Origin of the sequence: Kribbella sp. NPDC003557, from assembly GCF_040610805.1 — a bacterium.
Taxonomy (GTDB): domain Bacteria; phylum Actinomycetota; class Actinomycetes; order Propionibacteriales; family Kribbellaceae; genus Kribbella.
Map to the genome: position 1 here is coordinate 170,920 of NZ_JBEXMY010000010.1, position 56,805 is coordinate 227,724.

Below are 56,805 nucleotides of genomic sequence, written 5' to 3' on the forward strand. Positions count from 1 at the left end.
CAACGAGAAAGCTGCTCGACGGCGGCGGGCACATCCGTGACACTTGGCCCGGGCGGGCGCGGCGCTACTGGATCACTCTCTGAGTAGTCGGCTTGCTACGGTCGGTACATGACCGACACGCAGCAAGCCGCCCCGGAGAGGACCTTCTTCGGGCATCCGCGCGGGTTGATGACGCTGTTCACCACCGAGTTGTGGGAGCGGTTCAGCTACTACGGGATGCGCGCGATCCTGCTGCTCTACCTGACCGACAAGGCGCACGGGCTCGGGCTCGGTGAGTCGCTCGGGCAGGCCGTGGTGTCGATCTACGGCGCCTCGGTGTACCTGCTCTCGGTGCTCGGCGGCTGGTTCGCCGACCGCGTCGTCGGCGCCCGCCGCACGGTCCTGTACGGCGGCACCGTGATCGTCGCCGGTCACCTGTGTCTGGCGCTGCCGTCGACCGGACCGGCCTATGCCGGGATCGCGCTGGTTGCCCTCGGCACCGGACTGCTGAAGCCGAACGTGTCGACCATGGTCGGGACCCTTTACGAGCAAGACGATCCGCGGCGGGACTCGGCGTTCTCGATCTTCTACATGGGGATCAACATCGGGTCGTTCTCGGCGCCGTTCGTGGTCGGGTTCCTGCGCCGCGAGTTCGGGTTCCATGTCGCGTTCGCGGCGGCCGCGGTCGGGATGACGCTGGCCCTGGTCGCGTACCTGCTCGGCCGGCGCACGCTGCACGGCCGCGGCGACACCCCGCCGAACCCGCTGACCGCCGCGGACCGGCCGACGATGGTCAAGGTCACGGCCGCCGTCCTGGCGCTGCTCGCGGTCGTGTTCGCGTGGTCGGCCTGGCGGTCCGGCGGGATCGGCCCGAAGCCGGTCGTGGACGCGATCTCGTACCTGTGCTTCCTGGCCCCGATCGCGTACTTCGTGATGCTGCTGCGGAGCCCGCTGGTGACGCCGGTCGAGCGGCAACGGGTCCGCGCGTACATCCCGCTGTTCGTGGCGGCGATGCTGTTCTTCATGCTGTTCGAGCAGGCCGCGACCACGCTGACGTCGTTCGCGGCCGACCGGACGCGGCTGGCGCTGTTCGGGGTCGGGATCTCGCCGGAGTTCTTCCAGTCGGTGAACCCGTTCTCGATCATCGTGCTGGCGCCGGTGTTCGCGGTGATCTGGATCAGGCTGGGCGATCGCGGGCCCTCGATCGGGCAGAAGTTCGCCACCGGGCTGCTGCTGGCCGGGATCTCGTTCGCGGTGATGGCGCTCGCGTCGTCGGTGGCCGGCGACAACCTGGCGTCGCCGCTGTGGCTGGTCGTCGTCTACGTGATCCAGACCCTCGGCGAGCTGTTCCTGTCCCCCGTCGGCCTGGCCGCGACGACGGTGCTGGCGCCGCGGGCGTTCCTCAGCCAGATGATGGCGCTGTGGTTCCTCGCGCCGGCCGCCGGTCAGGCGATCACCGCGCAGCTCGTGCAGGCGACCGAGGACGCCTCGGACACGGCGTACTTCGGCGGCCTGGCGGTGGTCACGATCGTGGTCGCGTTCGCGGTCTACGCACTCGCGCCGTGGATCCGCCGGCACACCGACGTACGACAAACCTCGTAGTCGTCGCGGGCGCGGGTTGCGCATTCCGTCCGACGCGGCGGGCGGCCCGCGGTCCCTACCGTCGGTGACATGACTGGCGCAAGCGTTGCTCTTCTCGCGGGGACGATGTCCACCATCCTCTTCGCGTCGAGCGCCCTGCCGATGGTGGTCAAGGCGATCCGGACCCGCGACCTGGCGTCGTACAGCCCGCTGAACCTGGTGCTCGCCAACGTCGGCAACGCCGTCCATTGCATCTACGTGGTGCACCTGCCGGCAGGACCGATCTGGATCCTGCACGGCTTCTACGTGGTGACGTCGGCGCTGATGCTGCTGTGGTGGCTGCGGTTCCACACGCTGCGGCGCGACGTGGAAGGGAGACCAGCATGAACACGATCATCATCGGCGCCGGACAGGCGGGGCTCGCCACCGGCCGGCAGCTGCAGCAGCTCGGCGAGGACTTCGTCATCCTGGACGGCAACGCCCGGGTCGGCGACCAGTGGCGGTCGCATTGGGACAGCCTGCGGCTGTACTCGCCCGCGAAGTACGACGGCCTGCCCGGCCTGGCGTTCCCGGGCGATCCGTGGCATTACCCCGGCAAGGACGAGGTGGCCGACTACCTCGCGTCGTACGCCGCGCACTTCCGGCTGCCGATCCGGCACAGCACCCGGGTGGACACCCTCGAGCGGATCGACGACCGCTGGATCGTCACCACCGGCCGCGAGCAGCTCGCCGCGGACAACGTCGTCGTCGCCACCGGAACGTTCGGGCGGACGCCGCACCTGCCGGACTGCGCGGTCGACCTGGATCCGGCGATCCGGCAGCTGCACTCGTCGGAGTACCGCCGGCCGGAGCAGCTCAAGGACGGGCCGGTGCTCGTGGTCGGCGGGTCGCACTCGGGCACCGACATCGCGTACGAGGTCGCGCGGACACACGAGACGATCCTGTGCGGTCGCGATCCCGGGCAGGTGCCCTTCAGGCCGGGTGGGCGCGGTCAGGTTCTGGTCTGGCCGCTCCTGCTGTTCGCCTGGCGTCACGTGCTCACCCGCCGGACGCCGATGGGCAGGAAGGAGATGGGGGAGGTTCGGTTCCACGGCGGGCCGATGATCCGGGTCAAGCGGGGCGACCTGCTCGCCCGAGGGGTCGAGCGGGTCCACGACCGGGTGACGGGTGTCCGGGACGGCCGGCCGGAGCTCGAGAACGGCCGGGTCCTCGACGTCGCGAACGTGGTGTGGGCGACCGGATTCCGCCAGGTGTTCGACTGGATCAAGCCCGCGGTGATCGGCGCCGACGGCTGGCCGCGGGAGTACCGCGGTATCGCCGAGGGGATGCCCGGGCTGTTCTTCTGCGGCCTGTCCTTCCAGTACGCCTTCAGTTCGATGGTTCTGCCCGGCGTCGGGCGGGACGCGGCGTACATCGCCCGCCGGATCGCGGCCCGCGCCGGCGCGGACCGGAGTCTTGCCGCCGCGTGACCTGAAGCGCATGCTCACGAGTGGGGGCATGGATGGGGATTGTCGACGATCTGCAGCGAGCCCGGTCCGCGTACGAGCGGCGTGACTGGGCGGTCGCCTACGAGCGGCTGAGCGCCGCGGATCAGGATCCGGGTGCGGGCCTCGGTCCCGCCGAACTGTTGACGCTGGCCACCGCGGCGTTCCTGCTCGGCGACACCGACTCCTGCATCCGCGCCCTGCAGCGCGGTTACCGTGACCGGATCGACGGCGGCGACGTGCTCGGCGCGATCCGGTTCGCGTTCTGGCTGGCGCTGGTGCTGAACACCCGGGGCGAGGCGGCCGTCGGCAACGGCTGGGCGGCCCGCGCCGAGCGGTTGATGGCCGACCAGACCGGGGACGTCGTGGAGCGCGGCTACCTCCGGATCCACGACTTCTTCCGGTGTCTGGACCACGGGGATGTCCCCGGCGGGCTGGCCGCCGGCGACGACATCGTCGCGATCGCCCGCCGGCACGGGGATCCCGACCTGCTGGCACAGGGCCTGGTGTGCAAGGGCAGGCTGCTGCTGTACTCCGGCCGCGTACCGGAAGGGCTCGCGCTGCTCGACGAGGCGATGGTCGGCGTCGCCGCCGGCGAACTGTCGCCGATCTTCGCCGGCAACGTGTACTGCGCGATGATCGAGGGCTGCCAGGAGGTGCTCGACTTCGCCCGCGCGTCCGCCTGGACCGCGGCGCTGACCCGCTGGTGCGACGGCCAGCCCGACCTCGTGCCGTTCACCGGCCAGTGCGCGGTCCACCGCGGCCAGATCCTCCGGCTGCACGCGGCGTACCCGGAAGCGCTCGCGGAGTTCGAGGCCGCGTGCCGGCGGTACGCGGAGTCCGGGGCGAACGCCGCGGCGGGCCTGGCGTTGGGCGAGCGTGCCGACGTACTGCGGATCCGCGGCGATCTCGCGGCCGCGGAAGCGTCGTACGACGAGGCTGCGGGCTACGGATACGAGGCGCAGCCGGGGCGGGCGCTGCTGATGGTCGCGCGCGGGCGCGTACCGGCCGCGGTCGCCGCCGTACGTCGGCTGCTGACGGAGACGGGTGATCCGGTCCACCGGTCGCGGCTGCTCGCGGGCGCCGTCGAGGTGTTGCTGGCCGGCGACGAAGTGACTGAGGCCGACAATGCAGCTGTCCAATTGTCAACAATCGCCGAGGCATTCGGGTGTGCCGGCTTGCGGGCGTCGGCGGCCTACTGCCTGGCCCTGGTGGCGCTGGCGAAGGACGACCCGGACCAGGCCCTGCCACACGCCCGGACCGCGGCGCGGTTGTGGGACGAGCTGCGGGCGCCGTACGAGGTGGCGCGCGCGAAGGTGCTGGTCGGCCGTGCGGTGCGGTCGCTCGGCGACGAGGACTCGGCGGCGGCCGAGTTCACCACGGCCTGCCGGTCGTTCACCGAGATCGGTGCGACGCCGGCGCGGCAGGAGGTCGAGAAGCTGCTCGGCCGGAGTACGGCGGGCGGGCTGACCGGGCGTGAACTGGACGTCCTCCGACTGGTTGCCGTTGGCAACAGCAACGCCGAGATCGCGCACCGGCTGGTGCTGAGCGACAAGACCGTCGCCCGGCACCTCACCAACATCTTCGCGAAGCTGGACGTACCGTCCCGGACGGCGGCGGCCGCCTACGCCCGCGATCACGACCTGATCTGAGGCACCCAGGTCGACAACGCTTCGTCCAGACCCGCCACGCCACCGTCCGCCGCGGCCCACGCGACATATCCGTCCGGCCGGATCAGTACGCCGGTGAGCTCGCCGCCGCTCTTCGCGGTGAGCACGCGGACCCGCCCGGACGCGAGATCGCGCAACCGCGCCGAGTCGGACAGATCCACCAGCAGCGACGTGCCGTCGGCCAGGTGCTCCCCCAACCGCGTCCCGTCCGCGAACTCGAAGTCGGGCGCCGCCGAGCCGACGAGCTCGTGCGCACCCGCGATCGGGTACCGGTGCAGGACGCCGGACAGCTTCTTCGCCAGGTACGTCGAGCCGTCCGCCGTCCGGAGCAGGTCGGTGACCACGTCGCGCAACGCGGCGGTGCGCGCATCCGTACGCATCAAGGCGATCTGGGCGCGCGTCCAGTCCAGCACCCACGCGCCGACCGGATGCCGCTCGGTGGTGTACGTGTCGAGCAGGCCCTCGGGCGCGGTGCCCCGGATCGTCGCGGCCAGCTTCCAGCCGAGGTTGACGGCGTCGCCGATCCCGAGGTTCAGGCCCTGCCCGCCGAACGGCGAGTGCACGTGCGCCGCGTCACCGGCGAGCAGCACCCGGCCCTTGCGGTACGACGTCACCTGCCGCGCGTTGTCGGTGAACCTGGTCGCGCTGTGCACCGCGGTGACCGTGACGTCGACGCCGGTGACCCGGCGCAGGCTGCCCTGGATCTCGTCGGCGGTGATCGGCGCGTCGCGATCCTCCGGCGGGCCGTCGAACTCGACGGTCAGCACCCGGCCCGGGACCGGACCGTGGGCATAGAGGCCGGTCGGCGTGTAGTTCCAGCTGCGCTGGAGCCCGTCGGCGCCTTCGAGATCCACGATCGCCTGCCGGCCGGTGATCGCGGGCTCGGTGCCGGGGAAGTCGAACCCGGCCAGCTTGCGCACCAGACTGCGCCCGCCGTCACAACCAACCAGCCAGCCCGCCCGCACCACGTCACCCATCACACCGCCGCCCACCACACCGTGACCCACCACGCCGTCGCCGAGCACGTCGCCGCTGAGTCGGACGGTGACGCCTTCGTCGTCGGCGTCGAAGGCGGTGACCTCGACCCCGCGCCGGATCTCGACGCCCAGCTCGGCGGCCCGCGTGCCGAGGATCGACTCGACGGCCTGCTGCCCGACCGCGAAGACCGACCGCGCCGGCCCGGCGTCGCGGAACGCCGGGTCGTCGAAGTGCACACCGGCGGAGCTCACCATGATCCCGGCGAAGTGCCCGGCCGGCGGCGGCCCACTCGGCCCCTTCCCGGCCCGGAAGGCCTTCATCTGCTCGAACGCCAACTGCTGGTGCTCCTGCAGCGCCGGCAGCATCCCGCGCCGGTACATCGCCTCGGCGGTCGGCACGTTGATCGAGCCGGCCTTGATCGTCGGATCGATCTCCCGCAGCCGCTCGACGACCAGCACGCCCACCCCGGCCAGCGCGAGTTCGCAAGCCAGCATCAGGCCGACCGGCCCGCCGCCGGCGATCACCACATCTCGGTTGTCCATGACCAGAATCTTAGACCGAGTACAAAATTTGGTCCAGTATAATTCCAGCCATGGCCGAGCAAGGGCTGCGCGAGCGCAAGAAGCAGGCGACCCGGCGGATGATCTCCGACGTCGCCACCGGGCTGTTCGTGCGGCGCGGGTTCGACGCCGTCACCGTCGCGGAGATCGCCGACGCGGCCGGGGTGTCCAAGATGACGGTCTTCAACTACTTCCCGCGCAAGGAAGACCTGTTCCTGGACCGGCACGACGACCGCCTGCGTGAGCTCGAGGCCGTCGTCCGAGACCGCCCGGCCGGTGAGCCCGTCGCGGTCGCGATGCGCCGGTACCAGCACGAACTACTGGCCGCGCGCCATCCCCTGTCGGGCGCGATCGAGGGGGTGCGCGGCTTCTGGAGCGTGCTCGAGTCCAGCCCCGCGCTGGTCAGTCGCAGCATCGAGCAGGAGCACGAGATCGCCGCCATGCTGGCCGGCGTCCTGGCCGAGGAGACCGGCGACGAGCTCGGCGCCCGCCTGGTCGCGAATCTGCTGACGGCGACGCTCACCACGATCTACCACACCTCGGTCGCACGGATCATCGCCGGCGACGACCTCGCGCGGGTGCAGGCCGACCAGGTCGCCGTGATCGACCGCGCGTTCGACGTCCTGGAGCAGGGAATCGGTCCTGGGAGGGACCGGGTTCACTCCGACGGGTGAGGTAGCGACCTACCGGTCCGGCGGATGCTCGGGGCGTGAGCACAACAGAGCGTCCCGTCCCGCGCTGGGCCTACCGCCTCGCGCACGCGATCCCCTTCCTCACCCTGCCGTCCGGCCTGTGGCGACTCGGGCTGGTGTTCGGCTCGTCGATGGGCATGCTCGACGACGCCGGCCGGCCGGCCCACCTGATCGGGTTCGGGCAGAAGCTGTACGTCGTCTCGCTGACGATCTTCTCCGAGCTCGTCGCGCTCACCGCGCTCGGCCTGGTCAGCCGGTGGGGCGAGGTCGCGCCGCGCTGGATCCCGGTCATCGGCGGCCGCCGCGTCGCGCCGTACGCCGCGATCGTCCCCGCGGTCCTCGGGGCGCTCAGCCTGATCGCGATCTGGACCTACGGCTTCCGCGACGTGTTCTCGAAGGAGTTCATCCCCTTCTCCAGCACGCCGTGGGCGGCGCTGATGATCGCGTGCTACGCGCCGTTGCAGCTGTGGGGCCCGTCGCTGCTGGTCGTCACCTGGGCCTACTACCGCCGCCGGGTCAGCGCGCCCGCGGTCGCGGTCTGAGGGTGGTCGCGGGCAGCGGCGGCGCCGGCAGCGGATCGCCGTCGTAGCCGGGCACCATCCCGAACCGGTCGTTGCCTGCAGCATCGATGGCGGCCTGCCAGGCGTCCCGGGCGGCGACGATCTCCTCGTGGCTGCGGCCGATGAAGTTCCACCACATCACCAGCTCCTCCTCGAACGGCTCACCGCCGAGCAGCAGGAACCGCACACCGCCCTCGGCGGCGGCGAGCTCGATCGCGTCCCGTCCGGCGCCCAGATAGGTCATCTCACCGAAGCCCGGGGTCAAGTTCCCGACCGTCAGGGATCCGTCGACCACGAGCACGGCGTACTCGTTGGACGCCGTCAGCGGGAGCGTCACGGAGCGCCCCGGCTCGATCGTGACGTCGGCGCCGACCAGCGGGGTGTACGCCGGTGCGGGCGACGTGACCCCGGCGACGGTCCCGATCATCACCGTCGCGTGCGCGCCGTCGAGATCCAGCCGCGGCAGGTCGGCGTACGCATTGAAGGCGGGCGGGGTCGTCGTCCGCACAGCATCCGGGAGCGCAACCCACAACTGGGCGCCGTGCAGCTTCGGCGGCGCGTCCGGGGTGGACACCTCGGAGTGGGCGATCCCGTTGCCGGCGGTCATGATGTTCAGCTCGCCCGGACGGACGAACGCGTGCGACCCGACGCTGTCGCGGTGCTCGATCTCGCCCTCGAACAGCCAGCTCACCGTCTGCAGGCTGGTGTGCGGATGCGGCGGGACCTGCATGCCGCGCTCCCCCGGCACGTCGTAGGAGTCGACGCGCCGGGTCAGGTCGTCCGGCCCGTAGTGGTCCACGAAGCACCACGCGCCGACCATCCGCCGGTTCTTGTTCGGCAGCAACCGCCGCACCGTGGTGGACCGCCCCAGCACGACCTCCCGGCCCTCGAGCATCTCCAGCGCGGGCCCCTCACAGTCCGCGAATCCGACGACCTCGGCCGGGTCCTTCTCCAGATCACTCATCCACGTCCTCGCTTCGCTCCGGGCGCGGATGAGGCACGATCGCGCTGTGTTGTTTGATTCGCTCGCTTCGCTCGCTCATGACGCCGTCCATTCCAGAAGTTGTTGCTGGTCCCAGGTGTTGATGACGCGGTCGGAGGTGACGCCGCAGTCCTCGGCGCGCTCGCAGCCGTACACCTGCCAGTCGAGCTGGCCGGGCGCGTGCGCGTCGGTGTCGATCGAGAACACACAGTCCGTCTCGACGGCCATCGAGAGCAGCCGCTTCGGCGGGTCGAGCCGCTCGGGGCGGGAGTTGATCTCGACCGCGGTCCCGAACTGGCGGCACGCCTCGAACACCACCTCGGCGTCGAACTCCGACTCCGGACGGGTCCCGCGGCCGCCGGTGATCAGCCGGCCGGTGCAGTGCCCGAGCACGTCGACGTGCGGGTTCGCGATCGCGCGGACCATCCGCTCGGTCATCGGCTCGGACGCCATCCGCAGCTTGGAGTGCACACTCGCGACCACCACGTCGAGCCGGGCCAGGATCTCCGTGTCGCAGTCCAGCGAACCGTCGTCGAGGATGTCGACCTCGATACCGTTCAGGATCGTGAAGCCGTCCAGTTCGTCCTGCAGCTTCTTGTTGAGCTCGGCAACGACCTCGAGCTGCTGCAGGCGCCGCTCGCGGGACAGCCCGTTGGCGACCGTCAGCCGCGGCGAGTGATCGGTGAGCGCCATGTACGAGTGGCCCAGGCGGTGCGCGGTCCGGGCCATCTCCTCGATCGGGCTGCCGCCGTCGGACCACTCCGAGTGCAGGTGCAGGTCCGCCTTCAGCCCGGCGCGCAGGCCCTTGCCGGCCGTGGTCAGCTCGCCCGCGGCCTCCTCCAGTTTGACCAGGTACGACGGGGTGGCGCCGTCCATCGCCTCGACGATCACGGCCTCGGTCTTCGGGCCGATCCCCGGCAGCTCGGTCAGCGTCCCGGCCCGGCGCCGCGCCCGGACCTCGGTGGCCGGCAACGCGGCGATCGTGTCGGCGGCCCGCCGGTACGCCTTCACCCGGTGCGTCGGCTGCCGGTCGCGCTCGAGGTAGTACCCGATCGCCCGCAACGCCTCGATCGCGTCCGCCACACCCGCCTTGTCCGTCATACGCCCATCATGGCAGTGCGCGTATGGTCTGGGCGTGGTGACGAAGGCACATCTGGCGCGGGCGGAGCGTTTGCAGAACGCGACCGGTGCGCTGGCCACCGCCGCGATGGCGGCGATGGACGCGAACCTGCCATGGTTCGCGACGCTGTCCGCGCAGGACCGGTCCTGGATCGGGCTGGTCGCGCAGTCCGGGATCTCCGCGTTCGTCGAGTGGTTCCGCGACCCCGAGGCGCACTCCTCGATGCCGACCCGGATCTTCGGGTCCGCGCCGCGCGAGTTCACCCGGGTGATCTCGCTGCACCAGACCGTCGACCTGGTCCGCACCACGATCGAGACCATCGAGAACACCATCGGCACGCTGCTGCCGCCCGACGACGTACCGGTCGTCCACGAGGCCATGCAGCGGTACGCCCGCGAGGTCGCGTTCGCCGCCGCGACCGTCTACGCGCAGGCCGCGGAGATGCGCGGCGCCTGGGACGCCCGGCTCGAGGCCCTGCTCGTCGACTCGGTGATCCGCGGCGAGGCCGACGAGTCCGTCCGCTCCCGCGCCTCGGCCCTCGGCTGGACCGGCGCCGCCGGTACGACAGGATCGGCCGAGGTCGCCGTCGTGGTCGGCCGGGCCCCGGTCGCCGAGACGCCGCCGGCCGGCAACACCGGCTCGAACGTCGCGGACATGGTCCGGCACGCGGCGCGCGAGGCGGGTGCTGACGCACTGTGTGCGATCCAGGGCGACCGGCTGGTCGTGGTACTCGGCGGTACGAGCAATCCTGTCGAGACCGTACAAAAACTCGCCCGCTGGTTTGGACCCGGCCCGATCGTCGTCGGACCGGTGGTGAAGGACCTGATGTCGGCCGTGACCTCGGCACGGGCCGCCGTCGCCGGCCTGCGCGCCGCGGCGGCCTGGCCGGGTGCCCCGCGACCGGTGCCGGCCGACGACCTGCTCCCGGAACGGTCACTCTCCGGAGACGGCCATGCCCGCCGGCAGCTCGCCACCGAGGTCTACGGCCCGCTCACCGTGGGCGACGGCGTGCTCCTCGACACCGTCTCGGCGTACCTGGACTCCGGCGGCTCGATCGAGGCGACGGCCCGGGCGATGTTCATCCACGCCAACACCGTGCGGTACCGGCTGAAGCGTGTGGCGGACCTCACGGGCTACAACCCGCTGAATCCCCGCGACAGTTTCACACTGCGTGTCGCACTGACCTTGGGTCGCCTGCTGCATCCCGAGCCCGGAAGCACGGTTTTGTAGGATCTCCACAAAAGCGGCCCGGTAGAATTCGTGCTCGCCGTGCGGCTCGCGGCGGGCCCGGCTGAGGGAGAGTTGTCACGTGCTCGTCATCGTCGCGCCCGGTCAGGGTGCCCAGACCCCAGGTTTCCTCGAGCCGTGGCTGGCCGATCCCGTGTTCGAGAGCCGGCTGAACTGGCTCTCCGCGGTCGCCGGTCTCGACCTCGCCCACTACGGCACCGAAGCCGACGCGGACACGATCCGGGACACCGCGATCGCGCAGCCGCTGCTGGTCGCGTCCAGCATGCTGGCCGCGCTGGCGGTCTTCCCGCACCCCGCCGACGCCTTCGCGAAGGTCGGCGCGGTCGCCGGTCACAGCGTCGGTGAGCTCGCCGCCGCGGCAGGCACCGGAGTCCTGACCGCCGAGCAGGCGATGGTCCTGGTCCGCGAGCGCGGCAAGGCGATGGCCGCCGCGGCCGCGCTGACGCCGACCTCGATGACCGCGGTGCTGGGCGGCGACCGCGACGAGGTCCTGGCCAAGCTCGCCGAGCACGGCCTGACCCCGGCCAACGACAACGGCCCCGGCCAGATCGTTGCCGCGGGCACCGTCGAGGAGCTGGCGGCGCTCGCCGCCGACCCGCCCGCGAAGGCCCGCCTGATCCCGCTGTCGGTCGCCGGGGCCTTCCACACCCGGCACATGGAGCCGGCCGTCCAGACGCTGGCCAAGTACGCGACAGCGATCAGCACCCACGACCCGCGGACCCGGCTCATCTCGAACCGCGACGGCCATGTCGTCCACGACGGCCAGGACGTCCTGCAGCGGCTCGTCACCCAGGTGAACGCACCGGTCCGCTGGGACCTGTGCATGCAGACGATGGCCGACCTCGAGGTGACCGGCATCCTCGAGCTGCCGCCGGCGGGCACGCTGACCGGGATCGCGCGCCGCGCCCTCAAGGGTGTCGAGACGTTCGCGCTGAAGACCCCGGACCAGCTCGACGACGCCCGCGCGTTCGCCGAGAAGCACGGCAGCCCGTCCGAGATCGACGCCACGCCGACCTGGCGTCTGCTGGTCGCCCCGATCAAGGGCACCTTCAGCCGCTCCGCGCAGGCCGGTCGCGAGGCCGGTGACCAGGTCGGGGCCGGCGAGGTCGTCGCCAAGGTCAGCAGCCTGCGCGACGAGGTCGACGTGACCGCGCCGCACGGCGGCATCGTGGTCGAGTGGCTCGTCGAGGAAGGCGACCCGGTCTCCCCCGGCCAGCCCCTGGTCCGCCTGCACCCCGCCGGGAGCCCGGCGTGATCACCGCGTCCACCGGCGCGACGTACGCCGGCATCCTCGGCATCGGGTCCTACCGGCCGCGCCGCGTCGTCCCGAACTCGGAGATCCTCGAGCACATCGACTCCAGCGACGAGTGGATCCAGACCCGCTCCGGGATCAAGGAGCGGCGCTGGGCCGAGGACGACGAGACCGTGCTGATGATGTCGGTGAACGCGGCCAAGGACGCGATCGCCGAGTCCGGCGTCGACCCGGCCGACATCGGCTGCGTGATCGTCTCGACCGTCACCCACCTCTACCAGACGCCGGCGATCGCGACCCGGATCGCGGTCGAGGTCGGCGCCCCGACGGCCGCCGCCTTCGACGTCTCGGCCGCCTGCGCGGGCTTCTGCTACGGGATCGCCCTGGCGAACGACCTGGTCCGCGGCGGCAGCGCGAAGTACGTGCTGGCGATCGGCGTCGAGCGGCTGAGCGACCTCACCGACCGCACCGACCGCAGTACGGCGTTCATCTTCGCCGACGGCGCCGGCGCCGCGGTCGTCGGTCCGGCCGACGAGCCGGGTATCGGCCCGGTGGTGTGGGGCTCCGACGGCACGCAGCACCAGGTGATCAGCCAGAAGGAGTCCTGGCAGGAGGCGGCCGGCAGCTACAACTGGCCGCACCTGCGGATGGACGGGAACCCGGTGTTCCGCTGGGCCTCGTTCGAGATGGCCAAGACCGCGCAGCAGGCGCTGGACGTCGCCGGGGTCAAGGCCGAGCAGCTCGACCTGTTCGTCCCGCACCAGGCGAACATGCGGATCACCGACGCGATGCGCCGGACGCTGAAGCTGCCCGAGCACGTCAAGGTCGCGCGCGACATCGAGCGCCAGGGCAACACCTCGGCCGCCTCGATCCCGCTCGCGATCACCGCGATGCGCGAGGCCGGCGAGGCGAAGAGCGGCGACCTGGCGCTGATCATCGGCTTCGGCGCGGGCCTGGTGTACGCCGCCCAAGTGATCCGCCTGCCGTAGTTCATAGTTGTCCGGGGCAGCTCAGGTGGCTGCACCGGCGGTAAGTCAGCAGAAATCCGAAAGGGAACCCAAGAAGATGGCCAGCACCGAAGAGATCCGTTCCAGCCTCGCCGAGATCGTGAACGAGATCGCCGGCATCCCGGTCGAGGACGTCCAGCTGGACAAGTCCTTCACCGACGACCTCGACGTCGACTCGCTCTCCATGGTGGAGGTCGTGGTGGCCGCCGAGGAGAAGTTCGACGTGAAGATCCCCGACGACGAGGTCAAGAACCTGAAGACCGTCGGCGACGCCGTCGCGTTCATCGAGCGCGCCCAGAACGGCTGACCTCCGCGTCACCCGTGCTGGCCGGTGCTCATCGGGTCAGCCCGATGAGCACCACGCAGTACATCGGCGGCACTCCCGCAACACCCCGCACCACCACCCCTCGCTCCCAACCGCAGATCTCTCATGTGAAGGATGAGGTAACCATGTCGAAGACCCGGGTCGTCATCACTGGGCTCGGTGCCACGACCCCGCTCGGGGGCGACGTGACCAGCACCTGGGAAGGGTTGCTGGCGGGCCGCTCCGGCGCCCGGCGGCTGACCGACGAGTGGGTGCAGAACCTGGCGGTGCAGATCGCCGCACCGGCCGCGGTCGACCCGACCGAGGTCATCGAGCGGGTCAAGGCCCGCCGCCTCGACCGCACCGCGCAGCTCGCCGTGGTCGCCGCCCGCGAGGCCTGGGCCGACTCCGGCCTGGCGGACTCCGGGCTCGACAAGGAGCGGCTCGGCGTGGCGGTCGCGTCCGGGATCGGCGGCCTGCACACCACCCTGGCGAACTACGACGCCCTGCAGTCCAACCCGCGCCGGGTGTCGCCGCTGGCGATCCCGATGCTGATGCCGAACTCGTCGGCGGCCTACGTCAGCCTGGAGTTCGGCGCGCAGGCCGGTGTGCACACCCCCGTCTCGGCCTGCGCCTCCGGTAACGAGGCCATCTGGCTGGGGCTGGACCAGATCCGGCTCGGCCGCGCGGACGTGGTGATCGCCGGTGGCGCCGAGGGCGCGATCATGGCGCTGCCGCTGGCCGCGTTCGGGATGATGCAGGCGCTCAGCAAGCGCAACGACGAGCCGGAGCGGGCGTCGCGCCCGTGGGACGTGGACCGCGACGGGTTCCTGCTCGGTGAGGGCGCCGGCATCCTGATCCTGGAGTCGTACGAGCACGCGAAGGCGCGTGGCGCGAAGATCTACGCCGAGCTCGCCGGCGCGGGGATCTCCGCCGACGGCCACGACATCGCGCAGCCCGACCCGACCGGCTCCGGTGCGCGGCGGGCGATGGAGCGGGCGCTGTCCGAGGGCGACCTGACCCCGGCCGACATCTTCCACATCAACGCGCACGCCACGTCGACCCCGCAGGGCGATATCGCCGAGTCGATCGCGATCCGGCAGGCGCTCGGCAAGGAGGCCGACCACGCGGTCGCCACCGCGCCGAAGTCGATGATCGGCCACCTGCTCGGCGGCGCCGGCGCGGTCGAGTCGGTCGCCACCGTGCTCGCCCTGCAGAACCGGGTGTCGCCGCCGACCATCAACATCGACAAGCTCGACGACCAGATCGAGCTGGACGTCGCGACCGAGCAGCGCAAGCTGCCCGACGGCGACATCGCCGCGCTGAACAACTCGTTCGGCTTCGGCGGGCACAACGCCGCCATCGCCTTCAAGTCGGTCTAGCACGCCGTCCGCCGCCCGGCGGAACCCGCCGGGCGGCAGCTGAGTTCCGCACCCCCTCGGAGGGCCGCATGACCACGACCGCGCCGGCGAAGCCGGCCAAGCTCCCCCGGGAACTCGACCCCCGCAACCCTGTCACCCGGCTGACCAACCTGCTCGATCCCGGCAGCCTGGAACTGCTCACGCCGGACAACCTGTCCGGGATGGTCGCCGCCCGCGGCACCGTCGAGGGTGCTCCGGTGGTCGCGTTCTGCTCGGACGCGACCGTGATGGGCGGCGCGATGGGCGACGAGGGCTGCGAGGTCGTCGTCGAGGCGTACGCCGTGGCCCGCGCGGAGCAGGTGCCGATCATCGGCCTGTGGCACTCCGGCGGCGCCCGGCTGGCCGAGGGTGTGCTCAGCCTGCACGCCGTCGGCAAGATCTTCTACGCGATGACGCAGGCGTCCGGGAAGATCCCGCAGATCTCCGTCGTCCTCGGCCCGGCCGCGGGCGGCGCGGCGTACGGACCGGCGCTGACCGACGTCGTCGTGCTGGGTCCGGAGGGCCGGATCTTCGTGACCGGCCCGGACGTGGTCCGCTCGGTCACCGGCGAGGACGTCGACATGCTGCGCCTCGGCGGCCCCGAGCCGCACGGCCGGCGCTCGGGCGTCGTCCACATCACCACCGACTCGGAGGCCGAGGCCCTGGGGCAGGCCCGTCGCCTGACCGACCTGTTGGCCAACCAGGGGTCCATGGCCACGGACATACCGGACATCGACCTGTCCGGGTTCCTGCCCGAGTCGGCGAAGCGCGCGTACGACGTCCATCCGCTGGTCGGAGGGGTGCTCGACGAAGGGACCGGCGTCGAGCTCCACCAGCGGTGGGCGCCGAACATCGTCACCACGCTCGGCCGCCTCGGCGGACGCACGGTCGGCGTGATCGCCAACAACCCGCTCCGGCTCGGTGGTTGCCTCGACGCCCTGTCCGCGGAGAAGGCGTCCCGGTTCGTGCGGATGTGCGACGCGTTCGGCGTACCGCTCGTCGTCCTGGTCGACGTCCCGGGGTACCTGCCCGGTGTCGGTCAGGAGTGGGACGGCGTCGTCCGGCGCGGCGCCAAGCTGCTGCACGCGTTCGCCGAGGCCGTCGTACCGCGGGTGACGTTGGTGACCCGCAAGACGTACGGCGGGGCGTACATCGCGATGAACGCGCGCTCGCTGGGCGCGACCCGGGTGTTCGCCTGGCCGCGCGCCGAGGTGGCCGTGATGGGCGCGGTCGCGGCGGTCCGCGTCCTGCACCGGCGCAAGCTCGCCGAGGTGGATCCCGAGCTCCGGCCGCAGGTCGAGGCCGAGCTCGCCGCGGAGCACGAGAAGATTGCCGGGGGCATCGACCGGGCCCGCGAGATCGGCGTGGTCGACGAGGTCGTCGAGCCCACCCGGACCCGCACCGCGCTCGCCACCGCACTGGCCACCGCCCTCGCGAAGGCCGAGGCCGGCGGTCGCACCCGCGGCCTGCACGGCAACATCCCGCTCTAGACAGCCGAAGGGCACGAACCCTGAGGTTCGTGCCCTTCACATGGTGCGGCCGCTGTTGTTAGACAACCACCGGGGGTGTCCCGACACCCGGTGGCCCAGCGGCCACGGCCCCTCCCACCCTTGTGCAACGTCAGATGCTCAGTCTCATCGAAAAGTTCGGCGAAGTCGCCGGCTCTCATCGGTTTCTTCTGAAGTTCTCAGGAACCCTTCAGACCACCCTCAGACCACCTGGTGCAGCCAGCGCACCGGGGCGCCGTCGCCGGCGTAGCGGAACGGCTCCAGTTCGTCGTCCCAGGGGCGACCGAGCAAACGCTCGACCTCCTCGGTCAGGTCGGCCTCGCCACTGGCAGCCTTCAGCATCGCGGCCTTCAGCCGCTCCTCGGGCACCATGATGTCGCCGTGCACACCGGTGGTCGCGTGGAAGACGCCGAGCTCGGGCGTGAACGAGTAGCGCTCGCCCTCGGCGCCGTTGCTGGGCTCCTCGGTGACCTCGAACCGCAGCTTCTGCCAGCCGCGCAGGGCGGACGCCAGCTTGGCCGCGGTACCGGCCTCGGCCTGCCAGGACAGCTCGGCCCGGTACGTGCCCTGGGCCGCCGGCTGCGGTGTCCAATCCAGTTTCACGGGCACGCCAAGGATGCCGCCCGCGGCCCACTCGACATGCGGGCACAACGCTGACGGCACCGTGTGGACGTACAGAACGCCACGAGTCGTCGCCACCGGGACCTCCTGTGCTCGAGGGGCGCCTTCCCCAGCGTTCTCGAACACCCTGTGTAGATCCCGGCGGATCAGTTGCTTAATACAGTTCTACAAGGCACCACAAGATACCCCGCGAAACTTCTGTACATCTTGCACCACCACCCCCTGGAACACCAGTAACCTCGCCGTGTCAACCACATCACCGTCGTGTCGCGAACCTCAACCGGTCAGCAGACCCGCGGCCAGGGTCCGGCGAGCCTCGTCGACCCACCAGTCGAGATCTGCCCGCTCGCGGGCACGAATCGCCGGATCCTCGTGCTCGGCGGCGTCGAGGGCCTTGTTCCAGCCCAGCCAGAGCAGGCCGGCGAGCAGGGCCAGCCGGAGGGCAGCCTCGTCACCGCCGGCGAGGACGAGGTCACGGAAGTCCTCGATCACCTGCTCGCGGGACGCGTCGATCACCGACGCGCAGCCGGCCAGGAACCTCGCCAGGTCGAGCGCGGCCGGCGCCTCGGCCGGCATGCTCCAGTCGAGCAACGTCAGTCGCTCACCCTCGAACGCCATGTTGACCGTTGCCAGATCGCCGTGCACCAGCGTGCAGGGCCGGGCCCGCAGCGCGTCCACCAGCGGTTCCGGGCGGGCGAGCAACCGCTGCACCGGTTCGGCGACGTCCGGCGGCACCATGCCGGGGAACAGCTCCCACCCGCGCAGGACCAGGTCCGGCAACGGGTTCTCACCGCCGGCATGCGGCCGAATGCGATCCGGCGTGAACATGCCGACCAGCGTCACCAACGGGGTGAGGCTCGACGGGACGCGGTCCAGGAAGCCGTCGTACATCGAACCGACCGCGGCGAACACCCGGCGGCACTGTTCGCGGCTGAGCCGGTCGTCCCAGGTGAGCACGGCGTCACCCAGGTCGCGCATCACCAGCACGGTGACGTCCTCCTCCTGCCAGCCGTCGACGATCGCATGCCCGATCGCGGGCGGGAGCTGGTCGAGTACTCCGCTCGACCACATCAGGTACTCGCGCCCGAACGAGTCGCCCGACAGTGCCATCAGCAGGTCGGTGCCGGGCGACGACCGCTTCACGACGAGTCGCCGGCCGTCCTCCAGTACGAGCCGCTCCAGCGTGGCGCCCGACTTCCCGACGTGACCCGACATCGGCGTCCGCTCGATCGCCGTCTCCAGATACTTGCGAGGTTCCACGCGTCCAGCGTCCGCCTGAACGGCCTGCCCCGCCAGGGTCAGGTCGAAGAGCGCGGAACCAGGCGAGTGGGGAGGATCAGCGGTGTCGGAGTCTCGCCGGACATGACGGCGAGCAGCATGCGGGCCATCTCGCGGCCGAGCGCCTGGATCGGCTGGCTGACCGTGGTCAGCGGCGGACTGGTGTGGCGGGCAGTGGTGATGTCGTTGAACCCGACGAGCGCGACATCGTCCGGTACTGACCTGCCGGCGTCTCGCAGGACCCGCAGGGCGCCGATGGCCATCTGGTCGGACGCGACGAACACGCCGTCGAGATCCGGGTGCGCGGCGAGCAGCTCCTGCATCGCGCGGGTGCCGCCCTCCTCGGAGAAATCGGCGTGGGCGACGCGGTTCGCGTCCAGGCCGGCCACCGCGAGGGCGTCCTGATATCCCTTGTACCGCGCGGTGCCCGCGCCCTCGTCCATCCGCCCGGTGATCGTCGCGATCCGCCGCCGGCCGGTCGCGACCAGGTGCTCGGTCGCCAGCCGGGCGCCACCGCGGTTGTCGGCGTCGACGTAGTACCGCGGCTCGAAGTTCACCGGCGAGCCGCCGAACACCACCGGCACGTCGGCCTTCTCCGCGAGATGCGCCAGTGGATCGTCGCCGTGCATCGACATCAGCATCACGCCGTCGGCCTGCCGGGTCCGCAGCAGCTGCTCGAGTCGCGTCTGCCCGCGGCTCGAGGTGGCCATCATCAGCATCAGCTCCAGGTCGGTGTCCTCGAGCACCGAGCTGATCCCGATCACCACCTCCGCGAAGAACGGATCCGCGAACACCTGGGCGTTGTCGCTGGAGATCGCGAGCACGACGGCGCCGGCCTGCTGGGTCGCGAGCGCGCGGGCGGTGGCGTTCGGCACGTAGCCGAGGTCGCTGATCGCGCGCTGCACGGCCTCCCGCTTGGCCTTGCTGACGTGCGGGGCGTTGTTGATCACCCGGGACGCCGCCGACCGGGACACACCGGCCCGCTCGGCGACTTCGTCGAGCGTCACTTGGCGTTTCGGGAGGTCGGCCACCGGATCGTCCTTAACGATTGAGTGGGTCGAGGGTAAACCATCGGGACGCGGGGTTCGAGCTGGAAGCGCTCCCGAGTTCGCGCTCGATGCCGGAAAGCGCTGGATTCAAGGGCTCTGCGCCCTTGACGCCGGGCGGTGCGGTCGGCACGATTCGGAGGCGAACTGGAAGCGCTCCCGGTCCCGATGGAGGCACGGCCCATGCCCACCGCCCGACAACGCGCCGCCGTCACCGTACTTGTCGCCGCAGTCGTCACCGCCCTACCGGTCACAGCCCTGCCCGTTGCAGCTCGGCCGGTTACGGCTTTGCCCGTTGCGGCTCGGCCGGTTGCTGTGCCTGGTGCGGCGGTCGCCGCGGACCCGTCGTACGAACGGCTGCTCAACGGGACCTTCGACGCCGGGAAGGAGCCCTGGTGGTCGAGCGGCAACACGCCGACCGCCGTCACCGACGGACGGCTCTGCGCCCAGGTCCCGGGCGGCACGGTCAACCCGTGGGACTCGATGATCGGCCAGGACGACCTGCCGATCGAGCAGGGACAGCCGTACACGCTGCGGTTCGACGCGTCGGCGAGCCGTCCGGTCCAGTTCCGTGCCGTGCTCCAGCAGGCGGCCGCGCCGCATGCGACGGTGCTGAACAAGACCGTCGAGGCCGCGACGATCCCCCAGACCTACACGTTCGCCGGGATCTCGCCGGTCACGGACACGCACGGCCAGATCTCGTTCCAGGCCGGCGGCGCGACCGAGCCGTACACGCTCTGCCTGGACAACATCTCCGTGATCGGCGGCATCGTCCCACCGGGCGGCGTCCGCGACTTCGGGCCGGCGGTGCGCGTGAACCAACTCGGGTACGTCGCCGACGGCCCGAAGCGCGCCACCTACGTCACGACCGCGACCACACCCCTCGACTGGCGACTTATTGCCGCCGGCAACCAGGTCGTCGCGAGCGGGCATACCGAACCGTATGGTCCGGACGCCCTGTCCGGAGACGCTGTGCAGCTGATCGACTTCGGCCGCTATCACGGCACCGGCACGGGGTTCAGGCTGGCGGTCGGCGACGACGTGAGCAAGCCGTTCGACATCGGGAGCCACGTGTACGCCGGGCTGCGACGCGACGCGCTCGCGTACTTCTACAACAACCGCAGCGGCATCGCGATCGAGGCGCAGTACGTCGGCGCCGAGTACGCCCGGGCCGCCGGCCACCTCGGCGTCGCACCCAACCAGGGCGACACGTCGGTCCCCTGCTACCCCGGTACCTGCGACTACAGCCTGGACGTGCGCGGCGGCTGGTACGACGCGGGCGACCACGGCAAGTATGTCGTCAACGGCGCGCTCGCGGCCTGGCAACTGCTCGACCTGTACGAAGAGACCGGTGCCGGCGTGAGCCTGAAGATCCCGGAGGGCGGCAACCGGGTCCCCGACGTGCTGGACGAGGCCCGGTGGGAGCTCGAGTTCCTCCTCCGCATGCAGGCGCCGAGCGGCCTGGTCCACCACAAGGTGCACGACGAGAAGTGGACCGCGCTCGGGACTCCCCCGGCGGCCGATCCGCAGCCGCGATACCTCTACCCGGTGTCGACCGCGGCCACGCTCAACCTCGCGGCCGTCGGCGCCCGGTGCGCGCGGGTCTACGCACGCTGGGACCACCGGTTCGCGGCCCGCTGCCTGTCGGCGGCCGAGAAGGCGTGGACCGCCGCGCGGCAGAACCCCGCGATCTACGCCCCGCCCGGCGGTGAAGGCGGCGGCGCGTACGACGACACCAAGGTGACGGACGAGTTCTCCTGGGCAGCCGCCGAGTTGTTCGGGGCAACGGGCAGGACGTCGTACAAACGCTTCATCACGACGACGCTGCAGGCGGCCGACGGGTTCTCCTGGCAGGAGACCGGCGGCCTGGCCGATCTGGCGCTGGCACGCGTGGCGTATCGGTTGCCGCTCCTCGACCGGCTCCGGTTACGGCAGCGGATCGCGTCGGTGGCCGACAGCTACCTCGCCGGCCTCAGGTCGCAGGGCTACGCCAATCCGTACAAGCCGGCCGACGGGCAGTACGTCTGGGGCTCGAACTCCGGTACGGCGAACAACGCGATGATCCTCGCGATCGCGGCGGACCTCACCGGCAGGCCGGCGTACCGCTCCGCGGCGCTCGAGTCGCTCGACTACCTGCTCGGCCGGAACGCGATCGGCCAGTCGTACGTGACCGGCTACGGCGAGCGGTCGAGCCACCACCAGCACCACCGTTTCTGGGCGCACTCGCTGAACCCGGCGCTGCCGTCGCCGTACCCGGGCTCGCTCGCCGGCGGGCCGAACTCGCACCTCCAGGACCCCGTTGCCCAACGCAACCTCCAGGGCTGTGCCCCGGCCACCTGCTACCTCGACGAGATCGGCTCCTACTCGACCAACGAGGTCGCCGTGAACTGGAACTCCGCGCTCGCCTGGCTGACCGCGTACGCGGACACGAGATGACCCGTTGGTAGGTCTTTCTCAGCCCTGCGATGAGGCCTATGGTCGAGCTGAGCCTGGGGGAACTCTGTGACGGCATGGGCTCATGGCAACGGTCGCGGTAGGTGGGGCGGCACCGATCGACCTCGGTGATCGGCGTACGACGGTCCGTGCCAACGCCCGCGCACCGCCGGTGGCGCGGTGATCGCCGAGCGAGTTCAGGACGTCGCACGGTCAGGAACCGTGCACGCCGCGTTCACGATCGCTGCGCTCCGCCCCGCAGCCGCACTGCTCGCATCCTCCGAAGGAGGAAGCCTCATGCGCAGGTTCGTACTCATGCTGCTCGCGGCCATCGCCGCTTCCGTGTTCTTCCTGCCGACCGCGTCGGCCGGCAGCCCGCACTTCGTCGGCACCCCGACCGTCACCCGGTCGGGCAGCTCGTTGACCGTCTCCGGTAAGGAAGCGGGGCTCGGCAACGAGGATCAGGTGCACATCGTCATCTCGGCCGAGGCCGCCTGCCTCAACCCTGGCCAGAACTTCCCGTCCGCGGCGAACAAGCAGACGTTCAGCGCGGCCGGCGACTTCCCGGTCCAGAACGGCAAGGCGAACTTCTCGCTGACCCTGACGGCCACCTTCCAGCCCAAGTGCAGCCCGCCGATGACGGTGGTCTTCGGTGATGTGACCGTCACCGACACGACCAACGGCATCTCGGTCACGCTGCCCGGCACCTTCTGATCGCCTCCACAACGCCCGCGCCAGGACTTCGCGCGGGCGTTCCTCCCGGTCTCTCCGGGCCTACGGGAAGCGGGTGGCCAGGGCGATGCAGGCGCCGGCGGCGGCCAGGGTGAAGAGCATCGCGATACCGGCGTACCGGGCGGTGATCTCCTTGTCGACCTCGTCGTAGCCGACCGAGGAGCCGATGTCCTTGTAGACGTCCTCGAGCTCGCCGGCCGACTCCGCGGTGTAGGCCTCGCCGCCGCTGATCTCGGCGACGGTGCGCAGCTCGGCGCGGTCCGGTGGCACCCGCTGCCGGATGCCGTCCATCTCGATGAAGCCGGAGTCGGTGCCGAAGCAGATCGTGTAGACGGGGGTGTTCTTCGCCTTCGCCGCCTGCGCGCCCTCCTGGGCGGTGCGGCCGACCGTCCGCTTGCCGTCGGACAGCAGCACGATCCGCGCCGGGGCCGGGTCGTTCGGGTGCTCGGGGTCCGGCGGGACCTGGGTGAGCGCCTGCAGCGAGGTGAAGATGCCCTCACCGGTCGCGGTCGACTCGGCCAGCTCGAGCCCGTCGATCGAGCGCAGCACGGTGGCCCGGTCGGTGGTCGGCGGCACGATGATGGACGCCGTACCGGCGAAGTTCACCAGCGCGACGTTGAACTTGCCCGGCAGCTGGTTGACGAAGTTCTTCGCCGACTTCTTCGCCGCCTCGAGCCGGTTCGGGTCGATGTCGGTGGCCATCATCGACAGCGAGACGTCGATCGCGACCACGATCGTGGCCCGCTCGCGCGGCACCTTGACCTTGTCCTTCGGCTGCGCGAACGCCACGATGCACATCAGCGCGGCCAGCAGCGCCAGCCCGACGGCCAGGTGCCGGCGCCACTGCGGGCGCCGCGGCGCGACCCGGTCCAGCAGCGCGATGTTGGTGAAGCGCAGCGCGTACTGCGAGCGACGGTGCTGGAGAAAGATGTACCCCGCGATGATCAGCGGGATCAGGAGCAGGAACCACAACCGCCCCGGAGACAGGAACTCCATCAGCGAGCCACTCCCTTCGGCGGTTGGTGCAGGCGGGGCGCGACCCGCCGGTAGGCGAGCACGAACCGCACGGTGTCGGCGACCCAGTCGCGATCGGTACGCAGCACGAGATGCCCGGCACCTACCCTACGCAGGGCGGCGCGGGTTCGTTCCCGTTGTGCCAGTGCGGCCGTCGCGAACGCCTCCCGGACCTTGCGCCGCCGGGTGTCGATCTCACGCACCTCGCCGGTCTCCGGGTCACCGATCGTGACCACTCCGATGTTCGGCAGCTCCAGCTCCCGCGGGTCGACGATCTCGACCGCGAGCACCTGGTGCTGCGCGGTCAGCTTGCGCATCGCGCGCTCCCAGGAGGGCTCGATCTGGGTGGCGATCTCGCCGTCCTGCGGGGTGAGGAAGTCGGACACGATCACGCGCAGTCCGCGCTTACGCTGGGTGCGCGCCATCGACTCGAGCGCCGCCGCCAGGTCGCTGCGGTGCACCTCGTCGTCGGTGCTGAACTGCTCGGCCAGCAGCGCGCGCAGCAGGCCGTAGAGCGCGAGCCGCCCGGACCGCGCCGGCCAGCGCCGCAGCGCCGAGTCGCGCAGCATCAGCCCACCGAACCGGTCGCCGAGCCGGTGGGTCAGGAACCCGACGGTGGCGACGGCCGCGACCGCGAGCTCGCGCTTCTCCAGCGTCGACGTCCCGAAGTCCATCGAGCCGGACAGGTCCACCAGCGCCCAGGTCTCCAGCTCACGGTCCGCGATCAGGTCGCGGACGTGCGGGACCGTGGTGCGCGCGGTGACGGCCCAGTCCATCCGCCGTACGTCGTCACCGACCTGGTACTCACGCGCCTCGGCGAGCTCGGTGCCCGGCCCGGGCAGCAGGCCGAGATGCTCGCCGTGCAGATAGCCCTCGAGCCGCCGGACGACGGTCAGCTCCAGCCGCCGCAGCGCACGCTCGGGAGCGAGCTGCGAGATCGTCATCGCAGCTCGTGGATCGGGGCGGTTGGGCACTACACGAACTCCGGACGGCCGGTGCCGTCGGCGCCGTCGCGCCAGACCGGCTGCGGCGGCGGGACGGTGGCCAGGATCCGCTCGATCACCGCGCGCGGGTCGATGTTGTCCGCGACCGCGTCGAAGGTCAGGCCGAGCCGGTGGCCCATCACGTCCAGCGCGACGGTCTGGATGTCGCTCGGCAGCAGGTAGTCGCGCCCGTGGATCAGCGCCAGCGCCCGGCCGGCCGCGATCAGGCCCAGGGTCGCGCGCGGGCTGACGCCGAGCTCGATGATCGGCTCCAGGTCGGGCAGGTGGAAGTCGGTCGGCGTCCGGGTCGCCATCACCAGGCGGACGGCGTACTCCGCGACCAGGTTGTGCACGAACACCTGCTCCGCGGACCGCTGCAGCTCGAGGATCGTCTCCGGCTGCAGCACCTGCCGGGGCTCCGGCGGGTCGACGCTCATCCGGCGGAGGATCTCGAACTCCTCGTGGCCGCGCGGATGCGGGACGTCGATCTTCACCAGGAAGCGGTCACGCTGCGCCTCGGGCAGCGGGTACACACCCTCGGACTCGATCGGGTTCTGGGTCGCGATCACGATGAACGGCTTCGGCATCGGGAAGGTCTGGCCGCCGATCGACACCTGCCGCTCGGCCATCAGCTCCAGCATCGCCGACTGCACCTTGGCCGGCGCGCGGTTGACCTCGTCGGCCAGCACGAAGTTCACGAACGTCGGGCCGAGCTCGATGTCGAAGGTCTCCCGGGTCTGCCGGTAGATCCGGGTGCCGACGATGTCGGACGGGACCAGGTCCGGGGTGAACTGGATCCGGGCGAACGTGCCGCCGACGACACTCGCGAAGGTCCGCACGGCCAGCGTCTTGGCGACGCCCGGCACACCCTCGAGCAGGCAGTGACCCTTGGCCAGCAGCGACACCATCAGGGTCTCGACCATGTGCTCCTGGCCGACGATCACCCGCTTGACCTCGCTGACCGCCTCGCCGATCAGCCGGGACTGCTGGGCAACCGAACCTGTCGGCACCGTGGTTTCGGTCATGCCTGTCCTTCCGGGGTCCGCGCGCGGACCTTGTCATTCACCGTCGTTCCCCACTTCGCAACACCGGCCATTCCATCAGATCACCGGGGCCAGCAGCCGCAGGGCCTGCCAGAGTCCCTCCCCATCCTCCCCCTCCGCCCCAAATCCCGCCCCTCGACGCCGCCCCGCCTCCCCCGATCGCACTTTGTGCACCAGGTCCGTACGCCGGCCGCGTCGCCGTACGGACCTGGTGCACAGAGTCGGCTCGGAGGAGCGGCGGCGACAGTGCTACCAGGGATGTGGTGGGATTGGGGGTGATGACTGCGACCGAATCCCAGCCCGAGGTGCAGCCGGCGGACACCCCGGCCGTGCTGGAGATTCCGGACGCCCTCCCGCTGCAGCCGGAGGACCCGCCCCGGGTCGGCGAGTTCTGGCTCCGCGGCCGTCTCGGCGCGAACGCGGCCGGTTACCTGTACGCGGTCAGTGCCGAGGACGGCCGGGAGGCCGTCGTCGCGATGATGACCGAGGGTTCGGCCGACGACGCCGCCGCCCGCGAGCGGTTCGTGTACGCCGTGGACGAGTTGCCCGAGGACGTCGTGCTCGCGCACAACGACTCCGACGACGACGATCTGGCGTTGTGGGTCGCGATCGGGCCGATCCGGGCCGACGACGGGTCCAGCGCGGCGTCCGACGAGCGGCTGATCGCGGAGCGTCGCGGCGAGGAGATCCTGTCCGCGGTGCTGATGGACCGGATCCCGCAGCCCGGCAAGCTCCGCGGCCCCGACTTCCGGCACTACTGGGAGAACCGGCGGCGCCCCGGCCTGTTCCGGATCTGGCCGCTGCCGTGGCCGAACGCGCTCCGTCCGCCGTCGTGGTGGGCGCTCGGGTTCGCGCTGCTGACGATGGCTGTGATCATGGCGCTCGCGGTCTTCCTCGCGTGGCTGCTGTTCCGGCACGCCGAGCCGCTGGAGCCGGAGCCCGTGATCCCGACGCCGACCGGCACCACGACGGTCACGGTCACGCCGACCACGCCGCCGCCCGGCAGTGGCTCCGGCTCGGTCACACCGCCGACGACCGGCCCGCCGTCCAGCACGTCGACCACCGGCGGTGTCCCGACCGACGCGCCGACGGGTTCGCCCGGTACGGCGACCAACCCCGGCGACAAGTTCTAGGCCGTCTGCTCGCGCCGTCCCTGCTCGCGCCGTCCCAGGTTCAGCAGGCCGATCAGGCTGATCACGGCCCAGCTGCCCTCGAGGAGCAGGAAGCCCCACGACGACTGCACCGCGGCGATCGTTGCCAGCACACCTGATCCGAGCAGGTTCAGGAGCTGGTACGTGACCGTGCGCTGTTGCAGCCGGCCGGCCTGGGCGGCCGCGAAGGCGACCAGAATGGTGAGCGCACCAACGATTTCGACGACATCGAGAACGTGCATGGGACGACCCCCTCCTGCGGGGTGAGGCGTCGTCTTGACAGACCGGGTACGGCGCCGCTCGTCCGGGGAGCCGCGGGAACGCGGACTCCTAGTTCGACGATAGCAAACGCAGCAACTCCGGATCCTTCCAGAGCTTCTCCGGCACCGGCTGCCGGACGAGGGCGGCGTCGGCCCGGATCTCCGCCGGGGAGGACGCCGCGATCATTACCGAGGTGACCGCGGCATGCCTGGTCGGGAAGGCGAGCGCGGCCTGCGGCAGCGAGACGCCGTACCGCTCGCAGACCGCCGAGATCCGGCGGGCCTGGATGGTCTGCACCTGGAGGACCTGCGGCGTGAGGACACCGGCCACGATCACGGACACCGCACGCGCCACGCACCGGTCGAGCAGCGGCTTGGCCGACTGGTCGAGCAGCCCGTACCGGCCGGTCAGCAGCACGCAGTCCAGCTCGACGTCGCGCACCAGCCGGTCGAGCTCGCGCCAGTCGTCCGAGGCCGCGCCGACCGCCTTGATCACGCCGTCGCGCCGCAACCGGTCGAGGGCCGGGTACGCCGACTCGTCCTGCGCGAACACCAGGTCGACCGCGAGACCGAGCCGCTCGCTGCTGGCCCGGACCGATTCCTCCGGATCGGCGCCGGTGACCTTCGTCGACACCAGGAACTCACCCCGCGGGCGGCGCCGCAACGCCGTACCGAGGCGCCGCTCCGAGGCGCCGTACGCCGGGGACGTGTCGAAGAACCTGATCCCGGCCTGGTACGCCGCGTCGACGGTCGCGACGGCCCTCTCGTCGGCTCTGTCGTCCGCTGCCTCGTCCGCTGTCGCGCCGGGCAGGTCGTTGCCGAGGTGGGAGCCGCCGAGGCCGAACCGTGGTGGCCGGAACCGGGCCGTGTCGCGGGGAGCGAGTACCTGGCTGGGTGCGGCCATCGCACTCACCTCCGCTGGTCGGTTACCTACCAGGATCGGGGCTCGGCGGCTTCTGCGCATCTCGAACTAGCGACCGGATTCGTACAGCGTCCGCACCTCCGCGTCGGTCAGCGCCCGGTCGTACAGGTGGACCTGGTCGACGGTCCCGTCCAGGAAGTCGACCGGGTTGCCGCCGAACCTCGCCCGTCCGATGACCGTGTTGCCGGTCGAGCTCGAGTCCAGGGAACAGGCGCTCTTCGCCGCGACCAGCTGCCCGTCGACGTACAGCCTCAGCTGGCCCTTCACGACGTCGCGGACGCCGGTGACGTGGTACCACTGCCCCGGGTTCGGCTTCGTGGGCGACAGTGCCCGGATCCCGGGGAAGCTCATCGCGAAGCGCTGGTCCTGCCCGGAGTACTGCAGGAAGAACGCGCTGTCGCGATCGCCGTCCTGGCTGACGAACGTCTGGAACGCGCCGTCGGCCTTGTTGAGCTTGACCCAGGCGCTCGCGGTGTAGTTCTTACTGGTGTCGAGCAGCGTGGCGCCGGTATCGGCGTACTGGCCGGACCCGTTGAGCACGAGGGCTTCGCCGTTCTTGCCGGGTCCGTAGACCGCGCCGCCCTGGAGCGTCGCGTCGTTGTTGCCGACGGCATCTTCACCCGATCCGTCCAGCGGGTAGAAGTGGATGCCTTCGGCCCCTGGCGTGCCCGGACCGGGATCAGGGACCCCGCTCCCGCTGCCGTCAGCATTGTCGACAATCTGCTCGTTGACTTTCCGCACCTGGGCGAAGTCCATCTTCGGCACCCGCCGGTCGTAGGTGAAGAAGCCGTTCAGCTCCCCCTCGACGTCGGTGATCTGGGTGTAGACCGAGCCGCTGATGCCGCACTGCGCGGCCGACCTCAGCACGTCGGTCTGGTTCTCCACGTACCTACGGGTGAGCGTGGCCGAGTCCGGCTCCATCTCGTACGCCGACCCGTCGCCGAACCACATGTGGCCGGGCACCTTCAGGCCGAAACCGCCGTGCTCGCCGTCGACCGCGGCCCGGTCGCCCGTCGGCGCGGTGGTCGCCGGGCCGAGGTACGCGTGATAGTCGAGCAGGTCTCCGCGGCCGGAGTCGCCGTGCGAGTTGCAGCAGTTCACACCGCTGTGCGCGTTGACCAGCCGGGACGGGTCCTGCGCCTTCACAGAGTCCGCGATCTGGCCCGTCTCCACCCGGTCCCACTCGCCCCAGCCCTCGTTGAACGGGACCCAGACGGTGATCGAGGTGAAGCTCTTGTGCTCCTCGATCAGCTGCTGCAGCTCGGACTTCCACTGCGTCCGCCACGGCTCGGGCATCGCGTCGGTCTTCGACGCCGGCATGTCCTGCCAGACCATCAGTCCGAGCTTGTCGGCCCAGTAGTACCAGCGGTCCGGCTCGACCTTGATGTGCTTGCGGACGGTGTTGAAGCCGAGCCGCTTGTGCTGCTCGAGGTCGAAGCGGAGCGCGGCGTCGGTCGGCGCGGTGTTCAGTCCGTCCGGCCAGAAGCCCTGGTCGAGGGTGGACAGGTTGAACAGGATCTTCCCGTTGAGCGCCATCCGAAGCTTGCCGTCAGCCCCTTTCTGCAGGCCGACCGAGCGCATCCCGGCGTACGAACCGACCTGGTCCACCAGCCGGCCGCGGTCGAACAGCTTGACCTTCAGGTCGTAGAGGAACGGGGTGCTCGGCGACCAGGTCTTCGGGTTCGGGATCGGCACCCGCAGTTCGGCGTTGGCCTTGCCCGTCGCCCTCCCGACCTGCCGGCGCCCGTCGTACGCCGTGACCTCGACGTCGAGGTTCGCGGGACCGGTGCTGGTGTCGGCGGTGACCTTCAGTGTCTGGTTCGGCAGGTCCGGCGTGAGCTGGAGGCGGCCGATCGAGGCGGCGTTCACCGGCTCCATCCAGACGGTCCGCCAGATGCCGGAGCTGCCCTGGTAGAAGATGCCGCGGTCGCCGACCTCGCGCTGCTTGCCGATCGGCTGGTACGTCTCGTCGGTCAGGTCCTCCGCCCAGACGATCAGCTCCTGCGGGCCCTTGGCGTGCAGCGCGTCGGTGACGTCGACGTCGAAGCCGTCGTACCCACCGCGATGCGTGGCGACCTGACGGCCGTTGACCCACACCTTCGCGTCGTAGTCGACCGCGCCGAAGTGCAGCAGCAGCCGCCGGCCCTTCCAGTTGTCGGGCACCTGGAAGGTGCGGCGGTACCACATCCGGTCCTCGTGCTTCTGCAGGCCGGACAGCGCGGACTCGATCGGGTACGGGACGAGGACCTTCTCGGCGAGCGTGCGGCCGAACGGCGGCTGCTCGTCCGGCGCGGCGGCGGACCACTCCCACAGGCCGTTGAGGTTGCGCCACTCCGGGCGGGTCAGCTGCGGCCTCGGGTACTCCGGGAGCGCGTTCGTGGGCGAGACATCGTCGGTCCACGGCGTCGTGAGCGGCGGCACACCGGCCTGCCACTCGGGCGCGGCCTGGGCCGTCGGAACCAGGACGGCTGACGCCACGAGGACTGCTGCGGTCAAGACCTTGAGCATGGGCGGTCCTTTCAGGGGCGGAGAAAGGCGATCCCATGGAAACGTTCTCACGACAAAAGCGCAAGAGGTCGCGCACGATCAAACATTCACGCAAACCGGAGTCGGGGTGCTGAAGTCACTCGCCTGCGTCAGCCTGCCGGTGGCCGTGTCCACCGTGCGGGCCGGTTCGCGGGCGGCGTGGTGGACCGGTACGAGGGCGGCGGTCAGGCCGAGGAAGGCCCGGCGGCTGACCTTCACGCCGCGACCGGGATGCTGACCCACGACGGGTCGCCCGCCGGCGAGCTGAACGTCACGGTCGACCCGATCACACTCCGGCCGAGGTACCGCGGGTCGACCGTGTCCACCACCAGGACGAGGTGATGCCCGGCCGGCACCTCCCAGCTCGTCGCCTCCAGCCGGACGTCGAGCGGGACCGCCTTCCCCGGCGTCGCGCCGCGCAGCATGTACGGCTTGTGCGCGATCAGCGAGCCCACGCCGAGCGCGTCCACGTCGTACAGGTAGGCGAACAGCGACGTACTCGCCGCCGACGGCCTCACGGTCAGATGCGCCTTCGGCGACCCGTTGACGACGGTCGCCCGATCGAACGCCGGGCCCGACCACACGCCCGCGAACGTCCTGTCCACCAAGGGAGTCACGACCCCGGTCGGGATCGACAGCAGGCCCTGCAACGCGCCGGACAACAGCGCGACCCCACTGTCGGCAACGGTCGGCACGCCTGCGCCGATCGCCCGGCTCCAGCCGGTCGACTCCTTCGTCTGCAGCGCACCCGCCTTGGTCAGGTACGACGTCCGCTCCTGCCCGACCGCCGACCAGCTCGGATACCCACGCCACACGCCGCGCTGCGACTTCAGCTGCACCGGCGCCTCGGCGTCGGCCCCGTTGTCCGCGCCGGTCAGGTAATGCCGCAGCCAGCCGGCCAGCTCGTCCCACGTCTCATTGGGCAGGCCAACGGCGCCGCTCGCCTCCGGCGTGGCGTGATCGCCGTGCGCCAGCAGCAGCCGCTTCGGGCCGGTCAGGGCGGTGAAGAAGTCCGTGTACTGCGTGGGCGGGAAGATCGAGTCCTCGAACGCGTTCGCGAGGAACACGGCCGGGCCGCGGGCGTTGAGTTGGTCCACCATGGTCGCCGCCGACCGCACCGGCGCCAGTTGTTTCGCCTCCGCGATCGCGCCGTCGAAGTCGCCGGTGACGAACTTCGCCTGCAACGACGCCATCGCCGGCCCCGGCCGCCCGGTGACATTGCCCAGGGCAAGCAGACCGGCGACCGCCTGGAGCGAGACCGTCTCGTTCGGATTCAGCGACCGGATCAGATCCGCCCAGCCGCTGAGCGCGCCGACCGCCTTGATCCGCGGGTCCTGCGCGGCGGCGAGCAGCGACGTCCCCGCGCCGTACGAGATCCCGACCGCGGCGACCCGGCCGGTGTCCGCGGGCGTGTGCTCGTCCGCCCAGTCGATCACCTTGCTCACGTCGGCCACGGTCGGCGGGCCGGCGATGTCGATCCCGCCACCGGTGTCCCAGAAGCCGCGGCTCGAGTACGAGATCACCTGGAACCCGGCGGTGGCCAGCTTCGCGCCCTGACCGACGTACTCGACGTTCGGCACGCCCCAGCTCGACGGCATCACCACGAGCGGGAACGGTCCGTCACCCTGCCCGGTCGGCGTGAGCACGACGGCGCCGATCGTGATCCCGCCGGCGCCGGGGATGCGCTGGTACGACGTACTGAACCCCGGCGCGGCCTGACTCGCCTCCGCGCGCGGGCCGATCGCGATCAGAGTCAGGGCGACTGCGAGTGCGGCGGCAAGTCTGCGCACGGGGACCTCCGGCAGTTGGAATTACCGGAGGGTAACCAAAACGGTGCCGCTGTGTCACTACCTCGGCACAGTGAGTTCCGGATCGACGCCGGTCGCCTCCACCGACCACGCCCAGAGCCGCTCGGCCAGCTCGGGGTCCTGGGCGGTGCGGGTCGGCAGCACGACCTTCGGCGTCCCGCGATACTCGAAGAAGCCCGGCCCGACGAACGATCCAGGACGCAGGTCCGGGTACGTCCCGGCGTACAGGCTCGGCCAGGCGCCGGCCGCAGCGGACTGCGCGACCAGGCGTGTCCCGGCGGCCCACAACCGTGCCTGCCGGGCGCGGCCGGCGAGCTCGGGACCGGCGGCCTGCAGATGGGTGGATGCGTACCCGGGATGCGCGCCGACGCTCAGCAGATCGGCCCCGGCCGCGCGAGCGCGCCGATCGAGCTCCAGCATGAAGAGCAGATTGGCGAGCTTCGACTTCCCGTACGCCTCCCACTTGCGGTAGCTGCCCGCCGGGCGGCGCAGGTCGGCCTCGCTGATGCCACGCACGGTCTTGTGCATGAACGAGCTGACCGTGACCACGCGGCTGCCGCCGAGGAGCAACGGAAGCAGCCTGCCGGTCAGCGCGAAGTGCCCGAGATGGTTCGTGCCGAGCTGGAGTTCGAACCCGTCGACGGTCTGCCGGTACGGCGGGGCCATCACGCCGGCGTTGTTGACCAGCAGATCGAGCTTGTCGTACGACTTCACGACCTCGCCCGCGGCCCGCTCGACACTCGCGAGATCGGCGAGGTCCAGCTCGAGGACCGTCGGCGCTCTCCCGGCCTTCTGGGTCAGCGTTTCCGCCGCCTGCGCGGCCTTCTCCGGATTGCGCGCCGCGACCAGCACGTCCGCGCCATGGCGGAGCAGCTGGAGCGCGGTCTCGTACCCGATCCCACTCGTGGCACCCGTCACGAGCGCCAGTCGTCCGGTCAGGTCAGGAATGTCCGCCGTGGTCCAGGTCATGCGCCCACACTAGTAGTGGGCGCATGACCTGATACCGCTAGAGGATCTTGCGGGCCTTGAAGGCGTCGGTCACCGTCTGCGCGGCGGCCTTGCCGTAGAGCAGCCGGGCCGCCTGGACGGTGTCCTGGGCCGCGGCGGCGAACGAGGTGTCGGGGTCGTAGAAGAACGTCGCCTCGAGGATCAGCTTGTTCGCCTTCGTCCGGCCGAGCGCCTGGTGGATGTCCCACAGCGCGTTCGACCAGATCTCACCGTCGTCGTGCACCTCACCGGTCTTGTCGTCGATCGTCTTGCCGGTGTCCGTACGGCGCAGGCAGTGCGGCTCGGTCGAGGTGTACGACGTGGCGTCCCAGTCCATCACGCACGGCAGCTCGAAGCCCTTGCTGACCGGGACCGACATCGTCACCGCCCAGTAGTCGCCGAAGCCCTCGCCCATCGCGCCGGCCTCCTCCGACTCGCCGAAGCCCGGCACCACGTCGTCCTGCATGGCGTGGCCGTACTCGTGCCAGATCACCTCGGCGTCCTCGGCGTCGTCGACACCGCCCTCGCCCATCGTGATCATGTCCGTGGACGGGTCGTAGAACGAGTTGTCACCGGAGAAGGTGTCGATCGAGAAGTCCTGCGACTCGTTGTTCACCTCGGTGAAGCCGAGCTGGTGGATGTACTCCTGCGTCTGGTTGACGTGGTAGTACGCCATCACCTGCTCGAACTTGTCGTTCTGCCGCTGGTAGACGAACGTGTTGGTCTTGCTCTGCGCGAGCCCGCCCTTGGCTTCCTTGATGTTGACGTAGGTGCCGTTGAGCTTGCCCGACCCGTCCAGGTTGCGCAGGATCACGTTCTTCTGCGCGAGGAACAGCGCGTCCTGGTTCTTGTCGTTCTGGTCGGTGAGCTTCTCGTTCTGCTCGCTGACCACCGGGTTCGGGTCGAAGACCGAGCCGCGGCCGTCGATGTTGTCGCTGATCACCTTCGACTCGACGATGCTGCCGGTGTCCGCGTCGACGAGCGAACGGCTGACACCCTCGGCCGAACGGCTGGTCACGTTCCAGACCAGGCGCGCGTTCGGCCCGCCGATCACCGCGAGCTGCGCGGCGCCGCTGGTCGCGCCCGGCTGCTTCACGGCGTCCTTGTTCGGCCCGGCGATCCGCGCCCGGTTGGCGCGGGCGGTGACCGCGGCGTTCGCGCTCTGGGTCGCGGACGCGGGCGCCACCTTCGCACTGACGTCCAGATCCGCCGGTACGGCGTCCCGCCCGTCGGCGATCTGCACCGCGCCGTCCTTGGTCACGTGCTTCGCGTAGTACCCGTTGATGACCGGCAGGCCCTTGAAGGTCTGCTGGTACCAGTAGTGCTTGCCGAGCAGCGACGTCTTGGTCTTGATCAGCTTCAGCCCGTCCGGGTTCGCCGTCCCTGCCTGCGACGCAGCCCCCGCGGCACTGGTGAACGACAACCCGAGCGAAACACTGACCAGCCCGGCGGCCACGGCCAGCAGCGCCTTGCGGCGTTTCCTCATCCGATTCCCTCCCACGTTCCTGTTGCGTTACGCAACCACTACGGTCCGTAGAACCCTAGATCGACAAACCACACCCTGGGAAGGGAACCGGCGCGCCGCCGAACACCCGCAAGGGAAACCCCGCTCACCCCAGGTCTCCCGCTTTACGCCGGGCCTCCCGCTGTACCCCGGGCCTCCCGCACCCCAGGCCTCGCTTACCCCGCGCCTCCCTCTTACCTCGGGCCTCCCGCTTACCCGGGCCTCCCGCGAGGAGGCGGATCACTCCTGGGAGCACCGCCACGCCGACCTCCGGGTCGGTCGCCCGCTGCACGCCGAGACCAACGCCGAGGCTCAGCAACGCCGTGGCACAGTTCTCGGCCGGCATCGGCAACTCGATACCGAAGGCGTTCGCATGCTCGGTCAGCAGAGCCGTCACCGCGTCCCGGATCCGGGCGTTCCGCTCCGCAAGGCCCCGCCGAACCTGCTCGTCCTGCCGCGCACGAGTCGCGAACTCGACCTCGAACACAGTCCACGCCACATCGCCGATCGTCGCGTCGGCCCAACGCTGGAAGGCTTCCAGCCTCTCGTCGGGCGTGCATGCCGACGTACTCGAGGTGGCAGAGCCCGCGTTGCGCTGAAGGGAAGTGGTTGAACGAGTGCCCCGGCCACGAGGAGACCGATCAGCACGAGCTGAGCAGCGCCGCGACCGGAGTACGATCGACGGGGTCGATGGAGGTGCAGCAACACCGTTGATGTCGATCGGACCGCGGCGCATCTGGATCCGACTCCGTGCGCCGCGGTCTGCTGTCAGCGACGCTGCAGATATACCTCGAGAGCACTGATCCGTTCCGCCACCGATGGCTGGCCGGTGAGCCAGTCAGGTTGCGTGAATCCCCCGTGACGCTGCTCGCCCTCGTGCTGTGCTTGCCATCCGTAGAGCACCTCGAGGAACTTGCGGCCGTAGCCGAGGTCGCTTGTCGCATGATCAGCCATCCGTTCCGCGAGCTTGTTCGCACCGATGAAGAGCAACGGTGAGAACAACGGCGCGAGAAAGGCCAAGGGCACCGCAAGGCTGTCATAGAAGATCAGCGCGCCGACGATGAGTCCCAGGTATGCAACCAGCAGGAAGCCGATGATTGTGCACCCCACCGCCGGGATCGTACGACTGAGTTTCAGCAGCTGCCACACCACGAAGCCGACGATCCGCGCCGGCGCCGAGTACCAATGCAGCACGCGGCTCAGCCACTGGTAACCATGACGACGCACGGAGAGGTTATGGGCGATCGCCGCCTCCAAATGACTCGGCGGCAAGGTGTAGAGCGCCCAGCTCGTGACGGAGACCGTGTTACCCCCGGTTCCCGAACCAGTGGGAGTCTCTGCTCTTTCGATCCACAGGGTGAACCTGCTCGGGTCGACTCCGGATCTGTTCGCCACCGCGTACCAGATGGGGGCCAGGCGCTGGTTCTCCACCATCGTCGGCCGGCGTAGCCCGAGAAGAAATCGCGCGATGAGGGCGTCCGACCCCGGCCACAACACGATCAGCCCGGTCAGGAGCCATGCGCCAACGACAACAGCCCAGCTCCAGTCGAATGTTCCTGAGAGCCAGTAGATGATGACGAAGCTTGCGGCTGCCCAGAGCAGCATGGACACGAACTCGGCAGCGACCATGCCTCCGCCACCGGGAGCGCCCGTTGGCGGGGTGCCACCGATCGCGCGCTGCTCGCGTCCAGGCCCGCCGTCGAACGGAACCTGCGGCACCGCGCTGTCCCCACCAGGTGTGTTCGGCGTCGAGTCGCGAGAACCATGCTCCCGGGAGCCATCATCGGGACGATCGCCCGGGTTCTGCGAGTTGTTCATGTACCGCCCCGGTCGTCGACGTCAGTAGAGGGACACGTGAACGTGATCGTAGTGGCCACCTGTCGCATCGCTCGGATTGTAGACGCCACCACCGTTGTACGGCTTCCACTGCCCGGTGCGCGCACTCCAGATCTTTCCGTACCAGATGACGTAGTGCATGCCGGTAGTTCCCGCGGTTTGAATCGCCCAGTTCGCGATGCGGTCGCCTTTGGCTCTTGCTGCAACGGACCGCCGTGAATCACCGCCGACGAAGACGTCACAGGCCTTTCCCTTCGGATGGTCGCTCGTCGGGTTCCAGACGTGAGCGTCCCAGCAACTCATCGGCGGATTGGCGAGCGCCGCACGGGCTTGGGCGACCCACGCTGCGGTGCGTTGGGTCACGAGCCCGCCGGTACCCGTAGGATCCGTCACGGTTGCGACCTGCGGCGGCCACACGCCGTTGATGGGCCGCCCCTCGACCAGGCCGCCTCCGCCGCAATTGTCGTCGACGTCGGCGGGCTGCGCCGGCCCGGCAGTGGGCTTCGGTCCAGAACGTCCAGCGTAAGGGTCTCCCGCGCGTTCGAGGTCGATACCGGCCTCCGCGGCGATCTGGCGCGCTGTGCGCTCGTGACGCGCGTACGCATCAGGGAAAGCCGAAACCTGAACCGCCTGAGCCGCCTCGGTGAACGACATCGAGGGCCAGTCGTTGATGTCGACGAGACCCGGCGGACTCGGAGGATTCGGACCACCGAAGAAGGCCTCGGCCGCATACGTCGGATCCATGATCTGCTGCACGGTTCCCCATCCGGCGCTCGGACGCTGCTGAAACAGACCGACCGAGTCACGATCGCCGTAGTCGATGTTCTCAAGCCCGGATTCCTGCAGCGCCGTCATGAGCGCGATCAGCGTCGCCCTCCCAGGAAGGCCCCGCGCCACGGCGACACCGTCGATGATCTTGGCGAATGCGACTTGCCGCGCCCGAGTCGGCGCATCCGCGGGCGGATCATCGGCGCGGGAACCGCCGCTCCCCGGCGGGCAACTCGCGAGGAACTGATCACCACCGGCACCGAACGGAACGATCACGATGAGGCTCATCAGTCCGACCACGACCAGGACGCCGAGCGCCTTCAGACCCAGCAGCTTGCTTGCGCCCGCGCCGAGCACACTCGTACCACGATCCATGAACATCAGAGTCCCCGTTCGCTCATGGACCGGTCCCCCCGTTCAGGTCACTGATCACCCAGCCGGTGCCCTCCGGAACGAAGGTCACCAGGAGTGGCAAGACCATTCGGTTGGGTCGCTTACCTGTGACATCGATCGTGACAGAGACGAGACGACTGATGCGTGTCGGCGTGTCGACGGGGGCCGTGTCCGGTCTGGGCATCTCGACCTTGACGTTGGCCACTGTGGACCGCCCACCGTCGGACTTGAGTGCGTCGTACGTCGAATCGCCCTCGGACTGCAGCTCGTCTCCGAGTTCGGCGGTGATGTAGGCAGCGGTCTTGTCGACGAGGTCCGCATAGGTCTCCCGGGACGGATCACGCGTGTAGAAAACTCGCGCCCAAGCGTTCACGGTCGCCGTCGCAGCGGTTGTCGCCGTCGGGGCCGGACGCTCGGTCAAGATCGGCGGAGTGGAGTTCTGCAGGGTCGCCGGCCCGGTGGGCGTGGTCGTCGACTGTGGCGCATTCGGAGTCTGCACCTGGTCGGGTGGCGGTGATGGAGTCAGCACTCCGACGCCCCCAGATGTCGGTTCGTCGCCTCGCAGCAGCCTGGGCAGTCCTCCGCCCAGACCGAGAACGACGATCGCCAGAATCACCACAGCGACAATGACCGTCACCGGGCTCGTAGGCTCGGCCTGCCGCTGCTGACGCAGCCATGCCACTCGTTGTGCGTGATCGTCGCGACGCCAGGTCCGCTTCGCCCGCCGACGCTCCTTCCGGCTCAGCTCGTCGATCTCGTCCGGGTACTCGTAGTCCGCCCGAACGATGTCCCGCCAGTTCGTCGGCCCATCGGGCCTGGACCTGTCGGAGAAGTCGTCGCGCTCACGACGCGAGGAGTCGCCGCCTCTCTTCATCGTCCGGTCACCTGCGGGTAGGCACCATGACCGTCACGCCGTCCTTCGTGACGCTCGAGTACTCGCGGTATCGTCGGCCCGAGCTGACCGGTGCCTTTCGGCGGTCGCGAACCGCCTTAGGAGGTCCGTCGCGCAGGCTCGCGGAGTGTGTGTGAACCCTCGGCTCGAACCGACTGTGGGACGCGGGGCGGCTGTCGTTCCTGATGGCCTTCGCGTGCCGGGCCGGCCTGGCTTCGGCATTCGAAGACCCGCCGCCCCCGACTCCCGATGAAGATCCTCCGGTCCCCTTGCCAGGCCGGACTGACGGCGCGCCGGACAAGCCGACCGTGATCGTCCGTCGCCGCCCGAAGGGCGACGCCGCACCAAGGGAGGCGGATTGGGCTGAGGTCGCGCCGTTGGTCGCCCCTGCTTGATCCTTGATCCGCGCGAGCTTCGATTCCTGGCTACCTCCCGAGCCCGACCGCGTCGCGGACGCCCCTGCGGGCTCGATCGCTCGACGTTCTGGTGCAGTCATCGCATGAGCCGGCGCCTGTCGTGCAGTCATCGTGCGATAGCTCGTTCCGAGCGCCGGTGCTTGCCGGAAGACGCGGACGGAGGACGTTCGCTGGACCTGCGTGTCGTATGCCGACTTCGAGGCGCGCTCTCCGACGGCCGGGCTCGCAGCACGGCTGCCCACGACGCCCATCAGTCGGCGGACCGCGGTCATAGCGCCTCTGCGAGCAAGACCTCCCATGACCAGGCTCCCCATTCCTGGGCGCATCATCGAACTCATGCTCTCGAAGAGTCGCCGGAGCCTGAATCCCGCGATGAGAACCGCGATCGCAAGACCGCTCACCGGGAGCCATCCAAGTGTGTCGGTCAAGCTGAAGACTGCCGTCACCAGCGCCAACGTCGTCGAGAACACGAGGAGGGCGAGGATCGACTGGAGGACCAGGCCGAGCAGAGCCTCGAACCAGTTCATCCCCCATTGTCTTGTTCGGCCGGGGACAGCCCACAGACAGGTGAACAGCACACCGACCACCAAGAGGATCATGCAGCCGATGAACGCCATGAGGGCTGTGAATGCGAGTGAAATCGTCAAGAACGCGAAAAGAGTTGCAGCTATGGCTCCCAAGGTCAGCACACCGACGCGACCGAACGGATTGTCGCCCTTCGCCCACTTCACTGTAGGTGCATCGCCGCCGCCCTCGGCCTTGCTGATGTCTTTGTCGATGTAGTCCTTACGCGCGTCGCCGTCCGTGCCCTTGTCAAGAATTGCCTTGCCGTAACGCTGACATGCTTGGAGAGAACCGAACTCCGCAACGCACCAGGGTGTCGCCGCGAAGGCACGCCAGGTCGCATCACCGGACTTACGCAGCAAGGTGTCACGTTTCGAGCCCGCAAAACTGGGTTCAGTCCAGTCGAGTGGCACCTTCGTCGTCGAGCCCAGCACCTCGGTAGACGTCCCGACAACCGCGTCGGAACCGATCTGCCGCGCGCCGTCCACACCGTGCAACCAGGTTGCCGGAGCGACGGCGAAACTCGTGGCCAGGAGGCCGGCTGCAAAAACCCAGACCAGCTGACTCATCGAGCTGCCGCTGGCCCGACGCTGTGCATACGCCGCGATCGCTCCGAACGCCAGAGCGGATGGCAGCAACCACTCGGCGAGTTGGGTGTTCACCAGGCCGATGGCCGACGAAGCCGTGTCAGTCAGCGGCTTCATGTCCGTGAAGGAGAACAGCCACCATCCCACTGAGATCGCCGCGCGAGTGATCGCAACGATGTACAGCATGACCATGTGCGCGTAGCCGTTGAACACGGCTTCCATGGGGTCACGGAAGCTCGTCTCGAAGTCCAGCCCGTAGACCGTTGGGCTGTACTCCTCGAAGAGCGTCTTCGAGTCGCCGTGAGTCAGGTCCGGCGTAGGCAGGAGATCACCGAACCCGGTGGGGTTGGTGGGGCCTTGGTTGGGGTCGGCGGCCAGGGCTAGTTGGGAGGTGAGGATCAGGGAGATGGAGAGGACGGTGAGCGCCGTGCGGGTGCGGCGCTGCCATCTCATGCGACGTGCTCCTTGCCGCTGGGGGAATTTTGGTCGGAGCCGTTGGGGGGTGGCTCTTTGGGGTCGTAGGCGGGGTACATGGCCTCGTTGTAGGCCGCCTCGTCTGCCTCCTGGTCGTAGACCTCGTCGGGGCCTATGGGGGACTCGTAGCGGAGGGGGTGGCGGTGGCTGTGGTCCTCGGAGTGGTCCTGGCCGTTGGGGGTGGGGGGATGGCCGTTTTGCTGGGCTACGGCGGCAGGAACTGGGGTCGGCGTTTGCGAGGGGGTGTGCTGCGGTGTGTCGGCGCCTGTGGGCATTGGGGTGGGCGCGGGCTCGCGTGCGGGTGCGGGCGTCTCCGAGGGTGCGGAGGTTGCTGAAGGTGCGGGCGTGGCCGAGGGTGCGGGCGTCGCCGAGGGCGTCGGGGCGGCAGTCGGCATCGGGGCGCTTGGGGTGGGAGGCGTGGCCGGCGGTGCCGGTTGGGTGAGGGCGTCTTGGGGTGGGGTCTGGAGGTGCGCGGCCCCGACCTGTGCGTGGCTGGCCCCAGCCTGGGTGTGAGCCGCCCCGGCCTGTGCGTGTGTGGCCCCAGCCTGTGTGGGGCTGGCTCCGGCCTGGGTGTGAGCCGCCTCGGCTTGGGTGTGGGCCGCGCCGGCTTGGGCGTGAGCCGCCCCGCTCTGGGTGTGAGCTGCCCCGGCCTGTGTGTGAGCTGCCCCGGGCTGGGTGTGAGCCGTCCCGGGCTGGGTGTGAGCCGTCCCGGGCTGGGTGTGAGCCGTCCCGGGCTGGGTGTGAGCCGTCCCGGGCTGGGTGTGAGCCGCCCCGGCATGGGTGTGGGACGCGCCGGCTTGGGCGTGGGCGGAGGAGGCTGGCTCGAAGAGGTCCTCGTCGTCGGCGAAGGGGTCTTCCGGCTCGTAGTCGGGGATGACCGGGGTCGTGTCGACCTTGTGCTCGGATTCGGGGGTGGTGCGGAGCAGGGCTGCTACGCGTTGGCTGGGGATGTCGATCTGGACTGTGGCTACTTCGTCCCAGCGGTCTCGCATGATGCAGTGGCCGTGGCGGATGGATTTGCCGTTGGCGGCGGTGTTGATGCCTCGAACCAGGGTTTGGTACGGCGGGGTCTGCGGGCGGCCGAGCAGTTCCAGGAGGGAGTCGACCTGTTCGCGGGAGCGGAGGCTGAAGGCGAACAGGGTGGTGATCTGCTCGACGAGGCCGGGGAGTTTGAGGATCGACGCGGGGTCCTGGGTGTCCAGGACCAGGGAAGCGCCGAGGGCCCGGCCTACGCGGGCGATGTAGTCCAGGAAGGACGCGCCGTCGGGGGTCTTCGTCAGGAGGTGGACCTCGGGGACGATGACGACCTTCGAGCGGCCGCGGAACTCGCGGCGGCCCGTCGTGCGGATCATCCAGGCCAGGCAGCCGCGGAGACAGGCCATGCCGACGCGTTCGATCGGGGACCAGGACTCCGGCGCCGACTCGGGGGACGGCAGGGTCAGGCCGGGCATCTGGACGACCCAGAGGCCTGGGTTCGTCGTCAGTGAGGACAGGCCTGACGGCGGTCCGGCGACGACAGAACCAAGGCCTGTCTCGACCAGGTCGCGCAGTGCGAAGCCAACCGTGCGTACGGTCTCCTCATTGGAATTGCAGAGCCGCTGGATGACGCCCCATGAGGAGGGGTCGGGCGACTGGATCTCGGCACGCGTCGCCGCGACGACTGGCGCCTCAGCAGCGCCACGCAGGTGCGGCGGCAGCAGCAGCATCAGCTGGGACGGCGCCTGCAGCAGCGCGTCGTCGACAGGCAGCACGCGCAGCAGGTCTGCGGCACCGGAGAACTGCGCGGTGATCTCGATGACAGCAGTCGGTACGCCGTACTCCGCGGCAACCGCTGACACACCTGCGGCGTCACCTTTCAGGTCCAGCAACGGCACCCACGCACCGGCGAACGCAGAGTCCAGGCCGCCCATCATCGCGGCAGTCGTCTTCCCTCGACCCGACCGGCCAAGGAACAGCGTCGTGGTCGCGTCACCGAGCGCAGAGCCGGCCGCGGCGTCAAAACGCACCAGGCCGGGAGTAGAGCCCGTCAGGTAGCCAATAGCCGGGCCCGTGGCGTCACCGATCGACGCACCGCCCCAGAACCAGGACCCGAAGAACGCGGTCGACTCACGCACGTGCCCGAGGTCAGGGACGCGCAACTGGTCGCCTGGCAAGGACTCCAGCCACAGGTCGCGCTGCTCGTCGGCCCCCGCCGCAACAGTGATGCCCCGATCGGCGTAGTGCGCGATGACCGCATCGACGTAGGCCTCGAGGTCTTCACGGGTGTCCGCGCTGACCAGCAGGCGTGGGTGATCTTCGACAAGGGTCAGACCGCTCCGGTTGATGTCGCGCTTGACCTCGCGCATCACGCGCTCGGTCTCCACGATCTCGTCGGCGGTCTCCTCCGCGGTGCCCTTGGCGGCCGAGCGGCGTTGCTCCTTCGCGCTCTTCCGGGTCTCGTCGACCAGGTTGCGCGCGGTCTTCTTCGTCAGGACGCGGAACCGGACCGAGGCCTCGACGGTGACGTCGATCTCCTCGCCGTCGTCGTCGATCGCCTTGATCTCGGACAGCGTCCGCAGCCACTCCCCCGCGCCCGGTGTCTCGAGCTCCTCGGGGAAGTCGGTCATCGCCAGGACCGACGTGTACGCCGCGATCTGGCCGCGGGTGTCGTAGATCCTGAGGTGGTCGGTGTACGGCACGACGCGGCCGGACGTCAGCCGGGCCAGCGAGGCGCCGGTGATCAGACCGCGTCGGGGGGCCGCGACCGCACCGCGGTGCATCTCGCGGCTGATCAGCCAGGAGATCACCTCGGCCGGCGCGGTGTGCGCCCGCCAGACGGTCGAGCCGAGCTGACGAGCGAGCTTGCGCACCCGCTCGTCGAGGTGTGCGAGCTCCCGCGCGCTGACCCGCCACGACGTCGTACCGAGGGCGTCGCTGATCGAGCCGCGGACCTGGGCCGTTGCCCTCGGGTCACGGTCGGACAGGTGGACGCCGAGCGCGACGTACCGCTCGGGCATCCGCATCTCGTCGATCCGGTCGGCCCGGGTCTGCGCCCACGCCTCGTGGTCGCCGAGCCGGTAGTGGCCGCCGACCGAGTCGATGTAGTCCTGGCCGGTCGAACGGCCCCACACCACCTTCAGGTGGCTGAGCCGGTCGCCGAGGATGGTCGCCGCGGCGCTGACCGCGGCGTCCAGGGCGGCGTCCTGCTCGGCCTCGGTGGCCAGGTCGGTGTTGGCCACCGAGATCAGGAACCACGCCTCGGCGCTGCGCTCGGTCACCAGCAGACCGTCGGCAATAGCAACAAGACGAGGTGGCGGTAAGCCGCGCTCGCGGCCGACCCCCACCAGGTTCAAGAGCTTGTCAGCGATCTTCATTCGCGGCCCTTTCCTGACGACGTCCTTCGACTCACCCGTTGTACGTAATCAGAACCCAGCAGGCGGGCCCGCTGGTTGACGGTGATGTCCGCGCCCGCGCGGACCCTCGGGTCGACCTCCACCACGACCTCGCGCTCCCACTCCGGCGTGACCCGGGCCTTGGCCAGGTCGGCCACCTTCCGGGTCGAGATGCGTTCCCGCCAGGGCAGGTACTCCGACTTGTCGGCGGCGCGGGCGCCGAGGCCGATGATCGGGCGGTGCGCCCGTAACGCGTACCGGACCGACAACGCCCACTCGGTCACGCGGCGGCGCCGTTCGTGGAACTTGCCGGAGCGCCAGCCGAACGCGGTGATCACGAACGGCGGCACGATGTACAGACTCACGGTGGGTTTCTGCGGTACGCCGATGAACGGGAACAGCAGTGCGACCCAGAGCACGATGACCACCGCACCGAAGATGATCATCCGGCGCCGGGCGCCTTCTCCGAGGTCGATCCCGAGCAGGTCGTACTGCCGGGTCTCGATCTCGAAGTGGTGGGTAAGGGTACGGCCGACGCGCATCAATTGCCTCCGGAGAGCAATCCCCAAAAGCCCTTGAGCACGTTGATCGTCTGGTTGTTGGCGTAGATCAGCCCGCCGACCAGCACCCCGGCCGCGATGTGGCCGAACAGTTCGCCCCACTCGCGCTTGAAGTAGTGACCGATGGCGCGCAGCACGAGGATGGCGATGAAGATGTTCCCCGCGATGACCAGGACCCAGTCCTTGAAGTCCGCGCCCGTAGGTACGTTGCTGTCGGCCATGGGCACGGCAAGCTGAACCACGCTCGCAGCCAGTTCGTGCGTCATCATTGCGGTGTCTCCCTTGTTGCCTCGGTCATCCGATGGCCAGTCGCTGGATTCATCCGACGGCAGCCACTTGCCATCGCTGTGCTCCGTCCGTGGCGACAGTGCGCCGCAGCGTGAGCGTGTAGGTCTGGTCGAGCGTGGTGTCGCCCACGCCGTTCCAGGTGACGGCGGCGGTCGCCCGCCGCTCGTCGTCGTTGCCGGCGTACACCTGCCAGTCCTTCAGTTCGCCGAACTTCACCGCACCGTTCAGGCTGCGGATGGTCGAGCCCGGCGCGGTCACCGCGGACACCTTGTTGTCGGACTCCGCGTAGGCCGAGAAGAAGGCTTCCGCGTCCTTCTCGGTCGCCGTCGTGAGGTCCTCGTCGGGCTTGCCGGCGTCCGGCATGTTGCTGGGCAGCGGCGCCCGCTCGTCCGGGACGAACGTCGGCGGCCCGCTGACCACCACCCGGGACGCGGTCCGCGCGACCGGCACCGAGATGCGCTCCCAGGTGATCGGTCCGGCGGCCCAGTTCTTGCCCTGCCGGGTGAACGTGTAGACGCGGACGCGGACGTCGACCACGGCCGTGACGCCGTTGGAGTCGGCCTTGACCTCTCCCGGGTACGCCACGTCGGCGGTCTGCTTGCCGCGACCGTTCCAGCCCGCGCGGCTGTCCAGGCCGGAGGCCAGGTCGAGACCGATCTGCGCCGGACGGGCGTCCGGGTTGTTCTCGTCCCAGGTCAGGTACGAGATCGCGTAGCGCGTCGCGACCGCGCTCGCGTCGGCCGCCGGGAAGCTGCTCTGTCCGCTGACCACCGTCTCGGCGGGCTTGTTCGGAGCGATCCACGAGCGGATGCCGCTGATGGCGGCCAGCAGCAGCACGACGACCACGAGGCCGCGGAAGAACCGCCGGGCCCACGTGGAGAACGAGGACTCCGGCTCGGTCGACCACGGTGTCTGCCCGGGCTCGAGCACCTCGCGGGCCGGTCCGGGCGCCGCGTGCGATCCATGCGGCGAACGCTGTTTCAGACGCTCGGGTGTACGGCGGCCCGGCTCCTGCGGCGGGGTCTCGGACGGACGCTGCGGACCCGGACGGCGGGGCGGGGCCATCACGCCACCGGGCGGCGGACCCTGGGCCGGCGGGGTCTGGCTCTGCGGAGCGGCGTACTGCGCCGCTACCCCCTGCGCCTGGCGAGGGGTAGGTGACACCGGCCCGCCGGGGTGGGCCCACCACTCCGGCGCGGTGCTCTGCGGGCGTCCTTTACCCGGCTTCCTGGTCCGGCGCTGGTCCGACCAATGCTCACCTTTTGGCGGCAGATTCAGTAACGTTCGCCACCAACTCATCCCTACCCGCCCCTCAGACAGCAGTTACGCGGACAGTAGCCGGGAGGATACGGCAAGCAACCGCCCTCCGGGAGACCTGAAGCCAGGATCCCGATGGTCCATCGCTCCCCGCAGCCATACTGTTACCCCGCTCGCGGGCAGTGCCACCCTTACCGTCACAGTTCCCGGCCAAGAGTGACACCTTCGGTACCGTCGTCATAGCTCCTCTCTCATGCCCGCTCGGGTCGGCCGGGCAGCGCACACCATGCCACACGCCGCGGACAGGTTCGAAAATCCGTGCGAAGGACATGGTAAAAGACCGCACCACTGATCACGCATAGTAACCGATCCGATGGTCACCCTGTGGAAAACTCTCCCGCGCGGACGGGGTCAAATTCGGCTGTGGACAACCGCTTGCCGACGGCGGTCACGGGCATAAGGTCGGAGTGACCCCTGCTACCCCTGGAGGACCAGGATGGAAACTCGCCGACTGGGCAGGCTCGGCCACCAGAGCTCGGTACTGATCTACGGCGCCGCGTCGCTCGGCGGCGTCGACCAGGACCGCGCCGACGCGTCGATCCAGGAAGCCCTCGACGCCGGCATCAACCACTTCGACGTCGCCGCCGACTACGGCGACGCCGAGCTGCGCCTCGGGCCGCGGATGCCGGAGATCCGGGACCGGATCTTCCTCGCCACCAAGACCGGCCGCCGGACGTTCGAGGAGGCCTGGAGCGAGATCAACCGCTCGCTCGAGCGATTGCAGACCGACCACGTCGATCTGATCCAGATGCACGCTGTCTGCGACTTGGAGAACCTCGATCTCGTCACGGGCAAGGGCGGATCGCTCGAAGCGGCGATCCGGGCCAAGGACGAGGGGATGGTCCGCGCGATCGGGATCACCGGCCACACCGCCCAGGCGCCGTCGGTGCACACCGAGGGACTGCGCCGGTTCGACTTCGACAGCGTGCTCACGCCGCTCAACTACAAGCTGTCCACGGATCCGCAGTACGCCGCCGACTACGCCGCGCTCGTGGACGCCGTCAAGGCGTCGGACGCCGCGCTGATGACGATCAAGATGATCGCCCGGCGGAACTGGGCCGAGGGCGAGCAGAAGGCGTACGACACGTGGTACCGGCCGTTCGACGAGCAGCGCTACATCACCGCGGCGACCGCGTGGCTGCTCAACGGGCATCCGGAGATCACCGGTCTGGCTACGGCGGGTGAGACCCGGCTGCTGCAGCAGATGATCGTCGCAGAGCGCGAGCGGGCCGAGCTCACCCCCGAGGCCGCCGCGTCGATCCTCGACGAGGTGCGGGACTACGCGTCACCCTTCGTGGACATGCCCATCTGAGAACGTGGCCCAGGTCACATACGAGACTCCGCATTCCGGTCATGCCGTACGGCCTACGAGATCGCCGTACGGCGGCCGCCGGGGTGCGGGAACAAGTCCGGGGGCGGTCGGTGTTGACTACGGCGTACTCATCTACTTTCGGAGGTCGTAGTGGCAACGGTCGAGCTGACCCAGGAGAACTTCAACGAGGTGGTCGGTAGCGACGGCCTGGTGCTGGTGGATTTCTGGGCCGAGTGGTGTGGCCCGTGCAAGATGTTCGGGCCGGTGTTCGAGAAGTCGTCCGAGACGCACGGTGACATCACCTTCGGCAAGGTCGACACCGAGGCTCAGGTCGAGCTGGCGCAGGCCTTCCAGATCCGGTCCATCCCGACCCTGATGGCGGTCCGCGACGGCGTCGTCCTGTACTCGCAGGCCGGTGCGCTGCCGGCGGCCAGCCTGGAGGACCTGATCGGCCAGCTGCGCGCGGTCGACATGGAAGAGGTCAAGTCCCAGATCGCCGCCCACGAGGCAGAGCACGGCACCGAGCCGCACACCCACTGATCCACCCCAACCGATCCGGGAGCCACTGAGCTCCCGGATTTGTTGTGTCAGGCCTGGGCGCGCAGGCGGGGGTCGGTGGTGCGGCGCATCAGGTGGGACGTACCGACCTCGGTCGTGAAGCCCCAGCGGGCGTAGAACGGGATCAGCTCGGGCTGGCAGACCAGCTCGAGACTGCGGACGTCCGCGAGTGCTGGGTGGGTCACGACGGCGTCCAGGAGCGCGGCGCCGACGCCGGAGCCGCGGTGCGGCTCGGCGACGATGACGTCGAGGAGCAGGGCGACGTGCCCGTAGTCGGTCAGGACCCGGGCGAAGCCGGCCAGCTCGCCCGTCGGGTCGTGGGTGACGGCGAAGAGCAGGTCCGAGTGGTCCAGCAGGTGAGCGACGTCGGCCGTAGTGCGATCCGTCATCCACCAGGCCGTGCGCATCAGGGCAGTCAGCTCGGGGATGTGGTTCGGCGAGACGACGGATTCGATTGCGAGCATAGGGCTCAGTAGTCGCGGGAGCTGAGGACGCAGAACTCGTTGCCTTCTGGGTCGGCGAGGACTGTCCAGGTGGAATCGTCCGACTGGCCGACTTCCACGCGTCGGGCGCCCAGGGCTTCGAGGCGGGCGATCTCGGCGTCGCGGTCCTGACTGGTGTGCGGGGCGAAGTCGAGGTGCAGACGGTTCTTGACCGTTTTGCCCTCGGGCACCGGGACGAACACCATCCCGGGGCCGATCCGCTCCCACGGGATGTCCCGGACGGTGTCCGGCTCGACCCAGCCCGGCACGTTCACACATTCGTCATCGGTTTCGATGATCGTCTTCCAGCCGAACGCCTCGGCCCACCAGGCCGCCTGCTTGCGGACGTCGTGGCAGTCGATCACGACCGTGTACCACCTGAGCACCATGGCAGCACCGTCCCACAGCCCACCGACAGAAAAGAGCGGGCCCTGGGCAGGAGAAAGATCGCCAGGGCCCGCTCTCGAGGCTGACCGGAGCGGCGTCGTGGTGGCCGGTGGTGGCGCGGGCAGATGAGGTGCTGCCCGAGGAGGGTCACCGAAGGGGCTGCTCGAGGTGACGGTCAGCGGGGACGGAGGGGCCACGTCGTCGGGGCCCCTCCTGGCCGAAAATCAGCGGAGCGGGTTGAAGGGACGCAGCTCCTCCGGGGTACGGCCGGTGGTGATGGTCTCGGCCAGCAACTGCCCGGTGATCGGGCCGAGCGTGATGCCCCACATACCGTGCCCGCCGGCGGCGAACACCCGCGGCGACGCGGTGGCGCCGATCAGCGGCAGGCCGTCCGGAGTGCAGGGCCGCGGCCCGACCCACTCGAAGGTCCGCGCGTCCAGGTCGGCGTCCCGCAGCAGCGGCCGGGCGGCATCGACGATCGCGTCGATCCGGCGCGGGTCGAGCTTCGCGTCGGGCTTGCGGAACTCCATCATCCCGGCGACCCGGAGCCGGTCCCCGAGCGGCGTGCAGGCGATCCGCTGCGCCGGGAAGTACACCGGGCCGGCCGGTACGTGGGCCATCGGCACGCTGAAGCTGTATCCGCGGCCCGCCTGGACCACGGTGCGCACGCCGTACTGCCGGGCCAGGTCGCCCAGCCAGGCGCCGGTCGCCATCACGACCGCGTCGAACGGATCGGTCTCGCCGTCGCCGGTGACCAGCCGGACGCCGCGGATCTCGTCGACGATGTCGTGCACGTCGACGCCGCTGATGATCTGCCCGCCGCGGGCGCGGACCGAGTCGGCCAGCAGCGCGACGTACTCGCCGGGGTTGATGAAGCGCTGTCCGTGCAGCCGGATCGCGGCGCCGATCTCGTCGGACAGCGACGGCTCGATCTCGCGGGCGTCGTCACCGGTGATCGCCTCGAACTCGATGCCCTGCCCGGAGGCGTGGATCTGCTCGATCTCCTCGAGCAGCACCTTGCGCTCCTCGACGGTCCGGTAGGCGGCCAGGAACGACTTGGCCTCGTACGTCTGGGCCTCGACGCCGGCCTTGGCCAGGAAGTCGAACGCGGGCAGGGCCTGCCGGTTGATCGGCACCAGCGCGTCCATCGCGGTCTTCCAGCGTCCGGCGGTGCTGTTGCGAGCGAAGCGGGTGAGGAATTTGAGGAGCCGCGGGCTCGCGGTCGGTGGAACGTACACCGGTGAGGAGGGGCTCAGCACCGCGCGGACGCCGTACTTGAGAACAGCCGGTTCGGGCAGCGGGGTGGCCAGGCCGGGGGTCAGCCAGCCGGCGTTGCCCCAGGACGCGCCCGCGGCGACACCTTCACGGTCGAGCACGGTGACCTCGACGCCGGCCTCCTGGAGGAACCAGGCGGTGGCCAGGCCGACCATGCCCGCGCCGACGACGGCGACGCGGTCGGGAACGATGTGCCTCTCGGCAGGAACGGAACCAGCTGTGGTCATGTATCGATGGTGGGGCCGCCGCGCGCACCTGTCATGGTGCGATCACACCATTGCCAGGGTGAATGACTGTGCTCATCGCACAATAACCCGCACAATGGCCGCATGATCTCCTCGTCCGATCTGATCGTCGCCGTCGGTCCAGCGCTGTTCGAGGTCGTGGTGCCCGGCAAGGGCGACCGTGAGGTCCGGGACGTCTTCCTGGCCGACCCGCAGGAGCCCGCGACCGGTCAGCCGGGCGATCTGGTGCTGGGACTCGGTCTACGCGACGCAGAGGACGCCGTAGAGCTGGTCGAACGCTGCGCGGCCGGTAGCGCCTCAGGAGTGGTTCTCCGTACGACGCTGGCGCACGAGGCGGCCGTGGCGGCTGCTGCCGAGCGAGAGCTCATGACCCTCGTCGCACTGCAGCCGAGCGTCACGTGGGCGCACGTGGTCTGGCTCCTGCGCGGCGTACTCGACAGAGCGGCCGCACCCGACTCCCCCGCCGCCGGAGACGCCGGCGTGCACCAGGAGCTGTTCGCACTGGCGGATGCCGCCGCTGCCATCGTCGACGCGCCCGTAACGATCGAGGACAACCAGTCCAGGGTCCTGGCGTACTCGTCCGGCCAGGACTTCACCGACCCGACCCGGGTCTCCACCATCGTCGGACGCCGGGTGCCGCCTGAGGTGATCGCGCATTTCCGGGCCCGAGGGATCTTCCGGCGGCTGGCACGGTCCAGTGAGCCGTTCCTGGTGCCGGACGGACCGAACGGCATCCGGCCGCGGCTCGTCGTACCGGTCCGGGCCGGCGGTGAGTGGCTGGGCTCCATCTGGGCTGTTGTCGACGGCCCGGTCAGTGATGCGGTCACGACGGAGCTCAGCAACGCCGCGTCCGTTCTCGCCTTGCACCTGCTGCGGCTGCGGGCCCAGGCCGACGTGGCGCGGCGCAGTGCGATCGACCGGTTGCGGACCATCCTGCGGCAGTTCTCCCCGGACAACCCGATCGACGTACGGCTCCCGCCGCAGCCCTGGCGGGTCGTCGCGCTGGGGTCGCCCGACGGGTACGACGTACCGCAGCAGCTCGACCTGTGGGAGTCGACCGGCCGTCGGCACGGGTGGAGCGAGCCGCAGTTGGCTGACCTCGACGGGACGGTGCTGGCTGTCGTCACGGACGCCGACGGGCCAGGGTCGTGGAACTGGCTGCAGAAGCTCGTCCTTGAACAAGCGCCCGGCACGTACGCCGCAGCGGGCGGCCCTGCGCGCGGCCCGGCCGATCTGCCGAGCTCACGCGCTGAGGCGGTCGAGCTGCTGGGCCTGGTACGGCGGGGTGTCGCGCCCGGGCCGGCGTTGCGGGTCGAGGAGGCGTGGCACGTGCTGACGGTGCACCGGGCGGTGACGTCGCTCGATATCACCAAGATGGATGGTCCGCTCGCGACGTTGCTGCGGCACGACATCGAGCACGACACCGGCTACGTGGAAACGTTGCAGGCGTGGCTGGACTTTCCGGGGCAGCCGCAGCGGGCGGCGCGCGCACTGCATCTGCACACCAACACCTTGCGGCACCGGATGAAACGGATCGGGGAGATCGCGGCGCTCGATCTGTCGGATCCGCGGGAGCGGCTGGCCTTGCAGTTGCAGATCGCCGCGGTGCGCACCGAGCACTGAGAAAGGGCACTGAGATCTACGCCACAGGTCCATGTAACAAGGCTTCATATTCCGGCAACTGTTGGGCAACATCCGCCTGACAGAGTCTTCCTTGTCAGCAGGTCCGACCTTTCACCAGGAGGCCGGAAAGGCTGCGGGTCCGAGCTTTTCACCAGGAAGCTCGGGCCACCCGTGGGCCCGGCGGTTGTCTGAGCGATCGCCGGGCCCCGCGGTATTTCCCGGCCGTTGCCTAGGACAACCTGTTCACGATGGTCCGGTAGACGCCGGGCAGCGCGGCCGCCGCGGGGACTATGCGCGGCGCGAGCAGCGGGCGGTTGCGGGCCCACAGCAACGACGCCGTCAGCAGGCGGCACTCCCAGGAGACGCGGCGCCAGGCCACCTCGTAGTCCTGCGGGCGGTCGGCGCGCAGGCAGTCGACCAGTTCGGCGGAGGTTCGCAGCGCGACGGCGATGCCCTCGCCGGTGAGCGCGTCGACGTACCCGGCGGCATCGCCGACGAGCAGGACGCGGCCGGCGGTGCGCGCGCGGACGCGTTGGCGGAGCGGGCCGGCGCCCATCACGGCGCTGGCCGGGGATGCGCCGTGCAGGCGCCGCTTCAGGGCCGGGAAGGCGTCGAGGTGCGAATCGAAGGTGCCGCGGGCCGAGGTCAGGACGGCGACACCGACGAGGTCGTCGGCTACAGGGGTCACGTAGGCCTCGCCCAGCTGAGACCAGTAGACCTCGACAAGGTCGGTCCAGGGTGCGACATGGAAGTGCTGCCGCAGTCCACGCCGTACCTCTCCAGAACTTTCACCACACAGTTCCAGCTGGCGGCGGATGGGTGAGTGGAGGCCGTCGGCGGCGGCCAGGTAGCTGGCCGTGAGGCCGGCGGCGCTGACCGAGGTGGGGGTTTGTGTGATGGGGCCTACCCGGGTCTGGATGACGGGGATGTCGAGGGACGCCAGGCGGGACATGAGGGCGGCGTGCAGGGTGGTACGGCGTACTCCGAGGCCGGGGCCGGCGGTGAACCGGGCGTCGACAGAGTGGGTGTCGTCGAGGTAGCGAATTCCGTGGAACGGCCGGCCGGAAAGTTCCACGCCCAGGCGGGACAGGTACGAGACCGCGCTGTGGGCGATACCTTCGCCGCACGCTTTGTCGATCGGGGCCGTACGCGGCTCGACAACGACGACCGACAGCCCGGCGAGGGCCGCGCGGATCGCGGTGGCTGCCCCGGCCGGGCCGGCACCCGCCACGATCAGATCGACCTCCGGCCGCGGAGATCCAACTCGGCCCTCCGGACTCACGTCACCAGCGCAGACTTCAAAGCGGCCTCCTCGGCCCGGATGCGGACCGCGAGCAACGGGATGTTCAGGACCGTGAACACCAGCGCCGTCACCCACGCGGTGTGTACCAGTGGGAGCGCGATGCCCTCCAGCACGACCGCCACGTAGTTCGGGTGCCGCAGCCAGCGGTACGGGCCGCGGGCCACCAGCCGGAGGCCGGGTACGACGATCACGCGCGTGTTCCACTGATGCCCGAGCACCGCGATGCACCACCACCGCAACCCCTGCGCCAGCAGCACCACCACGAACATCGTCCAGCCCAGCCACGGGATGAACGGCCGGTGCGCCGCCTCCACGATGCACGCCGCCAGCAACAACGTGTGCAGAGCGACCATGAACGGGTAGTGCCCGCGCCCCGACTCGACACCGCCCTGCGCGAAGCTCCATCGCGCGTTCCGCAGCGAGACCACCAGTTCCGCCACCCGCTCGGCAGCGACCAGCAGCACCAGACCCAAGTACCAGCCGTACATCACCACTCCAGCAGCACGAGTTCGGAACAGAAACCCGGGCCCATCGCCAGCAACAGTCCGGGACCAGCAGGATCCAGCCTCATGGTGTCACCGAGGACGTGCAGTACCGACGACGACGACAGGTTGCCGACCGCATCGAGCGACTTCCAGGTCATGTCGAGCGCGCCCGGCCGCAGCGACAGCGTCTCCGCGACCGCCTCGAGCACCTTCGGCCCGCCCGGATGACTCACCCAGGTCCCGATCTCCGGCACGGTCAGCCCGGCCGAGCCGAGGAACTCCCGGACGTCCCCGCCCAGATAGGTCCGCACCACCTCGGGCACGTCCGCCCCGAGCACGATCCGGAACCCGCCCGCGCCGACGTCCCAGCCCATCACCCGCTCCGAGTCCGGATACAGCCGCGAACGCGTCGCCAGGACCGACGGGCCGGACGCCGCCGGATGCTCCGAGCCCGTCATCACCACCGCCGCCGCACCGTCGCCGAACAACGCCCCGCCGACGAGATTCGGCAGCGACGAGTCGTCGCGCTGCAACGTCAGCGAGCACAACTCCACCGACAGCAGTACGGCGACGTGCGAAGGCCAGGCCGTCAGGTAGTCGTGCAGCCGTGCGATACCCGCCGCTCCCCCGACGCATCCGAGCCCGAACAGCGGCAGCCGCTTCACGTCCTCACGCAGCCCCAGCCGCAACGCGACCCGCGCGTCGATCGACGGCGCCGCCACCCCGGTCACCGTCGTGAACATCAGGACGTCGACGTCGTCGAGCGTCAGCCCGGCGTCCTTGACCGCCCCCGCGACCGCCTCGGCGCCGAGGTCCACGGCGGCCGCGATCCACGCGTCGTTCGCGGCCCCGAAGTCGTCGAGCGCGGCGTACTGCTCCAGCGGCAGCGCGAGATGCCGGTGCGACACCCCGGCGTTCGCGTGCAGCCGGCGGAGCAACGCCGTACCGCGGCCGTCGGGCAGGCAGATCGAGGCGAACGCGTCGGTCAGCGCCGACTGGGGATAGCGGTACGGCGGGAGCGCGGGCCGGACCGCTGCGATCCGCGTCATCGTGGCATCGTTACGTCGGTGAGAGCACTGCGGACCGTCGAGGGTCTGGCTCTGGCGTGCCATCCCGGCCCGACCGTCGCCGTCACCGCCCTCGTCACGGCCGTCGCGTGGTCGGCCGGGCGAAGTCCGGCCGGGTGTCTCCTCGTCGCAGCAACGATCCTCACCGGCCACCTCTCGATCGGCTGGAGCAATGACGCGATAGATGCCGCCCGCGACACCATTGTGAACCGCCGGGACAAGCCTGTGGTGCGTGGACTGGTGAGTCGCCGGACGCTCGCGGTGGGCGCCGGCGTCATGCTGGTCGTCACCGTTCCGGTCTCCCTCGCCAACGGCATCGCGTCCGGATCCATGCACCTGCTGTTCGTGGCGTGCGCCTGGGCGTACAACCTGGGGCTCAAGTCGACCGTGATCTCCTGGCTCCCGTACGCCGTGGCGTTCGGCGCACTGCCGTCCTTCGTGACGCTGGGGACCGCGCAGGTCTGGGCGCCGTGGTGGGCGACCGCGGCGGGCGCACTTCTAGGGGTGGGTGCCCATCTGGCAAACGTCGTACCCGATCTGGCCGACGATCTCGCGACCGGCGTCCGTGGCTGGCCGCAACGCCTCGGCTCCTACGCCCGGCTGCTCGCGCCACTCCCGCTCGCGGCGGCGACCGGCCTGCTGGTGATCGCCCCGGCCGGCCCCATCGGCGTCATCGGCTGGATCGCCCTGGCGCTGGTCGCAGCCCTGCTCGCCACCATCCTGCTCTGGCGCGACGCACCCTTCCTGGTCACGATCGCGATCGCCGCGGTCAGCATCATCTCGCTGGTACTCCGCGGCGACGCCCTCGTCTGACCGGCAGCTCGACAGTACGTATACGTCCACTGAGGCGCCGCAGGCGGCCGGCTGAGCGTGGCCGCGGCCCGGCTGGCCGGACACCTCCTGTCGAGCTGCCGGTCTCAGCCTGCGTCCGGCTTGAGGGGGGCGTTGCTGCCGAGGATGGCGGCGGTGAGGGCCTCGGCCGGCTCTTTGGCGGCGCGTGGGTTGGTGATCAGGACCAGGTCGATCGGCGGGAGTTCCGGGAGGCCTGCGCTGGGCGGGGGCTCGACGAGGTCCGCGGGCATCAGGGAGCGGGCGAAGATCGCGATGCCGAGCCCGGCCCGCACGGCGGCGAGGACGCCGTTGACGCCGCGGACGATGCACGTGATCCGGCAGGTCCGGCCGGCCTGCTCGAGGGACTGCACGCCGAGCGACCGGCTCAGCGATGGTGCCTGGTACGCGACCAGTGGCACCGGACCGTCCGGCGCGATCCGGGTCCCGGAGATCCCGGCCCAGACCAGCGGGTCGCGGCGCACGAGACGGCCGTTCGGCTCGTAGCCGCCGCCGACGCCGTGCTTCACGTAGGCGAGATCCAGGTGGCCCGACTCGACCCGTCGGAGCAGGTTCGGACTCTGGGCGACGGTCAGCTCGAGGTCGATCCGCGGGTACAGCTGGCGGAAGTCGCGCAGGATCTTCGGCAGCGGCGTCAGAGCCAGGTCGTCGGTCACGCCGAACCGCAGCCGGCCGCGCAGCTCCGAGCCGGTGAAGTACCCGGCGGCCTCCTCGTGCGCCGCCAGGATGGTCCGCGCGAACCCGGCCATCGCCTCCCCGTCCGCGGTCAGCGTGACGGTGCGGGTGTCCCGGACGAACAGCGGCCGCCCGACGGCCGTCTCGAGCTTGCGGACGTGCTGGCTCACGGTCGGCTGCCGGATGCCCAGCCGCTCGGCTGCCTGGGTGAAGCTGAGCGACTGCGCCACCGCCAGGAACGTGCGCAACTGGTCCGGGTCGTACATCGATAGACCTCCCATTACGTGACGCAATAAGACTAATAGGAGTAATTCGCTGGGGGAATCCAGCACTCACCCCTGAGGATGGACCTGTCCTCCCCTGACCAGTTCACTCGCGTAGGGATCGCTCTTGACCTCCCGGGCCACCGGTACCGTCCCGTCCACCGACTTCCATCTGCACCGCC

51 protein-coding genes and 1 riboswitch (1 of these 52 only partly in view) are annotated in these 56,805 nt (G+C 70.0%); of the genes, 20 read left to right on the forward strand and 31 right to left on the reverse strand.

Going from position 1 to position 56,805, the window contains the following annotated elements:
• Positions 1-108 precede the first annotated feature (108 nt).
• The 4 genes from ABZW60_RS35660 (at position 109) to ABZW60_RS35675 (ending at position 4,696) form a co-directional block, all read left to right on the forward strand.
• Positions 109-1,581, forward strand: a complete 1,473-nt coding sequence (locus tag ABZW60_RS35660) for a peptide MFS transporter (protein ID WP_355484523.1) — start codon at positions 109-111, stop codon at positions 1,579-1,581.
• A 69-nt stretch (positions 1,582-1,650) separates the two neighbouring features.
• Positions 1,651-1,947 (forward strand): hypothetical protein, encoded by a 297-nt coding sequence (locus ABZW60_RS35665; protein ID WP_355484525.1) that lies wholly within the window; start codon positions 1,651-1,653, stop codon positions 1,945-1,947.
• On the forward strand, positions 1,944-3,029 hold the full coding sequence (locus ABZW60_RS35670) for an NAD(P)/FAD-dependent oxidoreductase (protein WP_355484526.1): 1,086 nt from the start codon (positions 1,944-1,946) through the stop codon (positions 3,027-3,029). Before ABZW60_RS35665 ends, ABZW60_RS35670 begins: the two co-directional genes overlap by 4 nt.
• Positions 3,030-3,061: 32 nt before the next feature.
• Complete coding sequence (locus ABZW60_RS35675; protein ID WP_355484528.1) at positions 3,062-4,696, forward strand: LuxR C-terminal-related transcriptional regulator; 1,635 nt, start codon at positions 3,062-3,064, stop codon at positions 4,694-4,696.
• Here ABZW60_RS35675 and ABZW60_RS35680 read toward each other — a convergent pair.
• Positions 4,681-6,234: an FAD-dependent monooxygenase gene (locus ABZW60_RS35680; protein ID WP_355484530.1), complete on the reverse strand. Its 1,554-nt coding sequence runs from the start codon at positions 6,232-6,234 to the stop codon at positions 4,681-4,683. The genes ABZW60_RS35675 and ABZW60_RS35680 overlap by 16 nt on opposite strands.
• A 50-nt stretch (positions 6,235-6,284) precedes the next feature.
• On the opposite strand from ABZW60_RS35680, the gene ABZW60_RS35685 reads away from it, so the two are divergent.
• Entirely contained in the window at positions 6,285-6,926 is a 642-nt protein-coding gene (locus ABZW60_RS35685; RefSeq protein ID WP_355484532.1) for a TetR family transcriptional regulator, read from the forward strand.
• Between the two features lie 35 nt (positions 6,927-6,961).
• Positions 6,962-7,486 (forward strand): hypothetical protein, encoded by a 525-nt coding sequence (locus tag ABZW60_RS35690; RefSeq protein WP_355484534.1) that lies wholly within the window; start codon positions 6,962-6,964, stop codon positions 7,484-7,486.
• Here the strand turns inward: ABZW60_RS35690 and ABZW60_RS35695 are convergent.
• Both ABZW60_RS35695 and ABZW60_RS35700 read right to left on the reverse strand, forming a co-directional pair.
• Entirely contained in the window at positions 7,461-8,468 is a 1,008-nt protein-coding gene (locus ABZW60_RS35695) for a pirin family protein (RefSeq protein WP_355484536.1), read from the reverse strand. The genes ABZW60_RS35690 and ABZW60_RS35695 overlap by 26 nt on opposite strands.
• 75 nt (positions 8,469-8,543) lie before the next feature.
• Entirely contained in the window at positions 8,544-9,587 is a 1,044-nt protein-coding gene (locus ABZW60_RS35700) for a PHP domain-containing protein (protein ID WP_355484538.1), read from the reverse strand.
• A 34-nt stretch (positions 9,588-9,621) separates the two neighbouring features.
• Here ABZW60_RS35700 and ABZW60_RS35705 point away from each other — a divergent pair, with 34 nt between their 5' ends.
• From ABZW60_RS35705 to ABZW60_RS35730, 6 genes are all read left to right on the forward strand, one after another.
• Positions 9,622-10,836, forward strand: coding sequence for a helix-turn-helix domain-containing protein (locus ABZW60_RS35705; protein ID WP_355484540.1), 1,215 nt, complete (start codon positions 9,622-9,624; stop codon positions 10,834-10,836).
• A 79-nt stretch (positions 10,837-10,915) separates the two neighbouring features.
• Positions 10,916-12,109, forward strand: a complete 1,194-nt coding sequence (locus ABZW60_RS35710; RefSeq protein ID WP_355484542.1) for an acyltransferase domain-containing protein — start codon at positions 10,916-10,918, stop codon at positions 12,107-12,109.
• The gene (locus tag ABZW60_RS35715; protein ID WP_355484544.1) at positions 12,106-13,095 is read left to right on the forward strand and encodes a beta-ketoacyl-ACP synthase III; all 990 of its coding nucleotides are present in this window, start codon (positions 12,106-12,108) and stop codon (positions 13,093-13,095) included. The genes ABZW60_RS35710 and ABZW60_RS35715 overlap by 4 nt, the downstream gene beginning before the upstream one ends.
• 76 nt (positions 13,096-13,171) lie before the next feature.
• Entirely contained in the window at positions 13,172-13,420 is a 249-nt protein-coding gene (locus tag ABZW60_RS35720) for an acyl carrier protein (protein ID WP_130380551.1), read from the forward strand.
• Positions 13,421-13,563: 143 nt separating this feature from the next.
• Positions 13,564-14,799: a beta-ketoacyl-ACP synthase II gene (gene fabF, locus ABZW60_RS35725; protein ID WP_355484546.1), complete on the forward strand. Its 1,236-nt coding sequence runs from the start codon at positions 13,564-13,566 to the stop codon at positions 14,797-14,799.
• Positions 14,800-14,867: 68 nt separating this feature from the next.
• A complete protein-coding gene (locus ABZW60_RS35730) occupies positions 14,868-16,307 on the forward strand; it encodes a carboxyl transferase domain-containing protein (protein ID WP_355484547.1) in 1,440 nt (479 codons plus the stop codon).
• 219 nt (positions 16,308-16,526) lie between these two features.
• Here ABZW60_RS35730 and ABZW60_RS35735 read toward each other — a convergent pair whose 3' ends face one another.
• The 3 genes from ABZW60_RS35735 to ABZW60_RS35745 all read right to left on the reverse strand — a co-directional run bounded on the left by ABZW60_RS35735 (position 16,527) and on the right by ABZW60_RS35745 (position 19,255).
• The gene (locus ABZW60_RS35735; protein WP_355484549.1) at positions 16,527-17,024 is read right to left on the reverse strand and encodes a DUF3145 domain-containing protein; all 498 of its coding nucleotides are present in this window, start codon (positions 17,022-17,024) and stop codon (positions 16,527-16,529) included.
• Positions 17,025-17,222: 198 nt separating this feature from the next.
• On the reverse strand, positions 17,223-18,206 hold the full coding sequence (locus ABZW60_RS35740) for a hypothetical protein (RefSeq protein ID WP_355484551.1): 984 nt from the start codon (positions 18,204-18,206) through the stop codon (positions 17,223-17,225).
• Positions 18,207-18,244: 38 nt separating this feature from the next.
• Positions 18,245-19,255: a LacI family DNA-binding transcriptional regulator gene (locus ABZW60_RS35745; RefSeq protein WP_355484553.1), complete on the reverse strand. Its 1,011-nt coding sequence runs from the start codon at positions 19,253-19,255 to the stop codon at positions 18,245-18,247.
• Positions 19,256-19,558: 303 nt separating this feature from the next.
• Between ABZW60_RS35745 and ABZW60_RS35750 the strand changes: the two genes are divergently transcribed.
• Positions 19,559-21,706: a glycoside hydrolase family 9 protein gene (locus tag ABZW60_RS35750; protein WP_355484555.1), complete on the forward strand. Its 2,148-nt coding sequence runs from the start codon at positions 19,559-19,561 to the stop codon at positions 21,704-21,706.
• Positions 21,707-22,000: 294 nt separating this feature from the next.
• Positions 22,001-22,417 (forward strand): hypothetical protein, encoded by a 417-nt coding sequence (locus ABZW60_RS35755; RefSeq protein ID WP_355484557.1) that lies wholly within the window; start codon positions 22,001-22,003, stop codon positions 22,415-22,417.
• Between the two features lie 60 nt (positions 22,418-22,477).
• Here ABZW60_RS35755 and ABZW60_RS35760 read toward each other — a convergent pair whose 3' ends face one another.
• The 3 genes from ABZW60_RS35760 to ABZW60_RS35770 are packed head-to-tail and all read right to left on the reverse strand — an operon-like array spanning position 22,478 to position 25,457.
• Entirely contained in the window at positions 22,478-23,431 is a 954-nt protein-coding gene (locus ABZW60_RS35760) for a VWA domain-containing protein (RefSeq protein WP_355484558.1), read from the reverse strand.
• A complete protein-coding gene (locus tag ABZW60_RS35765) occupies positions 23,431-24,393 on the reverse strand; it encodes a DUF58 domain-containing protein (RefSeq protein WP_355484560.1) in 963 nt (320 codons plus the stop codon). Before ABZW60_RS35765 ends, ABZW60_RS35760 begins: the two co-directional genes overlap by 1 nt.
• Before the next feature lie 29 nt (positions 24,394-24,422).
• On the reverse strand, positions 24,423-25,457 hold the full coding sequence (locus ABZW60_RS35770; protein WP_355484562.1) for a MoxR family ATPase: 1,035 nt from the start codon (positions 25,455-25,457) through the stop codon (positions 24,423-24,425).
• 296 nt (positions 25,458-25,753) lie between these two features.
• Between ABZW60_RS35770 and ABZW60_RS35775 the strand changes: the two genes are divergently transcribed.
• Positions 25,754-26,608 carry a hypothetical protein gene (locus ABZW60_RS35775; RefSeq protein WP_355484564.1) on the forward strand — a complete coding sequence of 285 codons (855 nt, stop codon included), beginning with the start codon at positions 25,754-25,756 and terminating at the stop codon, positions 26,606-26,608.
• Here ABZW60_RS35775 and ABZW60_RS35780 read toward each other — a convergent pair.
• The 15 genes from ABZW60_RS35780 to ABZW60_RS35850 form a co-directional block, all read right to left on the reverse strand.
• Positions 26,605-26,868 carry a hypothetical protein gene (locus tag ABZW60_RS35780; protein ID WP_355484566.1) on the reverse strand — a complete coding sequence of 88 codons (264 nt, stop codon included), beginning with the start codon at positions 26,866-26,868 and terminating at the stop codon, positions 26,605-26,607. The genes ABZW60_RS35775 and ABZW60_RS35780 overlap by 4 nt on opposite strands.
• A gap of 23 nt (positions 26,869-26,891) precedes the next feature.
• Positions 26,892-26,957: riboswitch (guanidine-III (ykkC-III) riboswitch) on the reverse strand.
• The gene (locus ABZW60_RS35785) at positions 26,957-27,790 is read right to left on the reverse strand and encodes an aldo/keto reductase (protein ID WP_355484567.1); all 834 of its coding nucleotides are present in this window, start codon (positions 27,788-27,790) and stop codon (positions 26,957-26,959) included. It overlaps the preceding riboswitch by 1 nt.
• A gap of 66 nt (positions 27,791-27,856) precedes the next feature.
• Positions 27,857-30,316 (reverse strand): LamG-like jellyroll fold domain-containing protein, encoded by a 2,460-nt coding sequence (locus ABZW60_RS35790; protein WP_355484569.1) that lies wholly within the window; start codon positions 30,314-30,316, stop codon positions 27,857-27,859.
• A 233-nt stretch (positions 30,317-30,549) separates the two neighbouring features.
• Positions 30,550-32,124, reverse strand: a complete 1,575-nt coding sequence (locus tag ABZW60_RS35795; RefSeq protein WP_355484571.1) for a CocE/NonD family hydrolase — start codon at positions 32,122-32,124, stop codon at positions 30,550-30,552.
• 57 nt (positions 32,125-32,181) lie between these two features.
• Entirely contained in the window at positions 32,182-33,111 is a 930-nt protein-coding gene (locus tag ABZW60_RS35800; protein ID WP_355484573.1) for an oxidoreductase, read from the reverse strand.
• A gap of 37 nt (positions 33,112-33,148) precedes the next feature.
• A complete protein-coding gene (locus ABZW60_RS35805) occupies positions 33,149-34,615 on the reverse strand; it encodes a M36 family metallopeptidase (protein WP_355484575.1) in 1,467 nt (488 codons plus the stop codon).
• Positions 34,616-34,739: 124 nt separating this feature from the next.
• Positions 34,740-35,132, reverse strand: coding sequence for a hypothetical protein (locus ABZW60_RS35810; RefSeq protein WP_355484576.1), 393 nt, complete (start codon positions 35,130-35,132; stop codon positions 34,740-34,742).
• Between the two features lie 269 nt (positions 35,133-35,401).
• A complete protein-coding gene (locus ABZW60_RS35815; RefSeq protein WP_355484578.1) occupies positions 35,402-36,451 on the reverse strand; it encodes a hypothetical protein in 1,050 nt (349 codons plus the stop codon).
• A 21-nt stretch (positions 36,452-36,472) separates the two neighbouring features.
• On the reverse strand, positions 36,473-37,612 hold the full coding sequence (locus tag ABZW60_RS35820; protein ID WP_355484580.1) for a hypothetical protein: 1,140 nt from the start codon (positions 37,610-37,612) through the stop codon (positions 36,473-36,475).
• Between the two features lie 22 nt (positions 37,613-37,634).
• Complete coding sequence (locus ABZW60_RS35825) at positions 37,635-38,504, reverse strand: hypothetical protein (protein ID WP_355484581.1); 870 nt, start codon at positions 38,502-38,504, stop codon at positions 37,635-37,637.
• Positions 38,505-38,511: 7 nt separating this feature from the next.
• Entirely contained in the window at positions 38,512-40,542 is a 2,031-nt protein-coding gene (locus ABZW60_RS35830; protein WP_355484583.1) for a hypothetical protein, read from the reverse strand.
• Positions 40,539-43,916 carry an ATP-binding protein gene (locus ABZW60_RS35835; protein WP_355484585.1) on the reverse strand — a complete coding sequence of 1,126 codons (3,378 nt, stop codon included), beginning with the start codon at positions 43,914-43,916 and terminating at the stop codon, positions 40,539-40,541. The genes ABZW60_RS35830 and ABZW60_RS35835 overlap by 4 nt, the downstream gene beginning before the upstream one ends.
• A complete protein-coding gene (locus ABZW60_RS35840) occupies positions 43,913-44,476 on the reverse strand; it encodes a hypothetical protein (protein WP_355484586.1) in 564 nt (187 codons plus the stop codon). Before ABZW60_RS35840 ends, ABZW60_RS35835 begins: the two co-directional genes overlap by 4 nt.
• The gene (locus ABZW60_RS35845; protein WP_132157243.1) at positions 44,476-44,763 is read right to left on the reverse strand and encodes a hypothetical protein; all 288 of its coding nucleotides are present in this window, start codon (positions 44,761-44,763) and stop codon (positions 44,476-44,478) included. The genes ABZW60_RS35840 and ABZW60_RS35845 overlap by 1 nt, the downstream gene beginning before the upstream one ends.
• Positions 44,764-44,812: 49 nt before the next feature.
• Entirely contained in the window at positions 44,813-45,847 is a 1,035-nt protein-coding gene (locus ABZW60_RS35850) for a conjugal transfer protein (RefSeq protein ID WP_355484588.1), read from the reverse strand.
• A 688-nt stretch (positions 45,848-46,535) separates the two neighbouring features.
• On the opposite strand from ABZW60_RS35850, the gene ABZW60_RS35855 reads away from it, so the two are divergent.
• Both ABZW60_RS35855 and trxA read left to right on the forward strand, forming a co-directional pair.
• The gene (locus tag ABZW60_RS35855) at positions 46,536-47,411 is read left to right on the forward strand and encodes an aldo/keto reductase (protein WP_355484590.1); all 876 of its coding nucleotides are present in this window, start codon (positions 46,536-46,538) and stop codon (positions 47,409-47,411) included.
• A 150-nt stretch (positions 47,412-47,561) separates the two neighbouring features.
• Positions 47,562-47,951, forward strand: a complete 390-nt coding sequence (trxA, locus tag ABZW60_RS35860) for a thioredoxin (RefSeq protein WP_355484592.1) — start codon at positions 47,562-47,564, stop codon at positions 47,949-47,951.
• A gap of 47 nt (positions 47,952-47,998) precedes the next feature.
• Here the strand turns inward: trxA and ABZW60_RS35865 are convergent, their stop codons facing one another.
• From ABZW60_RS35865 to ABZW60_RS35875, 3 genes are all read right to left on the reverse strand, one after another.
• Complete coding sequence (locus ABZW60_RS35865; protein ID WP_355484594.1) at positions 47,999-48,433, reverse strand: GNAT family N-acetyltransferase; 435 nt, start codon at positions 48,431-48,433, stop codon at positions 47,999-48,001.
• A 5-nt stretch (positions 48,434-48,438) separates the two neighbouring features.
• Entirely contained in the window at positions 48,439-48,840 is a 402-nt protein-coding gene (locus ABZW60_RS35870) for a VOC family protein (RefSeq protein ID WP_355484595.1), read from the reverse strand.
• Positions 48,841-49,062: 222 nt separating this feature from the next.
• Positions 49,063-50,340, reverse strand: coding sequence for an FAD-dependent oxidoreductase (locus ABZW60_RS35875; protein ID WP_355484597.1), 1,278 nt, complete (start codon positions 50,338-50,340; stop codon positions 49,063-49,065).
• Between the two features lie 102 nt (positions 50,341-50,442).
• Here ABZW60_RS35875 and ABZW60_RS35880 point away from each other — a divergent pair, with 102 nt between their 5' ends.
• On the forward strand, positions 50,443-51,981 hold the full coding sequence (locus ABZW60_RS35880) for a helix-turn-helix domain-containing protein (RefSeq protein WP_355484599.1): 1,539 nt from the start codon (positions 50,443-50,445) through the stop codon (positions 51,979-51,981).
• Between the two features lie 229 nt (positions 51,982-52,210).
• On the opposite strand, the gene ABZW60_RS35885 is transcribed toward ABZW60_RS35880, so the two are convergent.
• The 3 genes from ABZW60_RS35885 to ABZW60_RS35895 are packed head-to-tail and all read right to left on the reverse strand — an operon-like array spanning position 52,211 to position 54,818.
• Positions 52,211-53,212, reverse strand: a complete 1,002-nt coding sequence (locus tag ABZW60_RS35885) for an FAD-dependent monooxygenase (protein ID WP_355484601.1) — start codon at positions 53,210-53,212, stop codon at positions 52,211-52,213.
• Positions 53,213-53,259: 47 nt separating this feature from the next.
• Positions 53,260-53,772 (reverse strand): isoprenylcysteine carboxyl methyltransferase family protein, encoded by a 513-nt coding sequence (locus ABZW60_RS35890; protein WP_355484603.1) that lies wholly within the window; start codon positions 53,770-53,772, stop codon positions 53,260-53,262.
• The gene (locus ABZW60_RS35895) at positions 53,772-54,818 is read right to left on the reverse strand and encodes a type III polyketide synthase (RefSeq protein ID WP_355484604.1); all 1,047 of its coding nucleotides are present in this window, start codon (positions 54,816-54,818) and stop codon (positions 53,772-53,774) included. Before ABZW60_RS35895 ends, ABZW60_RS35890 begins: the two co-directional genes overlap by 1 nt.
• Positions 54,819-54,836: 18 nt before the next feature.
• Here ABZW60_RS35895 and ABZW60_RS35900 point away from each other — a divergent pair, with 18 nt between their 5' ends.
• On the forward strand, positions 54,837-55,649 hold the full coding sequence (locus ABZW60_RS35900; RefSeq protein ID WP_355484606.1) for a UbiA family prenyltransferase: 813 nt from the start codon (positions 54,837-54,839) through the stop codon (positions 55,647-55,649).
• Between the two features lie 104 nt (positions 55,650-55,753).
• Here ABZW60_RS35900 and ABZW60_RS35905 read toward each other — a convergent pair whose 3' ends face one another.
• A complete protein-coding gene (locus tag ABZW60_RS35905; RefSeq protein WP_355484608.1) occupies positions 55,754-56,626 on the reverse strand; it encodes a LysR substrate-binding domain-containing protein in 873 nt (290 codons plus the stop codon).
• Between the two features lie 124 nt (positions 56,627-56,750).
• On the opposite strand from ABZW60_RS35905, the gene ABZW60_RS35910 reads away from it, so the two are divergent.
• On the forward strand, positions 56,751-56,805 hold the start of the coding sequence (locus tag ABZW60_RS35910) for an MFS transporter (RefSeq protein ID WP_355484609.1). Its footprint extends 1,466 nt past the window's final position; only the first 55 of its 1,521 coding nucleotides appear in the window; it begins with the start codon at positions 56,751-56,753; its stop codon lies off the right edge, out of view.

Coding starts and splice junctions, on each gene's coding strand:
- ABZW60_RS35780 (WP_355484566.1), bottom strand. CDS start 26,868: ATGCACGTTCTCGATGTCGTCGAAATCGTTGGTGCGCTCACCATTCTG.
- fabF (WP_355484546.1), top strand. CDS start 13,564: ATGTCGAAGACCCGGGTCGTCATCACTGGGCTCGGTGCCACGACCCCG.
- ABZW60_RS35890 (WP_355484603.1), bottom strand. CDS start 53,772: ATGTACGGCTGGTACTTGGGTCTGGTGCTGCTGGTCGCTGCCGAGCGG.
- ABZW60_RS35855 (WP_355484590.1), top strand. CDS start 46,536: ATGGAAACTCGCCGACTGGGCAGGCTCGGCCACCAGAGCTCGGTACTG.
- ABZW60_RS35805 (WP_355484575.1), bottom strand. CDS start 34,615: ATGAGGAAACGCCGCAAGGCGCTGCTGGCCGTGGCCGCCGGGCTGGTC.
- ABZW60_RS35800 (WP_355484573.1), bottom strand. CDS start 33,111: ATGACCTGGACCACGGCGGACATTCCTGACCTGACCGGACGACTGGCG.
- ABZW60_RS35720 (WP_130380551.1), top strand. CDS start 13,172: ATGGCCAGCACCGAAGAGATCCGTTCCAGCCTCGCCGAGATCGTGAAC.
- ABZW60_RS35675 (WP_355484528.1), top strand. CDS start 3,062: ATGGGGATTGTCGACGATCTGCAGCGAGCCCGGTCCGCGTACGAGCGG.
- ABZW60_RS35815 (WP_355484578.1), bottom strand. CDS start 36,451: ATGAACAACTCGCAGAACCCGGGCGATCGTCCCGATGATGGCTCCCGG.
- ABZW60_RS35770 (WP_355484562.1), bottom strand. CDS start 25,457: ATGACCGAAACCACGGTGCCGACAGGTTCGGTTGCCCAGCAGTCCCGG.
- ABZW60_RS35895 (WP_355484604.1), bottom strand. CDS start 54,818: ATGACGCGGATCGCAGCGGTCCGGCCCGCGCTCCCGCCGTACCGCTAT.
- ABZW60_RS35695 (WP_355484536.1), bottom strand. CDS start 8,468: ATGAGTGATCTGGAGAAGGACCCGGCCGAGGTCGTCGGATTCGCGGAC.
- ABZW60_RS35870 (WP_355484595.1), bottom strand. CDS start 48,840: ATGGTGCTCAGGTGGTACACGGTCGTGATCGACTGCCACGACGTCCGC.
- ABZW60_RS35685 (WP_355484532.1), top strand. CDS start 6,285: ATGGCCGAGCAAGGGCTGCGCGAGCGCAAGAAGCAGGCGACCCGGCGG.
- ABZW60_RS35755 (WP_355484557.1), top strand. CDS start 22,001: ATGCGCAGGTTCGTACTCATGCTGCTCGCGGCCATCGCCGCTTCCGTG.
- ABZW60_RS35835 (WP_355484585.1), bottom strand. CDS start 43,916: ATGAAGATCGCTGACAAGCTCTTGAACCTGGTGGGGGTCGGCCGCGAG.
- ABZW60_RS35765 (WP_355484560.1), bottom strand. CDS start 24,393: ATGACGATCTCGCAGCTCGCTCCCGAGCGTGCGCTGCGGCGGCTGGAG.
- ABZW60_RS35840 (WP_355484586.1), bottom strand. CDS start 44,476: ATGCGCGTCGGCCGTACCCTTACCCACCACTTCGAGATCGAGACCCGG.
- ABZW60_RS35760 (WP_355484558.1), bottom strand. CDS start 23,431: ATGGAGTTCCTGTCTCCGGGGCGGTTGTGGTTCCTGCTCCTGATCCCG.
- ABZW60_RS35830 (WP_355484583.1), bottom strand. CDS start 40,542: ATGAGATGGCAGCGCCGCACCCGCACGGCGCTCACCGTCCTCTCCATC.
- ABZW60_RS35790 (WP_355484569.1), bottom strand. CDS start 30,316: ATGCTCAAGGTCTTGACCGCAGCAGTCCTCGTGGCGTCAGCCGTCCTG.
- ABZW60_RS35680 (WP_355484530.1), bottom strand. CDS start 6,234: ATGGACAACCGAGATGTGGTGATCGCCGGCGGCGGGCCGGTCGGCCTG.
- ABZW60_RS35660 (WP_355484523.1), top strand. CDS start 109: ATGACCGACACGCAGCAAGCCGCCCCGGAGAGGACCTTCTTCGGGCAT.
- ABZW60_RS35845 (WP_132157243.1), bottom strand. CDS start 44,763: ATGATGACGCACGAACTGGCTGCGAGCGTGGTTCAGCTTGCCGTGCCC.
- ABZW60_RS35775 (WP_355484564.1), top strand. CDS start 25,754: ATGACTGCGACCGAATCCCAGCCCGAGGTGCAGCCGGCGGACACCCCG.
- ABZW60_RS35865 (WP_355484594.1), bottom strand. CDS start 48,433: ATGCTCGCAATCGAATCCGTCGTCTCGCCGAACCACATCCCCGAGCTG.
- ABZW60_RS35700 (WP_355484538.1), bottom strand. CDS start 9,587: ATGACGGACAAGGCGGGTGTGGCGGACGCGATCGAGGCGTTGCGGGCG.
- ABZW60_RS35730 (WP_355484547.1), top strand. CDS start 14,868: ATGACCACGACCGCGCCGGCGAAGCCGGCCAAGCTCCCCCGGGAACTC.
- ABZW60_RS35665 (WP_355484525.1), top strand. CDS start 1,651: ATGACTGGCGCAAGCGTTGCTCTTCTCGCGGGGACGATGTCCACCATC.
- ABZW60_RS35905 (WP_355484608.1), bottom strand. CDS start 56,626: ATGTACGACCCGGACCAGTTGCGCACGTTCCTGGCGGTGGCGCAGTCG.
- ABZW60_RS35670 (WP_355484526.1), top strand. CDS start 1,944: ATGAACACGATCATCATCGGCGCCGGACAGGCGGGGCTCGCCACCGGC.
- ABZW60_RS35825 (WP_355484581.1), bottom strand. CDS start 38,504: ATGAAGAGAGGCGGCGACTCCTCGCGTCGTGAGCGCGACGACTTCTCC.
- ABZW60_RS35785 (WP_355484567.1), bottom strand. CDS start 27,790: ATGGCCGCACCCAGCCAGGTACTCGCTCCCCGCGACACGGCCCGGTTC.
- ABZW60_RS35875 (WP_355484597.1), bottom strand. CDS start 50,340: ATGACCACAGCTGGTTCCGTTCCTGCCGAGAGGCACATCGTTCCCGAC.
- ABZW60_RS35880 (WP_355484599.1), top strand. CDS start 50,443: ATGATCTCCTCGTCCGATCTGATCGTCGCCGTCGGTCCAGCGCTGTTC.
- ABZW60_RS35850 (WP_355484588.1), bottom strand. CDS start 45,847: ATGGCCCCGCCCCGCCGTCCGGGTCCGCAGCGTCCGTCCGAGACCCCG.
- ABZW60_RS35820 (WP_355484580.1), bottom strand. CDS start 37,612: ATGGATCGTGGTACGAGTGTGCTCGGCGCGGGCGCAAGCAAGCTGCTG.